Origin of the sequence: Priestia filamentosa, from assembly GCF_900177535.1 — a bacterium.
Lineage (GTDB): Bacteria > Bacillota > Bacilli > Bacillales > Bacillaceae_H > Bacillus_I > Bacillus_I filamentosa.
Map to the genome: position 1 here is coordinate 403,701 of NZ_FXAJ01000001.1, position 56,001 is coordinate 459,701.

General features: G+C 37.3%; 65 protein-coding genes and 1 riboswitch (1 of these 66 cut by a window edge). Of the genes, 55 read left to right on the forward strand and 10 right to left on the reverse strand.

What is annotated here, in order from left to right; all coding sequences use genetic code 11:
* Positions 1–35 precede the first annotated feature (35 nt).
* From B9N79_RS02150 to B9N79_RS02180, 7 genes are all read left to right on the forward strand, one after another.
* Complete coding sequence (locus B9N79_RS02150) at positions 36–599, forward strand: 5-formyltetrahydrofolate cyclo-ligase (protein ID WP_048896878.1); 564 nt, start codon at positions 36–38, stop codon at positions 597–599.
* On the forward strand, positions 592–1,389 hold the full coding sequence (locus B9N79_RS02155; RefSeq protein WP_040056793.1) for a DUF92 domain-containing protein: 798 nt from the start codon (positions 592–594) through the stop codon (positions 1,387–1,389). The genes B9N79_RS02150 and B9N79_RS02155 overlap by 8 nt, the downstream gene beginning before the upstream one ends.
* Before the next feature lie 61 nt (positions 1,390–1,450).
* On the forward strand, positions 1,451–1,630 hold the full coding sequence (locus tag B9N79_RS02160) for a hypothetical protein (RefSeq protein WP_019391487.1): 180 nt from the start codon (positions 1,451–1,453) through the stop codon (positions 1,628–1,630).
* Between the two features lie 101 nt (positions 1,631–1,731).
* Positions 1,732–2,889, forward strand: a complete 1,158-nt coding sequence (locus B9N79_RS26705) for a rhomboid family intramembrane serine protease (protein ID WP_048896877.1) — start codon at positions 1,732–1,734, stop codon at positions 2,887–2,889.
* A 166-nt stretch (positions 2,890–3,055) separates the two neighbouring features.
* Positions 3,056–3,256, forward strand: a complete 201-nt coding sequence (locus B9N79_RS02170) for a YqgQ family protein (protein WP_019391489.1) — start codon at positions 3,056–3,058, stop codon at positions 3,254–3,256.
* A gap of 6 nt (positions 3,257–3,262) precedes the next feature.
* On the forward strand, positions 3,263–4,234 hold the full coding sequence (locus B9N79_RS02175) for an ROK family glucokinase (protein WP_019391490.1): 972 nt from the start codon (positions 3,263–3,265) through the stop codon (positions 4,232–4,234).
* Between the two features lie 157 nt (positions 4,235–4,391).
* Positions 4,392–5,285, forward strand: coding sequence for a M14 family metallopeptidase (locus B9N79_RS02180; protein ID WP_040056792.1), 894 nt, complete (start codon positions 4,392–4,394; stop codon positions 5,283–5,285).
* Between the two features lie 52 nt (positions 5,286–5,337).
* On the opposite strand, the gene B9N79_RS02185 is transcribed toward B9N79_RS02180, so the two are convergent.
* Entirely contained in the window at positions 5,338–5,529 is a 192-nt protein-coding gene (locus B9N79_RS02185) for a BCCT family transporter (RefSeq protein WP_272542054.1), read from the reverse strand.
* A gap of 550 nt (positions 5,530–6,079) precedes the next feature.
* Here B9N79_RS02185 and B9N79_RS02190 point away from each other — a divergent pair.
* Entirely contained in the window at positions 6,080–7,156 is a 1,077-nt protein-coding gene (locus B9N79_RS02190; RefSeq protein WP_040056791.1) for a YqgU-like beta propeller domain-containing protein, read from the forward strand.
* Positions 7,157–7,211: 55 nt separating this feature from the next.
* On the opposite strand, the gene B9N79_RS02195 is transcribed toward B9N79_RS02190, so the two are convergent.
* The gene (locus tag B9N79_RS02195; RefSeq protein ID WP_019391493.1) at positions 7,212–7,385 is read right to left on the reverse strand and encodes a DUF2759 domain-containing protein; all 174 of its coding nucleotides are present in this window, start codon (positions 7,383–7,385) and stop codon (positions 7,212–7,214) included.
* Positions 7,386–7,543: 158 nt separating this feature from the next.
* Between B9N79_RS02195 and B9N79_RS02200 the strand changes: the two genes are divergently transcribed.
* The gene (locus B9N79_RS02200; RefSeq protein WP_026009482.1) at positions 7,544–8,179 is read left to right on the forward strand and encodes an MBL fold metallo-hydrolase; all 636 of its coding nucleotides are present in this window, start codon (positions 7,544–7,546) and stop codon (positions 8,177–8,179) included.
* A 60-nt stretch (positions 8,180–8,239) separates the two neighbouring features.
* Here the strand turns inward: B9N79_RS02200 and B9N79_RS02205 are convergent, their stop codons facing one another.
* Together B9N79_RS02205 and B9N79_RS02210 are read right to left on the reverse strand one after the other, a co-directional pair.
* The gene (locus tag B9N79_RS02205) at positions 8,240–8,476 is read right to left on the reverse strand and encodes a DUF2626 domain-containing protein (protein ID WP_019391495.1); all 237 of its coding nucleotides are present in this window, start codon (positions 8,474–8,476) and stop codon (positions 8,240–8,242) included.
* Positions 8,477–8,568: 92 nt separating this feature from the next.
* Positions 8,569–9,273: a helix-turn-helix transcriptional regulator gene (locus B9N79_RS02210; protein WP_048896876.1), complete on the reverse strand. Its 705-nt coding sequence runs from the start codon at positions 9,271–9,273 to the stop codon at positions 8,569–8,571.
* Between the two features lie 191 nt (positions 9,274–9,464).
* On the opposite strand from B9N79_RS02210, the gene B9N79_RS02215 reads away from it, so the two are divergent.
* The 14 genes from B9N79_RS02215 to cydC all read left to right on the forward strand — a co-directional run bounded on the left by B9N79_RS02215 (position 9,465) and on the right by cydC (position 21,776).
* On the forward strand, positions 9,465–9,845 hold the full coding sequence (locus B9N79_RS02215) for a Spx/MgsR family RNA polymerase-binding regulatory protein (protein WP_040056790.1): 381 nt from the start codon (positions 9,465–9,467) through the stop codon (positions 9,843–9,845).
* A gap of 123 nt (positions 9,846–9,968) precedes the next feature.
* Positions 9,969–11,036: a competence type IV pilus ATPase ComGA gene (gene comGA / locus B9N79_RS02220; RefSeq protein WP_231573087.1), complete on the forward strand. Its 1,068-nt coding sequence runs from the start codon at positions 9,969–9,971 to the stop codon at positions 11,034–11,036.
* Positions 11,029–12,069 (forward strand): competence type IV pilus assembly protein ComGB, encoded by a 1,041-nt coding sequence (gene comGB / locus B9N79_RS02225; protein WP_040056788.1) that lies wholly within the window; start codon positions 11,029–11,031, stop codon positions 12,067–12,069. The genes comGA and comGB overlap by 8 nt, the downstream gene beginning before the upstream one ends.
* Positions 12,070–12,083: 14 nt before the next feature.
* The gene (gene comGC, locus B9N79_RS02230; RefSeq protein WP_040056787.1) at positions 12,084–12,389 is read left to right on the forward strand and encodes a competence type IV pilus major pilin ComGC; all 306 of its coding nucleotides are present in this window, start codon (positions 12,084–12,086) and stop codon (positions 12,387–12,389) included.
* Positions 12,370–12,825 carry a competence type IV pilus minor pilin ComGD gene (gene comGD, locus B9N79_RS02235; RefSeq protein WP_139814827.1) on the forward strand — a complete coding sequence of 152 codons (456 nt, stop codon included), beginning with the start codon at positions 12,370–12,372 and terminating at the stop codon, positions 12,823–12,825. Before comGC ends, comGD begins: the two co-directional genes overlap by 20 nt.
* Positions 12,815–13,129 carry a type II secretion system protein gene (locus B9N79_RS02240; RefSeq protein ID WP_019391502.1) on the forward strand — a complete coding sequence of 105 codons (315 nt, stop codon included), beginning with the start codon at positions 12,815–12,817 and terminating at the stop codon, positions 13,127–13,129. Before comGD ends, B9N79_RS02240 begins: the two co-directional genes overlap by 11 nt.
* Complete coding sequence (gene comGF / locus B9N79_RS02245) at positions 13,126–13,554, forward strand: competence type IV pilus minor pilin ComGF (protein ID WP_019391503.1); 429 nt, start codon at positions 13,126–13,128, stop codon at positions 13,552–13,554. The genes B9N79_RS02240 and comGF overlap by 4 nt, the downstream gene beginning before the upstream one ends.
* Positions 13,551–13,946 carry a competence type IV pilus minor pilin ComGG gene (gene comGG / locus B9N79_RS02250; RefSeq protein WP_085117697.1) on the forward strand — a complete coding sequence of 132 codons (396 nt, stop codon included), beginning with the start codon at positions 13,551–13,553 and terminating at the stop codon, positions 13,944–13,946. Before comGF ends, comGG begins: the two co-directional genes overlap by 4 nt.
* A 220-nt stretch (positions 13,947–14,166) precedes the next feature.
* Positions 14,167–14,352 carry a YqzE family protein gene (locus tag B9N79_RS02255; RefSeq protein WP_019391505.1) on the forward strand — a complete coding sequence of 62 codons (186 nt, stop codon included), beginning with the start codon at positions 14,167–14,169 and terminating at the stop codon, positions 14,350–14,352.
* Positions 14,353–14,515: 163 nt separating this feature from the next.
* Positions 14,516–15,520 carry a GTP 3',8-cyclase MoaA gene (gene moaA, locus B9N79_RS02260; RefSeq protein ID WP_040056783.1) on the forward strand — a complete coding sequence of 335 codons (1,005 nt, stop codon included), beginning with the start codon at positions 14,516–14,518 and terminating at the stop codon, positions 15,518–15,520.
* A gap of 398 nt (positions 15,521–15,918) precedes the next feature.
* Positions 15,919–17,319 (forward strand): cytochrome ubiquinol oxidase subunit I, encoded by a 1,401-nt coding sequence (locus B9N79_RS02265; protein ID WP_019391507.1) that lies wholly within the window; start codon positions 15,919–15,921, stop codon positions 17,317–17,319.
* Positions 17,306–18,322, forward strand: coding sequence for a cytochrome d ubiquinol oxidase subunit II (gene cydB, locus B9N79_RS02270; RefSeq protein ID WP_040056782.1), 1,017 nt, complete (start codon positions 17,306–17,308; stop codon positions 18,320–18,322). Before B9N79_RS02265 ends, cydB begins: the two co-directional genes overlap by 14 nt.
* The gene (cydD, locus tag B9N79_RS02275; RefSeq protein ID WP_046217852.1) at positions 18,322–20,037 is read left to right on the forward strand and encodes a thiol reductant ABC exporter subunit CydD; all 1,716 of its coding nucleotides are present in this window, start codon (positions 18,322–18,324) and stop codon (positions 20,035–20,037) included. The genes cydB and cydD overlap by 1 nt, the downstream gene beginning before the upstream one ends.
* The gene (gene cydC, locus B9N79_RS02280; protein WP_048896875.1) at positions 20,031–21,776 is read left to right on the forward strand and encodes a thiol reductant ABC exporter subunit CydC; all 1,746 of its coding nucleotides are present in this window, start codon (positions 20,031–20,033) and stop codon (positions 21,774–21,776) included. Before cydD ends, cydC begins: the two co-directional genes overlap by 7 nt.
* Before the next feature lie 56 nt (positions 21,777–21,832).
* Here cydC and B9N79_RS02285 read toward each other — a convergent pair whose 3' ends face one another.
* From B9N79_RS02285 to B9N79_RS02295, 3 genes are read right to left on the reverse strand one after another with little or no spacing between them, the layout of a single operon-like run.
* Entirely contained in the window at positions 21,833–22,174 is a 342-nt protein-coding gene (locus tag B9N79_RS02285; protein WP_048896874.1) for a DUF3889 domain-containing protein, read from the reverse strand.
* Between the two features lie 20 nt (positions 22,175–22,194).
* The gene (locus B9N79_RS02290) at positions 22,195–23,016 is read right to left on the reverse strand and encodes a YqhG family protein (RefSeq protein WP_019391512.1); all 822 of its coding nucleotides are present in this window, start codon (positions 23,014–23,016) and stop codon (positions 22,195–22,197) included.
* Complete coding sequence (locus B9N79_RS02295; RefSeq protein ID WP_040056779.1) at positions 23,003–24,685, reverse strand: DEAD/DEAH box helicase; 1,683 nt, start codon at positions 24,683–24,685, stop codon at positions 23,003–23,005. The genes B9N79_RS02290 and B9N79_RS02295 overlap by 14 nt, the downstream gene beginning before the upstream one ends.
* A 175-nt stretch (positions 24,686–24,860) precedes the next feature.
* Positions 24,861–24,950, forward strand: a riboswitch (glycine riboswitch).
* A 194-nt stretch (positions 24,951–25,144) separates the two neighbouring features.
* On the opposite strand from B9N79_RS02295, the gene gcvT reads away from it, so the two are divergent.
* The 3 genes from gcvT to gcvPB are packed head-to-tail and all read left to right on the forward strand — an operon-like array spanning position 25,145 to position 29,059.
* On the forward strand, positions 25,145–26,251 hold the full coding sequence (gene gcvT, locus B9N79_RS02300; protein WP_040056778.1) for a glycine cleavage system aminomethyltransferase GcvT: 1,107 nt from the start codon (positions 25,145–25,147) through the stop codon (positions 26,249–26,251).
* The gene (gcvPA, locus tag B9N79_RS02305) at positions 26,248–27,600 is read left to right on the forward strand and encodes an aminomethyl-transferring glycine dehydrogenase subunit GcvPA (protein ID WP_040056777.1); all 1,353 of its coding nucleotides are present in this window, start codon (positions 26,248–26,250) and stop codon (positions 27,598–27,600) included. The genes gcvT and gcvPA overlap by 4 nt, the downstream gene beginning before the upstream one ends.
* Positions 27,587–29,059, forward strand: a complete 1,473-nt coding sequence (gcvPB, locus tag B9N79_RS02310) for an aminomethyl-transferring glycine dehydrogenase subunit GcvPB (RefSeq protein WP_026009487.1) — start codon at positions 27,587–27,589, stop codon at positions 29,057–29,059. Before gcvPA ends, gcvPB begins: the two co-directional genes overlap by 14 nt.
* 54 nt (positions 29,060–29,113) lie before the next feature.
* On the opposite strand, the gene B9N79_RS02315 is transcribed toward gcvPB, so the two are convergent.
* A complete protein-coding gene (locus tag B9N79_RS02315) occupies positions 29,114–29,500 on the reverse strand; it encodes a rhodanese-like domain-containing protein (protein WP_019391518.1) in 387 nt (128 codons plus the stop codon).
* Between the two features lie 183 nt (positions 29,501–29,683).
* Between B9N79_RS02315 and B9N79_RS02320 the strand changes: the two genes are divergently transcribed.
* From B9N79_RS02320 to B9N79_RS02335, 4 genes are all read left to right on the forward strand, one after another.
* Entirely contained in the window at positions 29,684–30,517 is an 834-nt protein-coding gene (locus B9N79_RS02320) for a lipoate--protein ligase family protein (protein WP_019391519.1), read from the forward strand.
* A 193-nt stretch (positions 30,518–30,710) separates the two neighbouring features.
* The gene (locus B9N79_RS02325; RefSeq protein WP_040056776.1) at positions 30,711–33,242 is read left to right on the forward strand and encodes a vitamin B12-dependent ribonucleotide reductase; all 2,532 of its coding nucleotides are present in this window, start codon (positions 30,711–30,713) and stop codon (positions 33,240–33,242) included.
* A 132-nt stretch (positions 33,243–33,374) separates the two neighbouring features.
* A complete protein-coding gene (gene mntR / locus B9N79_RS02330; RefSeq protein WP_019391521.1) occupies positions 33,375–33,794 on the forward strand; it encodes a transcriptional regulator MntR in 420 nt (139 codons plus the stop codon).
* A 119-nt stretch (positions 33,795–33,913) separates the two neighbouring features.
* The gene (locus tag B9N79_RS02335; protein ID WP_040056775.1) at positions 33,914–34,798 is read left to right on the forward strand and encodes a patatin-like phospholipase family protein; all 885 of its coding nucleotides are present in this window, start codon (positions 33,914–33,916) and stop codon (positions 34,796–34,798) included.
* Positions 34,799–34,832: 34 nt separating this feature from the next.
* Here the strand turns inward: B9N79_RS02335 and B9N79_RS02340 are convergent, their stop codons facing one another.
* Both B9N79_RS02340 and B9N79_RS02345 read right to left on the reverse strand, forming a co-directional pair.
* Positions 34,833–35,255, reverse strand: coding sequence for an SA1362 family protein (locus tag B9N79_RS02340; protein ID WP_019391523.1), 423 nt, complete (start codon positions 35,253–35,255; stop codon positions 34,833–34,835).
* 47 nt (positions 35,256–35,302) lie between these two features.
* On the reverse strand, positions 35,303–36,244 hold the full coding sequence (locus B9N79_RS02345; RefSeq protein ID WP_019391524.1) for a DUF1385 domain-containing protein: 942 nt from the start codon (positions 36,242–36,244) through the stop codon (positions 35,303–35,305).
* 251 nt (positions 36,245–36,495) lie between these two features.
* On the opposite strand from B9N79_RS02345, the gene B9N79_RS02350 reads away from it, so the two are divergent.
* The 25 genes from B9N79_RS02350 to recN all read left to right on the forward strand — a co-directional run.
* The gene (locus B9N79_RS02350) at positions 36,496–36,981 is read left to right on the forward strand and encodes a YqhR family membrane protein (RefSeq protein ID WP_019391525.1); all 486 of its coding nucleotides are present in this window, start codon (positions 36,496–36,498) and stop codon (positions 36,979–36,981) included.
* 67 nt (positions 36,982–37,048) lie between these two features.
* Positions 37,049–37,492: a type II 3-dehydroquinate dehydratase gene (aroQ, locus tag B9N79_RS02355; RefSeq protein ID WP_046217850.1), complete on the forward strand. Its 444-nt coding sequence runs from the start codon at positions 37,049–37,051 to the stop codon at positions 37,490–37,492.
* A 1-nt stretch (position 37,493) separates the two neighbouring features.
* Complete coding sequence (locus B9N79_RS02360) at positions 37,494–38,558, forward strand: M24 family metallopeptidase (RefSeq protein WP_048896873.1); 1,065 nt, start codon at positions 37,494–37,496, stop codon at positions 38,556–38,558.
* A gap of 23 nt (positions 38,559–38,581) precedes the next feature.
* Entirely contained in the window at positions 38,582–39,139 is a 558-nt protein-coding gene (gene efp / locus B9N79_RS02365; RefSeq protein ID WP_019391528.1) for an elongation factor P, read from the forward strand.
* Between the two features lie 114 nt (positions 39,140–39,253).
* A complete protein-coding gene (locus B9N79_RS02370; RefSeq protein WP_019391529.1) occupies positions 39,254–39,535 on the forward strand; it encodes a YqhV family protein in 282 nt (93 codons plus the stop codon).
* A gap of 67 nt (positions 39,536–39,602) precedes the next feature.
* Positions 39,603–40,523, forward strand: a complete 921-nt coding sequence (spoIIIAA, locus tag B9N79_RS02375) for a stage III sporulation protein AA (RefSeq protein WP_019391530.1) — start codon at positions 39,603–39,605, stop codon at positions 40,521–40,523.
* Positions 40,520–41,032: a stage III sporulation protein SpoIIIAB gene (gene spoIIIAB / locus B9N79_RS02380; protein WP_019391531.1), complete on the forward strand. Its 513-nt coding sequence runs from the start codon at positions 40,520–40,522 to the stop codon at positions 41,030–41,032. The genes spoIIIAA and spoIIIAB overlap by 4 nt, the downstream gene beginning before the upstream one ends.
* A gap of 20 nt (positions 41,033–41,052) precedes the next feature.
* On the forward strand, positions 41,053–41,259 hold the full coding sequence (gene spoIIIAC / locus B9N79_RS02385; protein ID WP_019391532.1) for a stage III sporulation protein AC: 207 nt from the start codon (positions 41,053–41,055) through the stop codon (positions 41,257–41,259).
* A gap of 21 nt (positions 41,260–41,280) precedes the next feature.
* On the forward strand, positions 41,281–41,667 hold the full coding sequence (spoIIIAD, locus tag B9N79_RS02390; protein ID WP_019391533.1) for a stage III sporulation protein AD: 387 nt from the start codon (positions 41,281–41,283) through the stop codon (positions 41,665–41,667).
* A 23-nt stretch (positions 41,668–41,690) separates the two neighbouring features.
* Complete coding sequence (gene spoIIIAE, locus B9N79_RS02395) at positions 41,691–42,863, forward strand: stage III sporulation protein AE (RefSeq protein ID WP_019391534.1); 1,173 nt, start codon at positions 41,691–41,693, stop codon at positions 42,861–42,863.
* An 11-nt stretch (positions 42,864–42,874) separates the two neighbouring features.
* Entirely contained in the window at positions 42,875–43,510 is a 636-nt protein-coding gene (spoIIIAF, locus tag B9N79_RS02400) for a stage III sporulation protein AF (RefSeq protein ID WP_019391535.1), read from the forward strand.
* Positions 43,500–44,165 (forward strand): stage III sporulation protein AG, encoded by a 666-nt coding sequence (gene spoIIIAG / locus B9N79_RS02405; protein ID WP_019391536.1) that lies wholly within the window; start codon positions 43,500–43,502, stop codon positions 44,163–44,165. The genes spoIIIAF and spoIIIAG overlap by 11 nt, the downstream gene beginning before the upstream one ends.
* Positions 44,166–44,170: 5 nt before the next feature.
* Complete coding sequence (locus tag B9N79_RS02410) at positions 44,171–44,749, forward strand: SpoIIIAH-like family protein (protein WP_019391537.1); 579 nt, start codon at positions 44,171–44,173, stop codon at positions 44,747–44,749.
* A 244-nt stretch (positions 44,750–44,993) separates the two neighbouring features.
* Complete coding sequence (gene accB / locus B9N79_RS02415; protein WP_019391538.1) at positions 44,994–45,485, forward strand: acetyl-CoA carboxylase biotin carboxyl carrier protein; 492 nt, start codon at positions 44,994–44,996, stop codon at positions 45,483–45,485.
* 13 nt (positions 45,486–45,498) lie between these two features.
* Positions 45,499–46,854 carry an acetyl-CoA carboxylase biotin carboxylase subunit gene (gene accC / locus B9N79_RS02420; protein WP_019391539.1) on the forward strand — a complete coding sequence of 452 codons (1,356 nt, stop codon included), beginning with the start codon at positions 45,499–45,501 and terminating at the stop codon, positions 46,852–46,854.
* Between the two features lie 20 nt (positions 46,855–46,874).
* Positions 46,875–47,279 (forward strand): Asp23/Gls24 family envelope stress response protein, encoded by a 405-nt coding sequence (locus tag B9N79_RS02425; protein ID WP_019391540.1) that lies wholly within the window; start codon positions 46,875–46,877, stop codon positions 47,277–47,279.
* Positions 47,280–47,464: 185 nt separating this feature from the next.
* Complete coding sequence (gene nusB, locus B9N79_RS02430; RefSeq protein ID WP_019391541.1) at positions 47,465–47,854, forward strand: transcription antitermination factor NusB; 390 nt, start codon at positions 47,465–47,467, stop codon at positions 47,852–47,854.
* Positions 47,855–47,928: 74 nt separating this feature from the next.
* Positions 47,929–48,780: a bifunctional methylenetetrahydrofolate dehydrogenase/methenyltetrahydrofolate cyclohydrolase FolD gene (gene folD / locus B9N79_RS02435; RefSeq protein WP_085117699.1), complete on the forward strand. Its 852-nt coding sequence runs from the start codon at positions 47,929–47,931 to the stop codon at positions 48,778–48,780.
* 18 nt (positions 48,781–48,798) lie between these two features.
* Positions 48,799–50,148: an exodeoxyribonuclease VII large subunit gene (gene xseA, locus B9N79_RS02440; protein WP_019391543.1), complete on the forward strand. Its 1,350-nt coding sequence runs from the start codon at positions 48,799–48,801 to the stop codon at positions 50,146–50,148.
* Positions 50,141–50,380, forward strand: coding sequence for an exodeoxyribonuclease VII small subunit (locus tag B9N79_RS02445; RefSeq protein ID WP_040056770.1), 240 nt, complete (start codon positions 50,141–50,143; stop codon positions 50,378–50,380). Before xseA ends, B9N79_RS02445 begins: the two co-directional genes overlap by 8 nt.
* The gene (locus B9N79_RS02450) at positions 50,377–51,255 is read left to right on the forward strand and encodes a polyprenyl synthetase family protein (RefSeq protein ID WP_094041186.1); all 879 of its coding nucleotides are present in this window, start codon (positions 50,377–50,379) and stop codon (positions 51,253–51,255) included. Before B9N79_RS02445 ends, B9N79_RS02450 begins: the two co-directional genes overlap by 4 nt.
* 203 nt (positions 51,256–51,458) lie before the next feature.
* Positions 51,459–53,363, forward strand: coding sequence for a 1-deoxy-D-xylulose-5-phosphate synthase (gene dxs, locus B9N79_RS02455; protein WP_019391546.1), 1,905 nt, complete (start codon positions 51,459–51,461; stop codon positions 53,361–53,363).
* On the forward strand, positions 53,360–54,184 hold the full coding sequence (locus B9N79_RS02460; protein ID WP_019391547.1) for a TlyA family RNA methyltransferase: 825 nt from the start codon (positions 53,360–53,362) through the stop codon (positions 54,182–54,184). Before dxs ends, B9N79_RS02460 begins: the two co-directional genes overlap by 4 nt.
* Positions 54,185–54,382: 198 nt before the next feature.
* Positions 54,383–54,832, forward strand: a complete 450-nt coding sequence (gene ahrC / locus B9N79_RS02465) for a transcriptional regulator AhrC/ArgR (RefSeq protein ID WP_019391548.1) — start codon at positions 54,383–54,385, stop codon at positions 54,830–54,832.
* 14 nt (positions 54,833–54,846) lie between these two features.
* Positions 54,847–56,001: the 5' portion of a DNA repair protein RecN gene (gene recN, locus B9N79_RS02470; RefSeq protein WP_046217847.1), read on the forward strand. Its footprint extends 555 nt past the window's final position; the window shows 1,155 of its 1,710 coding nt (coding positions 1–1,155); its start codon is at positions 54,847–54,849; the stop codon falls past the right edge of the window.

The following is a 56,001-nucleotide window of genomic DNA, read 5'->3' on the forward strand; positions in this document are numbered from 1 at the left end:
TAGATAAGAACATTACATAATAAGGGGATAAAATGATGGAGGAGAAAAAGGTTAAAAGAAATCTAATGAAGAAGAACTTAAAAGAATTATCTTTGTTAGAGCGGAAAGAGATGAATAAAGAGATCTTATCAAGAGTTGAAAATACAAGAGAATGGAAAGAAGCAAGAACAATTGGAATTACACTTGCACTTCCATTTGAAGTTGAAACAAGAGATATTATTAAAAAAGCATGGGGTGAGGGAAAAAGAGTTGCCGTTCCTAAATGTTTTCCTCAGACACACCACATGGAGTTCTATCATCTATCATCTTTCAATGAGCTTGAGACTGTTCAGTTTGGCATTGAAGAACCACTTACTACAGCTGAAAAAATATCAAAAGAAGAACTTGATGTGATCTTTGTGCCAGGAGTAATTTTTGCGAAAAATGGTTATAGAGTAGGCTTTGGTGGAGGATATTATGACCGTTATTTGCAAAACTATCCAGGGAAGAAAATATCAATTGCCTTTGATATTCAAATTGCTGACTTTGTGCCAATTGAACCTCATGATATTCCCGTTGGTAAAATCATTACAAACCAAGAGGTGTTGATTTGTGAATGAGCATCTTCTTTTCTTCCTTCTTATTATTGTCGCATCATATGCCGGATATAAAGTAAAGGCGCTTACAAAATCAGGAGCATTTGGAGCCTTTTTAATAGGAAGCAGCATCTATGCTGGGACAGGAGTGAAAGGTCTTGCTTTACTTGGTGTTTTCTTTATTACTTCTTCATGTGTGAGTTTTTTATTTCAAAAGCGAAAAGAACCTGTTGAAGAAAAACTAGAAAAATCAAGCAGTAGAGATATTATACAGGTGTTTGCAAATGGAGGAGTTCCAGCTTTAGTTAGTCTTTTTTTGCTTTTCGATCCTACTCACAAAGAAATGCTCACTTTCTTATTTGCTGTAAGTATTGCAGCAGCCAATTCGGATACGTGGGCATCAGAAATTGGGACACTTAGTAAAAAAAAGCCACGTTATATTTTATCATTAAGAAAAGTAGAAGCAGGAACATCAGGAGCTATTTCATTGCTTGGAACCTTTGCCGCATTTAGCGGAGCTTTGTTAATTGGTCTTTTCTTCACTATCTTTTGGGAGGAAAAGGTGACAGCTCTTTTGTTTATTGCCATTTTTGGTTTTTTAGGAAATATAGCCGATACTGTTCTCGGAGCAACCATCCAAGTAGAATACAAATGTAGGGATTGTGGTATTCATACTGAGAAAACAAAGCATTGTTACATGAAAACAAAGAAAATTAAAGGCATTACCTTTTTTAATAATGATACAGTTAACGTAACAGCTGTCTTCATTGGAGCACTTCTCGCTTTTCTTGCTTTCCCTTATATACAAGTTTAATAAGAAAGGGAAGAATAATCAGCATTGTTCGTGGGAAAGTAAGAAGAGGAGGTTAGAATATATGAAACGTTTATTAAAGTTTTTCATTATGACTTTACTTATTTCAATTGTTTATCAGTCACGTTATCAATTGTTAAACATGCTGTTAAGAAATAGAGTAGGTCGCAGCTTAGCTGTAAGAACGGCTTTTACTTTCCCTTATATCCGCGGTAAGATGATGTCGCAGCTTTTTAAGTATTAAGAAGGAAGGAACACAGTTTCTTCCTTTTTTTATATGGATGGAATGTAAAAACTTGCTTTTTTTACTGGATTTTGCGATGTTAAAAAAAAGAGTTCAGGGTGGTGAAAAAGATAGCAGTCTTAAAGCAAGATTTTCTATACTTTCAAATCGCACACTTTCTTATAGAAGAACAGAACTACAAACTGATCTACGCTTCCGATTCTAAACAAAATTTATACTTTAAAAATATTGAACAGGATAGCTATATTAGGCTTGTTAAAAAAGATTTAATTTGGACGAGAGATCTTAAAGAAGATATAGAAAAAGAGGAAGAAGCTTTACGAAATTCAACAGTTTATCGCTTGTCCAAAAAAGCAAAATGGACATATTTATATATATCAGATGTAAATCCTTTTTTTGACTTTTACTATGTTTTTAGCACAATTACAAAAGAAAACATAACTGGAAATCTTTTTTCTCCAGCCGATGTAATAGAAGAGGATGAATGGGTTTTCGAAAAAACATTTTCACCGCTTGTAGATGAGGAAAGCGCTTTAAAATTTATAGAAGGTGTGAAACAAAAAATACAAAGTATTGAGCGAGAGCGGGAAAAGACCATTCAAAGAACGTTCTTTTATGGAAAGCCCATTTTTTCTTCCATTTTCCTATTTATACAGATTCTCTTCTTTTTTTGGCTTGAATTTAACGGAGGAAGTCAGAATGTAGAAACGCTCGTTAAATATGGAGCTAAGCATAATGAGCTTCTTTTAGAGGGAGAATGGTGGAGGCTCATTACCCCTATTTTTCTCCACATTGGCTTTTTGCATCTCTTAATGAACAGTATTGCTCTGTATTATGTTGGTACAGTTGTTGAGCGAATATATGGAAGCGGTCGTTTTCTATTAATTTATCTTATAGCTGGAGTATCTGGAACGATAGGAAGCTTTTTATTCAGTCCAACCATTTCAGCCGGAGCCTCTGGTGCTATTTTTGGCTGTTTTGGTGCTCTTTTGTTTTTTGGGTATAAAAGCCCGAAAATCTTTTTTGATACGTTAGGAACAAACGTCATCATGCTCGTTCTATTTAATATTGTGTTTGGCTTCGTTGTACCTGGTATTGATAATGCGGGACATTTGGGCGGACTTATTGGAGGATTTGTTGCAGCAGGTGCTGTTCAACTTCCTAAAAATCAGAGTAAATTAGCTTCTTTACTGTATATTGTAATTTTAATAATTGGGATTGGCAGCAGTTTAGTTTATGGATATAATTATAAGGGTTAGCAGTAAGATTTAATAGGTATATTGAAAGGATTATAGCTTTTAAAAGAGAAAGTATGTTCATACCTATTGAAAGAATTTACAGTAATTCACGAGGGAGAAACCTTGACGACTATAGTGATTCTCGTTACAGTAATATAGGAGAATTTATTAATTAATAGGTGAATAAATGAAAACGTTATACGATGTGCAGCAGCTTTTAAAAAGATTTGGAACTATCATTTATACAGGAAGCCAACAAGCTGACCTTGACCTTATGGAAGAAGAGTTAAGAGAGCTTGCAAGGTCCGGTTTGATTGAATATCGTCAGTTAACTGAAGCACTTCTTTTAATTCGCCATAGACGTGAACAAAGAACAGAAAAAGGATGAGATCTTATGGAAGAGAAATGGCTGATTGGGGTTGATTTAGGAGGAACGACAGTAAAGTTAGCCTTCGTTAATCAATATGGAGAAATCATTTACAAATGGGAAATTCCGACTGATAAAAGCAATCAAGGGCATAATATCCCAACAGATATTGCCAAATCAATTGATGAACAGCTTGAAAAGTGTGGGGAAATAAAAGCTAAAATTATGGGAATTGGCATCGGAGCACCAGGACCTGTAAAGGAAACAAATGGTTCTGTAGATGTTGCCGTTAATTTAGGGTGGAATAAATTCCCTTTGAAAGACTTACTTGAAGTTGAAACAGGTCTTCCTGTATTTGTAGACAATGATGCAAATATTGCAGCAATTGGTGAGATGTGGAAAGGCGCTGGTGAGGGAGCAAAAGATCTTCTTTGCGTTACACTTGGAACAGGGGTTGGCGGCGGCATTATTGCACATGGCGACATTGTACGTGGAGTAAATGGGGCTGCTGGTGAGATTGGACATATTACTTCTGTACCTGAAGGTGGGGCTCCATGTAACTGTGGAAAAACAGGATGTTTAGAAACAGTAGCCTCAGCAACAGGAATTGTACGTCTTGCTAAAGAAAAGATCGCTGAAAACGGAAACACGACAATGCAACGTTTTTATGAAGATGGGACTTTAACATCCAAAGAAGTATTTGACTGTGCTCGTGAAGGCGATGAAGTGGCAAAGGCAGTAATTGAAGAAGTAGCGTTTCACCTTGGTTTAGCGCTAGCCAATACTGCAAATGGATTAAATCCTGAAAAAATTGTTCTCGGTGGAGGCGTTTCTCGTGCCGGCGATATTTTACTTCAGGCTATTAAAGACAGATTTAATCAATTTGCGTTTCCTCGTGTTGCAAAAGGAGCAGAAATTACAATTGCAACGTTAGGTAACGATGCAGGTGTAATTGGCGGGGCATGGCTTGTTAAAACAAAGCTGCCACAGCACGTATAAAAAATTAGACTTGGACACAGAGCTTAGAAAGTAAAAGAGTGTTATTATACACTCTTTTATTTTCTAAGCTTTTTTAGTATGTTGAATATCTCTTAACAGTTCTTCAACATAAAGAAGCTACTTCTATAATAAAATGAACGAGAAGAGGGGGGATAACATGTGGAATACACCTTGTGATTCAAGACGCTTAGAGGAGGCTTTATATGCATTAAACAACCTATACTCTTTCGTCAACATAGAGGTTATTGGGCAGAGCGTGTTAGGACAAGATTTATATCATATAACAATAGGAGAAGGAGCACGAAAGGTCCATATGAATGCCTCTATGCACGCGAATGAATGGATTACAACAAATAGCCTTATACTCTTTTTGTTTCACTATTGTCAAAAGATTGATTGTGATGGAGAAATTGAAAACAAGAAAGCAAGAGAACTTTTTAAAGAGACAACACTTTCTGCTTTTCCGATGATTAATCCAGATGGAGTTAACCTCGTTTTGCATGGAGTTAAATGTGCCGATATAGAAAGGGAAAAAGTGCTGTTTATAAATGAAGGAAGTATGGAGTTTCATCACTGGAAAGCTAATATTAGGGGAATAGACCTGAATAATCAATTCCCAGCAAATTGGGAAATTGAAAAAGAGCGTAAGGAAGCCAAGCGAGCTGCACCACGTGATTATCCTGGTGATGTGCCGCTTACAGAACCTGAAGTAAGAGTACTATATACTTTAACAGAGAAGGAAAACTTTGATTCCGTTCTTTCCCTACATACACAAGGAGAAGAATTTTATTGGGGCTATATGAACAAAGAACCAAAAATCTCGAAAAAAATGGCGGATGAGTTTGCAAGAGTAAGTAATTACAAATCAGTTCAGATGATTGACAGCCATGCAGGGTTTAAAGATTGGTTTATTCATGAGTATAGAAGACCAGGTTTTACAATTGAACTTGGCAAGGGCATTAATCCACTTCCTATTTCACATCTTCCTTCTATTTATGATAGATGTTCTAAAATCTTAGTAGCTCAGTTAGCTTTTGATACCAAAGGATAAAATAAAAAGGATCCGCTTATATTTAAGCGATCCTCTTGCTTTTACAAGCTGATTAGCTTGCTTTTTTCTTAATTGCTTTCTCTTCTTCAAGTTCTTCTCGCAATGCTTTAATAAGTGCCCAGCACATAAAGAGTAGAACAAAAATAAATGGAAAGGCTGAAACGAGCGAAGCCGTTTGGAGAACATTTAGAGCATTTTCCCCACCAGCTAAAAGCAGAACTGCTGCTGATGCAGCTTGAACAATTCCTCATGTTACTTTAATTTTAACAGGTGGATCCAAGTTTCCTCGCTCACTTAACATACCTAGTACGAAACTAGATGTATCTGCCAATGTAATATAATAAATTAATACAACATATCTATTGTTGCCCCTTCCTTTATTCAGTTTTTAGAAAATGGTATTAAAGGGGGGGTGAAGAGATGAACTTTTTTCGAAAAAAGTTATAAACTGTGTTATTTAGATACAAAAAAGTTATGTAAAAGAATTTATGAAGAATAATTTAAGGAATGTAAAAATTATAAATGGAAGATACATTTTTTGTTGAAATTGAATGTAGTAATTGGGCTCTAAAAAGGTGAAAAAGGGATATTATCTTATCGAAAAATATTTTTTAAAAATGCACGCAGTATAAATATATGGGCATTATTAACTGTAAAAGCAGAAATATCTATTCTAAAATATTAAAAGAGATAATTTAACATTTTTGATTTTTAAAATATAGTTGAAATCACCCATTACACGTAGGATAATTCAAGTTAGAATAGAATAAGTTTGAGAAAAAGTGGGTGAGTTGATGAGGAAGAATGTGTTTGTTTTATTGTTGATTTTTGTAGTCCTAACAGGGTGTCAAGCTCATCAACCTAACTCGAAAATTAGAGAAGGAACCAAAGAGAATCATACAATTGATGATATTAAGTCTCTTCATACACAAGATTCTACAGCAATTGGAGATTGGTATGATAAGCATCATGTTTTAGTTATAGATAAAAAAGACAAGAAATATGAAGTGAATCGGTATAATTTATACTCAGGAAAGAGCTCTTCTTTTTTTAAAACGAGCAATCAAGTGATGTCAATAAAGAGAAGTCCTGATAGTAAAATGTTTCTCTTGCAAACTTCTTTATCAGAAGAGAAAATTGAACTTTCTTTTTTAAATAGAAAAGGAGAGTTGCAAAAAAGGTTTTCGTTTCCAGCTTATGAAGTTGAATATAATTGGAATTCCTTTGATGAAAATCGCATCGTTGTTACAACGTTTTCAAAAGATTGGAGCTTTGATGTTTACGCTCTTAATATTGAGACGGGGGAGAAGAAACACCTTTCTACAGATCAGCCATTTGTTCAATGGGTGAGTAAAACAAATATTGCTTATTTGGATAACAAGGATTTAATGAACAATGAAGCGCCCCTCGTGAAAGAAAACATTGAAACAAATAAAAAGAATGACCTATCAAAAAAAGGCCTTATGTTTTCGAATGACCAAAAATATTTACTTGTCCTGCATTACGATCGGAATCAAGAAGGATATGGAATTTATACTTTTTATGATATGAAAAAGCAAAAGGTGAGGGAATTTCAAGTTCCTCTTCTTTCAGATTACTCTGGATGGAGTGTACCGTACTATGGATGGGATTCTCATCAACATGTGTTTTATACATATAAGCCAAAGTACAGTACAAATAAAGCTTCTTACAATGAGGAATTTACGCTTACAGGCTTTTCATTAGAAACGGGGCAAGAAAACAAAATTGCGTTGTTAACGGAAGAGAAGCCAATAAGGGTTTCTCCAGACGGTAAATATGCTTTACTTGGTTTGAATGGAAAGAAAATAGTGGATTTAAGGACAGGGGAAACTAAATCATTGATAAAATAATAGCATGTAAAAAGGGCTTTTGAGTAATATTACTCAAAAGCCCTTTTTGTGTATGTTAATGTCCGCCTGGATAACCATTTCCGATGATTGTCATAACTGTAAAAAATCCGAATACAGCAAAAGTCGCTAAAGCAAAACCAAATCCTAAAAAGTTTTTGTTTTTAAGCGCTGAAATCGTGCCAAATATCGCTAAAAGTGCAACTAGACCAAAAATAATAACTGTACCCATTGATTTCCCCCTTTTCCCCAGTTACTTAATACTATTCACTTGCTAGGTTAAAATATCCGATGTACCATAAATAGTGTACACACTTAAGTTTATTTTATAGCTTTTCTAAATATTTGTCGAGGTAAAAAATCTGAAAATAAGAGGTGTTAAAGGAAATGTTGAAGCATTATAAAAGGTCACTAGGTCCTGTTGGAACGAACTGCTATGTTGTAGCAAACGAGAAAAAAGAATGTCTAATTTTTGATCCAAGTGCAGAAGGCCACAAAATTATGGCACTTATTAAAGAAAAAGGTTTAAAACCACAAGCTATTTTATTAACTCATGCTCATTTTGATCATATTGGAGCCCTTGATGAAGTAAGAGATCGCTTTGATGTGCCTGTTTATCTCCACAAAAAAGAGAAAGATTGGCTTGGAGACCCATCAAAAAATGCTTCTGCTTCTTTCCCATTAGGTCCTGTTACAGCTAAAGAAGCAACAAACTTTTGGGATGTAGAGGGAGAGAAAACGATTGGCAGCTTCTCATTTTCTGTGCTTGAGACCCCAGGGCACACGCCAGGAAGTGTCTCTTATGTTTTCAAAGAAGATGATTTTGTTATCTCAGGTGACGTTCTATTTGCTGGTAGCATTGGAAGAACTGATTTGCCAGGTGGAAATCACGAAGAGCTGCTAGAGAGCATTCATAAAAAAATGCTTACTCTAGGAGAAACAATGCTTGTTTTATCAGGTCATGGTGAAGAAACCACAATTGAAAGAGAAATGGACAACAACCCATTTCTGAATGGCTTCATGTAAATAAAAAGCAGTGCTAACAATAGCACTGCTTTTTATTTTTAATTTGGAAGCGCTATCTGATTATCCTCCAGGAGTCATCATAAATGTCGTCCAATATGTGAATCCAGCAAAGAAAACGGTTAGATACGCTCCAAAAACATAGATGTACATTCGCTCTGAAAGTTTTAAATAGCTTAATAGCACAAAAAAGCCTGTTTGACCTAGAAACAACAGTGACGTTGTTGGCATATGGCCGAGATAGAACATAACTGCGAAAAGTCCCGTCCAAAAGCCAAGAACTCGATACATACGATCCATACGTATCCCTCCCCTTTGGCTCACTATAAAACCTTTTCTTTTTTATTATAATGTGAAAATCAGGAAAAAGTAAATGAGGTTTAAGTTAATCACTAAAAAAGCTTTTCTACACTATATGTACAAATACCTGCTTCTAAACCAACTGTTTTATTAGAGTCTGAAAAAGTAGCATTTTTAAAAAAGTAATATATCATTCCTTGGACGAAAGAACGATGAATGCAGCGCGTTAATTCTTCATTTTGAGGAACAATGGTTTGAAAGGGACAACGCGAAATATGCAGAGAAATGGAGCTATAATCAGGTGAGCCTTGAATAGACAAGCGCATACCAATCTTTTCGGCAGCTTCTTTTATAAGAAAAATTTTATCTTTTCCGTATTTTATAGGTTTAGAAGTAGCGTTTTGATGGTAATAATCTTTAATATAGGCTATCCCCATTTTAATAGCGGTTTTGTAAAGAGCTTCTTTTCCTTCTTCTCCAAATGTAGATATTGTACAGAGAAGTAAATTAGAAAGAAGCTGATAAACATCATAGGAGAATGTAAGCTGGGTAAGATGATCAGAAAGCTTATACAGAAGACGGGGACGTCCTCCTTTTCCGGTTTTATGAGCTTCTGAGATTATGAGATTGCTATCCTCAAGTTTTGTGAGATGGCTTCTGGCTACATTGGGGTGAATATGAAATTTCTCGGAAACTTCTTGAGCGGTAATAGGCATCTCAGTTGTTTTTAAGTGATTATAAATATTAAAACGTGTTGGATCACCGAGAATGCTCGATAGTTTTAATACTTCCTCCATTGAAATCAACCTCCTAATTCAAAAGATAGCTACATTATAGTTCATTTGTCCTATTTTTGGAATATGCAATATAGTAAATTAAAACTCTTTTAAAACAGCCTTAAAAAAGGCTTAAAACAAGGTAACTATGCGTTATGCCAATATTATACAAATAGATAAGAGAATAAATATAATAAAGGGAGAGAATTACAATGGAAAACATTCGTTTCTACACATACCCAAGCTGTACGTCTTGTCGTAAAACAAAAAAATGGCTAAAAGGAGAAGGAGTTCTTTTTAGCGAACGTCATCTCTTTCGTGAAACACCTACATATGAGGAGCTCATTAACCTTCTGCGTTTAACAACAGACGGAATTGATGAAATTTTAGCGAAACGCAGTCAAGAATTTAAGAAGTTAGATATCAATATTGAAGAACTTTCACTATCAGAAGCTGTAGATTTGCTGATTGAACATCCAAGATTGCTAAGAAGACCAATTTTAACAGATGGGCAAAAGCTGGTAATTGGCTATAATGAGTCAGCACTTAAAAATCTTGTGAAAAAGAAAGCCAAAAAAGTTCTTTCAGCATAGAAATCTTTTTTGTTAAGTTATGACTGGGCAGTTTTTTGTAGAAAAATAAAAAATAAAGAAGGAATTTTGAAAAACGTGGCGAAATTTCTGTTTGTACAAAAATGATAGAAAGGTGTGACAGAAATTTTGCTTTCCTCAATTGAAAAGCTTGCTGAAAGTTTAGTTGAAAAAGCTTGCTTGCACAGAGTATCAGATATTCACCTTATTCCTCGTGAACTTGATGCTCTTATCCAGCTCAGGCTAGATCAAGAGCTTTTTCAACATGTGGTTTTGAAAAGAGAGATATTTCAACGGTTACTTGCTCATTTTAAATTTTTAGGAGGTATGGATATTGGTGAGAAAAGAAAGCCTCAAAGTGGCTCTCTTATGATGCAAGTAGAAAACCAACGTGTTTATCTTCGACTTTCAACATTACCTACTGTTTTTGATGAAAGCCTCGTTATTCGCGTGCTCCCTCAAGATAACATGACATCTACTCATTTTCTTTCACTTTTCCCCCATTCCACAAGAAAACTTCTTGCCCTTTTACAACATTCTCATGGATTGTTAATTTTCACTGGTCCAACAGGTTCGGGTAAAACGACTACATTATATACACTTCTCCAGCAAGCTAAAACCCTCATTAATCGAAATATCATTACTCTTGAAGATCCCGTAGAGAAGCAATACGACGGTGTTTTGCAAGTTCAAGTAAATGAACGGGCGGGCATCACATATGAAAAAGGACTGCGTGCAATTTTAAGGCATGATCCTGATATTATTATGGTCGGAGAAATTCGAGATGATGAAACAGCAAAAATTGCAGTTCGCGCTGCTTTGACAGGGCATCTAGTACTTACGACAATGCATACGCGAGATACAAAAGGAGCTATATACAGATTGCTGGAATTTGGGGTTCCATATCAGGAAGTATATCAAACACTTATTGGGGTAGTAGCACAGCGCCTCGTTCAAATTCGCTGTCCGTATTGTGAGGAAAAGTGTGTGCCGCTTTGCAAAATAATGCGAAAACAAAGACAGGCAGGCATCTATGAATTTTTATACGGAAAAGTACTAAAGGAAGTTCTCCAAGAGGCGAACGGAAAGCAAAAAGTCTATTCATATCCAAAACTCAAAGATATGGTGTGTCGAGGCGTTACTTTTGGATACCTTTATCCATCAATATTGGAAAGCTGGAAAGCATATGAGTAAAAAAACAAAACAAAAGAAGCCGTTGCGTGAACAGGCTCAGCTATTAACAAGGCTAGCGAGTTTATTAGAAAAAGGCTATACGATGTCTCAAGCACTAGAATTTCTTAGACTTCAAGGAGATAAAAAGCTTGGAACTGAAATTAGAAGTTGCTTAACAGCTTTGAAAAAGGGCCGTCCTCTTCATGAAGCATTCCAGTTCTACGAGCTCAATAAAGAAGCGCTTGTTTACCTTTATTTTGCAGAACAGCATGGGGACATTAGTTTTGCTTTAAAAGAAAGTGGACGACTTACAAATGAAAAAGCACAGCAGCTTATTAAAATTCGCAAAGTTATTCAATATCCCCTTTTATTATTTTTGTTCTTAATTGGCTTATTTATGACAATGTCATTCGTATTAATTCCTCAATTTTCTTCACTTTACAGCTCCATGAATGAGAAACCTTCTTTTTTCCTTCTTACCTTTTTCTTTCTAGCAAATCATTTTCCACTCCTTTTCCTAACTTTTATCATCATAATGATAGGTATCCTCTTTTACTGTAGAGCATATTTAAAAAGATTATCTCCAGCTCAGAGGGTAAGGTTTTTATCATGCTTGCCAATCTTTGGACCTCTTTATAAAGGTTTTTGTTCTTACTCCTTATCAGCTCATTTAGGCAATCTTTTGAAAGGAGGGTTGTCTATTAACGAAAGTTTACAAGCATTTTGTAGGCAAAAACATTCACCATTTTTTCAAGGAGAAGGAAAACGATTGAAGCTTGCTCTAACAAGAGGAAGACGACTTCCAGAAATTATTGCAGAAGTTTCGTATTATGAATTAGAATTGTCGCAAATCATTTCGCATGGCCAGTCAAATGGTAACTTAGCACAGGAGCTTTGTGACTATAGTGCACTTGTGATTGAGAAATTAGAAGGGAAAATAACAAAAATAATTAGCATTTTACAACCTCTTTTGTTTTCTCTAATCGGGTTAACCGTTCTTTGTTTATATTTGGCGATTATGATTCCTATGTTTCAAGCAATGTCCAGTTTATAAGGAGGTAAAAGTACATGATAAGGAATGAAAAAGGCTTTACCTTAATTGAAATGCTTATTGTGATGCTAGTTATTACGGTTTTACTTCTTATTATGATTCCGAATATTGTTAGTCATAATAAAGCAATCCGAAATAAAGGGTGTGAGGCTTTTCTTAATACTGTTGAAGCCCAAGCCCAAGTATATGAAATTGAAAAAGGAAAGAAACCAACGATGAATGAACTTATTGAAGGAGGATATTTGAAGGAAGCTAAATGTCCTAACGGAACAGAAATTACAATAAATGCTGATGGAAAAGCAAGTGAAGTTAGTGGGGGATAAGAACAAAAAGATTGAAAGAGGATTCACGCTCCTTGAAACAGTTATTGTATTATTAATGCTTCACATTGTGATTGTCATTTTTGTTTTTTCGTTTCACCATCTTATCAAGACTTATAATGAGCAAGCGTTTTTTGACAGATTTCAAAAAGATGTTCTCTATGCACAACAGCTTGCTATTCATCGTCAAACACCAACAGCCATTAAATTTTCCCCTGAAGATCACAAATATCAAATAACCGCTCAAGGCAAAGTCATTTCTCAAACTTTTTATCATAAAGACGTTAACATCTCCTTCAAAACACTGAGGCCACCAATTACATTTGCTACAACTGGAAATATTAGTAGACCTGGTACTCTTCATGTTACTTTTCAAAAGAAAGTATATGCAGTGGTATTTCTACTTGGGAGAGGCAGGATGTATATTAATGAAGTATGAAAAAGGTTTTGTTATGGTGGAAGCAGTTATCGCCTTTTCAATTTTTCTTCTTCTCACACTTTCTATTCTCCCGTTTTATATTCATTTAAAACAACAGCGTGCAAATTTAGAACGTGAATACATGGCGAGAACCGCATTATATAATGAGCTTCTGTATCAAACATATAATTCTCATCACCACTCTTCATCTACAACAAACTTCAAGTTTACTTTTCAAAATGTCCAAGGTGGTAAGAGAGGATGTGTTTCTTGGTACACATTTAATGGGAAAGAAAAAAAGGTTTGTGAGGTGCTATTTCCGTGAAAAGAAATGGATTTACACTGCTTGAAACCATCTTTTGCTTTGCCATCTCAGTTCTTCTTTTAGCATCTTTTCCACTTCTCTTATCAGTTATTGAAACGGAAAGTTCTTATGATACTTTTACACAAGCAGAGTGGGATACATTTATTGCTCAAACGTCTATTGAACTTCGTGAAGCAGAAGAAGTTTCTATCTATAAATCATTGTTACAATTGTCGCCTTCAGGTCAAAATATTGTTGTGCAATATGAAAAATATGGTCCTCTCATTAGACGAAGAGTAAATGGATTAGGTCATGAGATTGCTCTTCGCAATATCCAGTCCCTTTCTTTTTCAGCGCATTCTCCCAAAACCATTACAATTGCAGTTGAGTCATTAAAAGGAAAAGTTTACGAAGCTGTTATTCCCTTATATGGAGAAGGGCTATGAGGAAAAATGAATGGGGATTTGTGTTGCCAATCACTCTTCTTCTATCTTTTCTTGTCCTGTTTCTTCTTACTCATTATAGTGCGCTTTACATTGTAGAATCGCGAAGTTTTTATGAAACGAAAGGAAGATATCAGCTTCAATATTTGATTAATCACGGTCTATTTGAAGCAAAAAAGTATGTTAATGATTCATTAAAAAAGGAGGAGGCATCATGGGTTGAAACCAAAAACGGAAGTGTCGAGATTACGATTATTCCTTTAAGTGCAACGGAAGCAAAAGTAGAGCTTGTGTGTAAAGGGGAGAATAGCGGAAATGCAAAGGTATGGGTTGTTATGGATGTAGCCTCTCATAAAATCATCCAATATCAAGAAGGGGCATCCCTTTCTTTTTAAAGCTTGGCTATGGAAAACGAAAATGAAGTTAGTTTTATCGTTAATAAAACTTAAGGGATGATGAAGTACAACAGATAAGCAAAGCGTAAAATTAGCATTACTCTGCTAAAATTAATTGTGCATATTATAGTTTACTCCATTTTCTATTCTCTATCCTTTTCTTCCATGATTAAAATCCATTAAAAAAGGGCATGCTACGTACTGAAAGAAGGTGGACAACGTGTCAGTGAATGATTATGTTAAGTTTATGACACAAGAAATTGTTCAATACATGGATAAGCCAAAAGACGATCGGAAAAAACAGCGTCAGCAAAAAAAGCAAGAGCGCCAACCGTTTGCAGTTCGCTGGTTTGGTGTTTTACCGTATGCGCTAATTATGATGAAGCGTCGTCAAAAAAATAAATAGCATAATAAGCATCCTGCTCTGTAGGATGCTTTTATATACAATCCTTTTTAAGTGTGTTAAAGTAAAAACTACTTTAACGCATAACGAGTAAGAATATTCTATCAATTTATATATAGAGAGAGTCACACATGAACGGATGTATATGTAAGGGGGATTAAGGCTTATGGCTGTACAAGATCAATTTAAACGACCGCTAAGAGATTTGCGCCTTTCTGTTATTGATCAATGTAATTTTCGCTGTCACTATTGTATGCCAGCCCATATTTTTAATGAGAATTATACGTTTTTACAGAAGGAAGAACTTCTCACAGATGATGAGCTCGTACGCTTAAGCGTGTTGTTTTCTCGGTTAGGAGTGGAGAAAATACGCATTACAGGTGGAGAGCCATTACTTAGAAAAGGACTACCTTCTTTAATAGAAAGAATTGGGGAAAAAACAAGGATTGAAGATATTGCTGTAACAACAAATGGCGTGTTTCTTCCAAAGCTTGCTCAAGACTTGCGAGGAGCAGGGGTACAGCGTGTTAACATTAGTTTGGATGCCATTGAAGACGATGTATTTCGTTATATGAATGGAAAGGGTGTTGGAATTTCTCCCGTTTTAAAAGGAATTAATGCTGCTAGAGAAGCAGGTCTCTATGTGAAAATTAATATGGTTGTCCAAAAAGGTGTAAATGACAATCAAATCCTGCCTATGGCTCGCTATTTTAAGAGATTAGGAGTAACGCTTCGATTCATTGAATATATGGATGTTGGATCAACAAATGGCTGGGATATGAGGGATGTAATGACGAAAAAGGATATTCTAACAGAACTACAAAGCGAATTTTCGCTGATTCCTGTAAAAGAAGCCTATTTTGGGGAAGTTGCAAAGCGCTATAAGTACAGCGATAAAACAGGAGAAGTTGGTTTTATTAGTTCTGTTTCAGACACATTTTGTGGCTCCTGTACAAGGGCAAGAGTATCTGCAAGCGGGCAGCTTTATACCTGTTTGTTTGCTTCAAAAGGAACGGATTTAAGAGAGAAATTAAGAAGCGGTAAGTCGGATGAAGAGCTTTTTGAATATATTTCTTCTGTGTGGGAGATGCGTGATGATCGGTATTCAGAAGATCGAGCAAACTTAAAAGATAAGCGTGAGCCAATTGAGATGTCTTATATTGGTGGGTAAATAGTGCATATTTAATGCACTATTTTTTTGAAGTGAGAGAATCTATCGAGAAGTATCTTGTATAGGAAAGGTTAAATTCATAGCAAAAGATATTTCACTGTTTCGTAGAGGTCATGTTAATAACTTTCTTTTTGAAGAGTGATTTTTATCTATTATTACTAACAAAGAATTAAAAAAAGTAATGAAAAGGAAAAATCTTGCTTTTTTATCTAATAAAAGTATTCCAATGACGTTCTTTTTTCCCATATAACCAACATGTTAACAAATTTGTCTCAATTATGTCATAGAATGTTCAACATTTCACAAACAAATATATATATGAGGGAGTATACTAGAGGCATAGATTAGTTTGCTCAATATTTCACAAAGATAAATTTAGAGAGAAAGAGGGGGACTTTATGGATGTAGTTGAATTATCACGCATTCAGTTTGCTTCCACAACATTATTTCACTTTCTATTTGTACCACTATCAATTGGATTAGCTTTCATCATTGCAATTATGGAAACAATCTACGTAGTGAAGAAAGATGAAGCATATAAAAAGATGGCAAAGTTCTGGGGGCACCTGTTTTTAATTAACTTCGCTGTCGGTGTTGTAACAGGTATTTTACAAGAATTTCAGTTTGGAATGAACTGGTCTGAATACTCTCGCTTTGTTGGAGATGTGTTCGGGGCGCCGCTCGCAATTGAGGCATTACTTGCCTTTTTCATGGAATCAACATTTTTAGGGTTATGGATTTTTGGTTGGGATCGTTTGCCGAAATGGCTTCATGCCCTCTGTATTTGGCTCGTTTCATTAGGAACGATGTTCTCAGCATTTTTTATTTTATCAGCAAACTCTTTCATGCAGCATCCAGTTGGAGAAGTACTTCAACGAGGACGCCTTGAAATGCATGACTTTGCAGCGATTTTAACAAATGGACAGCTTTGGGTTGAGTTCCCTCATACGCTATTTGGTTCATTTGCAACAGGAGCACTATTTATTACAGGTATTAGTGCAATCGCCTTTTTGAAAAAGAAGCACGTTGATTTTTATCAAAGATCTTTTAAAGTAGCAATTGCTGTTGGAGTAGCATCAGGAATTGGGCTAGCACTTTCAGGGCATGAACAAGCTCAATATTTAGTTGAAACACAGCCAATGAAGATGGCAGCAGCAGAAGGGCTTTGGGAAAACAGTGAAGACCCAGGAGCATGGACAGCTATTGCCAATATTGATACAGCGAACAAAGAAAATACGTCAGAGGTTGAAATTCCTTACCTATTAAGTTACTTATCTTATGGCAAGTTCTCAGGTTCTGTAACAGGTATGAATGAATTACAAGAACGCTATACGAAAATGTACGGAGAAGGAAACTACATACCACCGGTTAAAACCGTATTTTGGAGTTTCCGCGTTATGGCTGTTTTAGGAGGAGCAATCATTGGATTAGCTATTCTAGGGGCGTATCTTTACGCTCGTAAGAAATTAGTTCAAAGCAAATGGTATCTTCGCTTGATGGTTATAGCTATTTCATTTCCTTTTATAGGGAACTCAGCAGGTTGGATTATGACCGAAATTGGACGTCAACCATGGGTTGTTTTTGGATATATGCAAACAGAGGATGCTGTTTCAGCTAACGTAACAGCGGGGCAAGTACTGTTTTCACTTATTGCTTTCTCAACATTTTACATTATTTTATTTGCAGTTATGGTCACTTTATTTGTGCGGGAGATTAAAAAGGGACCACATCATGAGGAAGAGATGATAGAAGAAAATCATGATCCGTTTATGAAGGAGGGTCAACATGCTATCTCTTAATGAATTTTGGTTTATTCTTGTGGCCTTTATGTTTGTTGGATTCTTCTTCTTAGAAGGATTCGACTTTGGAGTTGGAATGTCAACAAAATTTGTAGCGAGAACAGATGCAGAACGCCGCGCATTGATCAATTCAATTGGTCCTGTTTGGGATGCTAATGAAGTTTGGCTGATCACAGGGATTGGCGCAATGTTCGCGGCATTCCCAAACTGGTATGCTTCAATGTTAAGCGGTTTTTACCTTGTTTTCGTGATTATCTTACTTGCTTTAATTGGTCGGGGCGTTGCATTTGAATTTAGAGGAAAAGCAGAAAGTCCTGTTTGGAGAACAACGTGGGACTGGGTAATTCTTTTTGGAAGCATTATTCCTCCACTTGCTTTTGGCACAATGTTCACAGCTGTTATTCAGGGAGTACCAATTGACGGGGATATGCAAATGAGAGCATCTTTCTCAGATATTGTAAACTGGTATACGCTACTTGGTGGGATAACATTAACAATGCTTTGTTTTATGCACGGCCTTACATTTGGAACAATCCGTCTTATGTATGATTTAAGAGATCGCTGTCGCCAAGTTGCTAAGAAGCTACTGCCCATTAATGCTGTTTTGTTAGTTGCAGTTGGAGTGGCTACTTTCTTTAAAACAGATTTGTTTACAGTGCATGGAAACTTATTGGAGTACTTATTTTTGGCAGGAATCGTTGTTTACTTATTTCTTGGCTACTTTCTAACAAGAGGACGAGACGGCTGGGCGTTCTTTTCGTCAGGTCTTGTCATCATGTTAGTAACAGGATCACTGTTTATTGGATTATTTCCACGGGTAATGATTAGTTCAATTAATGAAGCTAACAATTTAACCATTCACAATGCAGCATCTGGAGCTTATTCATTAAAAGTAATCACATATCTTGGACTCACATTGCTACCGTTCGTTTTAGGATATCAAATTTGGAGTTACTACGTTTTTCGTAAACGTATTAACCATAAGGAGCATATGGAATACTAATGGGAAGAAACTTAATGGCCTATAAAGGCATCAAAAGAGTATTAGCGCTCGTATCTCTCGGGGTGCTTCTTCAAACTATAGCCATTATTTTTCAAGCAAAATGGCTAGCAGAAGCCATTACCTCACTTTTTAACGGAAAAAGCTTAACATCACAAATAGAAACAATAGGCTACTTTATAGTAGCCTTTCTTGCTAGACATCTATGTTCATTGTTAATAAAAAAAATACTTTATAAGTTTGGAGAAACGACTGTTACTGAATTACGGTCAGCGCTCCTTCAAAGTATTTTTAAGCTTGGACCACGCTATACAAAAAGGGAAGGTACGGGACATCTTGTAACATTTTTAATTGAAGGATTAGGAAAATTACGTGATTATCTTGAACTTTTTATTCCGAAACTTGTTGCTATCGGGATTACACCATGGCTTGTGCTTATTTATATTTGGTTTTACGACCATCTTTCTGCTCTGATTTTATTGATTACAATGCCCATTTTAATTGTCTTTATGATTTTACTTGGACTTGCCGCACAGAAGAAAATTGACGCACAGTGGGCATCATATCGTTTACTTTCAAATCATTTTGTTGATTCGTTGCGCGGTCTTCGCACCTTAAAGTTTTTAGGGAGAAGTAAAGAGCATGGTGAAACAATTGAAAAAGTTAGTGGTCAGTATCGAAAGTCAACAATGGGTACGCTTCGTATTGCCTTTTTATCAACGTTTGCTCTTGATTTATTTACACAGCTATCCATTGCTATTGTAGCAGTTATGTTAGGTTTACGTCTTATCGACGGTACGCTTACATTAGAGCCAGCTCTTCTTGTGCTGCTACTCTCACCAGAATACTTTCTTCCTATTCGAGAAGTTGGGAATGACTATCATGCAACGTTAGATGGAAAAGAAGCGGGAGAAGAAATACTAGCCGTAATCAAAAAAGGCGAGGAAGTAACCATTTCAGGAACAGCACCTCATTTTACAAAGGAAAGCACAATTACTTTTCAAAATGTCGATATTCATCATGAAGGAAAAGAAGAAAATACGCTGCATAACCTTTCTTTTCAAATAAAGGGAAATCAAAAAGTAGGAATTATGGGAATGAGCGGAGCTGGAAAGTCTACACTAATTGACGCGTTAAGCGGTTTTCTGTCTATTAATGAAGGAGCTGTTCGCATTGATGGAGAAGACGTTCAGCTTACTTCAGGAGCATGGCAAGAACAAACTGTTTATATTCCTCAGCACCCGTTTATTTTTACAGGTTCTATTAAAGAAAACATTCGGTTTTATCAGCCTGATGCGAGTGATGAAGGAGTAAGATTAGCCATCCGTCAAGCTGGATTAGGAAGTATGGTAGCTCGTCTGCCACATCGTGAAAATGAAATTATCGGAGAGGGAGGGCGCACGCTAAGCGGTGGTCAAGCACAGCGGATTGCGTTAGCAAGGGCTTTCTTGAGTGAGCATTCTATCCTATTATTTGATGAACCAACAGCACAGCTTGATGTGGAGACTGAGTATGATTTAAAAGAAGTATTACTACACCTTTCACAAGATAAGCTCATGTTCTTTGCTTCACATCGCTTACATTGGATGAAAGAAATGGATGTTATTTTAGTGATGGAAGACGGCCAAATTGTTGAAGTTGGTACACACAAAGAGCTTATAGAAAAAAACGGAGCGTACAAACGATTACTAAAGGCACAAATGGGGGATGCATCGTGAAGAAGAGCAGCTGGATTATGCCATATGTTCAAAAATATAAATACCGAATGATTGCGATTATGCTGCTTAGCATGCTGTCAATTGGATCAGCAGCAGCGCTTATGTTCACATCTGGATTTTTAATCAGTAAATCCTCACTTCGTCCTGAAAACATTTTGCTTGTTTATGTACCGATTGTACTTGTTCGTACGTTTGGGTTGGGGCGCGCCGTTTTTCGCTATTCGGAGCGTCTAGTAAGTCATGATTTTATTTTACGTGTACTTGCTAAGATGAGAACGCGTCTCTATCATCTTGTTGAGCCACGTATTGCAGGAAACAAACAGCTAAAAACAGGAGAAATATTAGGCGTGCTTGCTGAAGATATTGAGGGGCTTCAAGATCTTTATTTACGGACAGTCTTGCCTACAGCTTCAGCGCTCTTACTATATATTATTAGCATTATTGCTCTCGGCTATTTTAGTCTTCCTTTTGCTCTTTTAATGGCTTTGTATTTTTTTATGCTTATTATCGTGATGCCTATTTTCTCTCTTGTGCATATGAGAGCGGTAAATAGAACATATAAGCACGAAAAAGATCGTATGTATCAATATACAACAGACGGTTTGCTTGGTATTAGTGACTGGCTTATGAGCGGTCAGAAAGGCACTTTTTTAGAGCGAGTCCTACGCATTGGTCGTAAAGTGGATGAGGCTGACCGAAAAACAAAAAGGTGGCAATACTACCGGGAGTTTATCGCTCAAGTTGTTGTAGCAGCTATGATTGTAACAATGATGATATTCTCATCAAACTTGTTTTCGCATGGTGAACTTGCAAACGTCTATATTGCTGCTTTTGTGCTTGTTGTTATTCCGTTATCAGAAGCTATTATTCCTGTTTCAAATGCAGTTGAGAAATACCCACGCTATGAAGAATCGCTAACACGTATTACAAACTTGGAAAATAAGCTAGAGTCTTCAAAGGAAAATAGCTTAGAACAAGTTGTGTATAACCGTTCAAAAGAGAATATTACAATTGACTTGAAAAATCTATCATTTCAATATGAAGAACAAGAAGGAGCTGTGCTAAAAGATCTTAATTTGCACATTCCTCAAGGGAAGAAAATTGCCATTATCGGAAGAAGTGGAGCGGGTAAATCTACGCTTTTACAAGCAATTCAAGGGCTGCTTGTTCCAACAGGGGGATCTGTTACGTTAAATGAATACAATGCTTCGTCTATTAAAGACGGAACATCTTCTCTTATTTCAGTTTTAAATCAAAATCCATATTTGTTTAACACAAACGTAGCAAATAATTTGCTACTTGCAAACGAGAGCGCAACAGAAGAAGAAGTTAAAGAAGTAGTGAAAAAAGTTAGATTAGAAAATCTTGTTTCCTCTCTTCAGGACGGATATCAAACCTCAATGGAAGAGACAGGACAGCGCTTTTCAGGTGGTGAACGTCAGCGAATTGCTCTTGCTCGGGTTCTTCTTCAAAAAACGCCTATTGTCATGCTTGATGAACCAACAGTTGGTCTTGACCCTATTACAGAAAGAGCGTTGTTAGATACCATCTTTGAAACGTTAGAAGGCAAAACGCTTTTATGGGTAACACATCATCTCACAGGAATTGAGAAGATGGACGAAATTATCTTTTTAGAAGATGGACGTGTGAAAATGAGAGGTACGCATGATGAATTACTAAAAACATCTGCTTACTATCAGAAGCTATATGAATTGGATAAACCAATACAGTTTGTCTAAAGCCGATTCTTTTCTCATTGGCTAATTAAAAAGAGGAGCAAATTCGCTCCTCTTTTTTAATTTAAACTTTCTACAAACTGAATTTTTTTCATTGTGTTGTTTTTCGGATCGACTTTGATTGTAATGAACACAGTAAACTTTTTCTCTCCTTGCTGAAGCCAAAGTTTAAAGCGCTGTGTTTCAAGGTTTTTTTCCTTTCCTTTACCAAGATATGCATAATCTTTAATTTGAGCAACAGGATACCTCATTTGTGTCTGTTTAACAGCGAGGCGGCCCCATTTCGCATGATCAGCTGATTGAGTTATATATGCAGATGTTTCGGCATGACCGTGTAAAAACGGCACGGTAATAAGACTTAGTGAAAAAAATGCAACAATTGTTTTAATAAAAAGTTTCATCAAAATCCTCCTTATTGTTTTCAAGCCATTTTTCGTTGTAGAAGGGTACGAACTGTTCCTTCCTGTAAATAAAAGATTCCTCCGTTAACGACGTTGACGGAGATTCTTGGTTCATATTGGTCTTGAAGCGCCTTCTTTTCAATATCATACGTTGATGGCTTTTCCTCAATGTCTTCGTAGAAATGATTAAGAAGATCAAGATCCTGTTTCCACCTTTCTTTTGCTTCTTCCGCCCAGCTGTGATCATCCTCATATATATGTTTTTCAATATATTGATGAAGACGATTGAATCCGCTTTTTGGTTTAATAATAGGAGAAAGGGTAAACGTAAAGTCTGGAATTTTAGGCGTTAGTGCTTGCCCTTTTAAAAGTTCGTGAAAATCTTCAATAATATTTCCTGTAATTAAGTGGATTCCAAGAGATAAAAGATAATCTCTTTTATGATCACACTGATACGACACCATAACGTTCATATTAAGCCAAGGATGCAAAGCAGTATTATGAGTTGAACGTGCTACATTAGCTTCATAAAGTCTGATTGCTGAGCCAAACCTTCTTGTTGCTTGGAAAATTTGATGAAGGCGGGGAGAACCGAAATGAACTTTCTCTCCTTTAATATCTTGGGGTGCATGCTGTTCATTTGTAATAAATGTTAAAGAGGCGGGATTTGGTTCCCCGCCAACTTTTTCTAAATAGTGCCAGTAAAAAGGGCGATTCATAAGCTCTTTGTCTTGATCAATTGTAAGTTGAACGGTTAGATAACCGGTTCCTTCTTCAAGAATCGAGCACTCTGTTGATTGAAAATATCCTTTCAAGAACTGGTGGATATCATGTTGCTGCATTTGCTGCATTCTCCTCTCCATCGTTCATATCATCAATAATAGAAGACAAATGTTCCATTTTAAGCTTCATTTCTCCCTCAGAACGAGAATGAAGGAAAACATCGTTCACATATTCTTCAAAGTCTTTCATTTCAAGCTGTGTAAGAATATCGTCTAAATTGCCAATTACACGTTCAAATAAGCGGATTTTTTCATATAAAAGTTTTAGGATATGCTCTTCAATTGTTCCAGACGTTGCAAAATTATAAATATGGACATCTTTTTCCTGCCCAAGGCGGTGAATCCTTCCAATTCGCTGTTCAAGGCGCATTGGATTCCACGGAAGATCATAGTTAATAATATGATGACAGAATTGCAAGTTGATTCCTTCTCCACCTGCTTCTGTAGCAATAAGAACTTGAACATTGTTTTGGAAAAGCTGTTTCATCCAATCTTTTTTTCCGCGTTTAAAGCCTCCACGGAACGGAACAGAAGAAATGCCATGCTGCTGCAAGAGCCACTGCAAATACATTTGTGTTGCTCTGTATTCAGTAAAAACAATAACTTTGTCATCAATTTTCTTAATGAGTTCCACCATTTTTTCTGCTTTTGAATTTCGCCCAGTTTTTCCGATGTTTCCAATCCTATCCATAAGCGTCTCAATTAAAGTGTATGGAGGGGTATACTCTTCACTTTCTTTATCAAGCATACCTTTTAGCGTCATATATACAGCTTCTTTGCTGCTGCATGCTTCACGTTGCAGTGTTAAAAGAGCAAAAGCACTTGATGGGCTATCGTGTTCTTTAAACGACCCAATAGCGTCATATAGCGCACGTTCCTCCTCAGAAAACTGAATCGGAATGGTTTCGACTTTCCGACTTGTCCATTCGATTCCAGTATCTTGTCTTCTGTTGCGAATCATGACTTTATTAATAAGTTCGCGCAAATGTTCATCATTTTCTAGCTTGCGGTTTTTCGCTGAAAACAACTCTTCAAAATATGCTTGATTTCCGAGGTGACCAGGCTTTAAAAGAGAAACAAGATTAAAGATTTCTTCAATTTTATTCTGCACAGGTGTAGCTGTTAAAAGAAGACAAAACTTCTTTTTTAGCTCTTGTACAAATTGATAGTTTTTAGTTTTATGATTTTTTAATTTGTGAGCTTCATCAATAATAATAAAGTCATAATTTTGTTCTAAAATAATGTCTCTGTGCGGCATGCGTTTTGCTGTATCGATAGAGGAAACAACAACATCACACTGTTCCCACACATAAGACTTGCGTTGTGCAACTGCTGGAATATGGAACTTTTGATTAAGTTCTATCGTCCACTGAGACACAAGGGAAGCAGGGACGAGAATCAGTACTTTTTTTACAAGACCTCGAATCATATATTCTTTTAAAATAAGACCTGCTTCAATTGTCTTACCAAGTCCCACTTCATCAGCTAATATAGCTTTTCCGTTCATCTCTGTTACTACTTTTTTAGCAACTTCCAGTTGATGTGGGAGAGGAGTTAAGTCGGCCAAATAGCTCGGAGCTTGAAGATCGTGAAAAGAAGGAACCGCTGTTCTTTGGGCAACTTTATAGGCAAGCTGATAAATATCGTAATTTGCCCAAGGGCCGTCTTCTTCGAATGATTTTAAAAACGAATCTTGCCATTCGTGATCAAATGAAATCGGAACATTCATATTTTTGCACCTCTTCTGCAAATTTTTATTGAATTTTCATAAAGTTTAATGGTAGGATAAATTTGTATTCAAGAATTGTTTAATAAGTATTTTTCAGTGCATGAACATTTTGCAACGAGTTCATTTTGCTTTTTTTATGTAGTATGTCCGAAACTGTAACAAAATATAGATGCGAATGAAAACAAAGGGAGAGACTATTATGTTGTAGCGCCGAAGGAGCAAGCGAATGAGCGAATCTCTCAGGCAAAAAGACCTTTGTTTGACGCAACTCTGGAGAGAGCTTAAAACCAAGCCACCAACGAGGCAACCTTTTCGTATGAGGAAAGGGAAACTTTCAGGTCAAAGGACAGAGTACTTCTTAAAAGGGAGTACTCTGTCCTTTTTTTAATACCGTTTTCTATTAACATAGAAGACAGAATTCTATTGAAAATAGAGATGTCAATTTTATAGGAGATGAGAATGATGAAGAAAACGCCGCTTTATGATATACACAGTAAGCTTGGTGCTAAAATGATTGATTTTGGCGGATGGAGTATGCCTGTTCAATTTTCATCCATAAAAGAAGAGCATATAGCTGTTCGTACTAAATGTGGGCTTTTTGATGTTTCACATATGGGAGAGTTTAAAGTAGAAGGAAAGGGAAGCCTTGATTATCTACAAAAGTTAATGACAAACGATGTTTCTGCTCTTTCTCCAGGAAAAGCTCAGTATACGGCAATGTGCTATGAAGATGGAGGAACTGTTGATGATTTGCTTGTTTATCAGCTTTCTCTTAACTCTTATTTTGTTGTTGTGAATGCTTCAAATATTGAGAAGGATTTTGACTGGATGAAAGCCCATCTTACCCCTGATGTTACGTTAACAAATGTATCAGAAGAAATAGCTCTTATCGCTCTACAAGGTCCTTCATCAGAAGAGGTATTAAGTAAACTAACTTCTCTTGATCTTTCTGAAATAAGTTTTTTTAATTTTCGAAATAGTGTCTCGGTAAATGGGGTTGAAGTGCTGATTTCAAGGACTGGTTATACAGGAGAAGATGGATTTGAAATTTATTGTCAAAAGAAACAGGCGTCTTTCTTATGGGAAACCATTCTAAGAGCAGGAAGAGATGAGGGATTATTACCATGCGGATTAGGAGCAAGGGATACCCTTCGCTTTGAAGCAGCCCTTCCCCTTTATGGGCAAGAGCTTTCACACGACATCACCCCATATGAAGCAGGAATTGGTTTTGCCGTTAAGTTAAATAAATCTTCATTTATCGGAAAAGAAGCCCTAGTAAAACAAAAAGAAACAGGCGTAAAGCGAAAACTTGTTGGTCTCGAAATGATTGAACGCGGCATCCCTCGTCATGGCTACCGGGTTTTTGTAGATGGAAAAGAAGTTGGAAAGGTAACAACAGGAACGCAATCTCCAACTCTTAAAAAAAATATTGGGCTGGCTCTTATCAATGAAGAATATACCTCTCTTGCAAGTGAAGTGTTTGTTGAGATTCGTAATAAGTTTGTGAAAGCATCCATTATTAAAACACCGTTTTATAAGCGGAAAAAAGGAGTAAAAACGCTATGACCCATCATTACTTGCCAATGACAGAAGAAGATCGTAGAGAAATGTTAGCCGCAATTGGTGTTTCTACTGTTGATGAGCTTTTTGAAGATATTCCAGAAAGCGTTCGTTTTAAAAGAGAATACAAATTAAAAAAGAGAGCATCTGAAGCATGCTTAACACGAGAGCTTTATGCTTTATCAGCGCAAAATGCTTCAACAAAGCAATATGCGTCTTTTTTAGGCGCAGGTGTTTATGATCACTACATTCCCTCTGTTGTAGACCATATTATTTCACGCTCGGAGTTTTATACTGCATATACGCCATATCAGCCTGAGATTTCACAAGGAGAACTTCAAGCTATTTTTGAATTTCAAACGATGATTTGTGAATTAACAGGGATGGATGTTGCCAACTCTTCGATGTATGACGGAGGTACAGCGCTTGCGGAAGCAGCGATGGTAAGTGCTGGTCATACTAAAAAACGAAAAATACTTGTTTCGTCAGCTGTTCATCCAGAATCAAGAGAGGTGTTAAAAACATATGCAAAAGGCCAAAACCTTGCTGTTGTGGAAATTCCTCATAAGGATGGATTAACAAATTTACGAGTGTTAGAAGAAGAGATGGATGAAGATGTGGGAAGCGTTATTCTTCAATATCCAAACTTTTTCGGTCAAGTTGAACCTTTAAAAGAAATTGAAAAAATTGCTCATAAGCAAAATGCTCTTTTTGTTGTGTCGAGCAATCCACTCTCACTTGGCGTACTTGCTCCTCCGGGAGAATTTGGAGCAGATATTGTTGTAGGAGACGCTCAACCTTTTGGAATTCCAATGCAATTTGGAGGGCCTCACTGCGGTTATTTTGCGACATCTAAAAAATTAATGCGTAAAATTCCTGGAAGACTTGTTGGTCAAACAAAAGACAATGATGGAAAGCGAGGATTTGTGCTGACACTTCAGGCAAGAGAACAGCATATACGTCGTGACAAGGCAACGTCAAATATTTGTTCGAATCAAGCATTAAACGCTCTAGCAGCTTCAGTAGCTATGACATCACTCGGCAAAAGTGGTGTGAAAGAGATGGCAAAGCAGAATATGAGCAAAGCGCACTATGCGAAAAAAGCTTTTGAAGAAGCAGGGTTTGATGTTTGGTTTTCTAACGCTTTTTTCAATGAATTTGTTGTTTCTTTCAACTGTAGTATTCAGAAACTAAACGCTTCACTTTTGAAAAAAGGAATTATTGGTGGTTATGATTTAGGACGCGATGATATTAGCTTACAAGGGTGTATGCTTATTGCTGTAACGGAAATTCGTTCAAAAGACGAGATTGATAAATTTGTAGAAGAAGTGAGGGAATTTCATCATGAAAACTGATCAGCCGCTAATCTTTGAGTTGAGTAAGCACGGCAGAAAAGGTTATTCGTTGCCAGAACTTGATGTAGAAGAAGTAGACGTTTCTTCTATTTTAGGAGGAGACTATAAAAGAAAGGAAGAACCATTATTACCAGAAGTATCAGAACTAGACATTGTAAGACATTATACAGCTCTTTCAAAAAGAAACCACGGAGTGGACTCAGGTTTTTATCCACTTGGTTCTTGTACAATGAAATACAATCCAAAAGTAAATGAGGATGTAGCACGTTATCCAGGATTTTCACATATTCATCCATTGCAAGACGAAGGAAGTGTTCAAGGAGCTCTCGCTCTTTTATTTGACCTTCAGGAGAGTTTGAAGGAAATTACCGGAATGGATGAGGTCACGTTGCAGCCTGCCGCAGGAGCTCACGGAGAATGGACGGGACTTATGCTTATTCGTGCCTTCCATGAAGAAAAAGGAGACTTTAACCGAACAAAAGTGATTGTTCCAGACTCTGCACATGGAACAAATCCTGCTTCAGCTACTGTAGCTGGTTTTGAAACCGTTACTGTGAAATCAGATGAAAACGGGCTTGTGGATTTAAATCATCTCCAGCAGGTTGTTGGAGAGGATACAGCAGCTCTTATGCTTACAAACCCGAACACGCTTGGCTTATTTGAAGAAAATATTATTGAAATGGCTCAAATTGTTCACGATGCAGGCGGGAAACTTTATTATGATGGAGCAAATTTGAATGCTGTATTAAGTAAAGCACGTCCAGGGGATATGGGATTTGATGTTGTTCATTTGAATCTGCATAAAACATTTACAGGTCCTCATGGTGGAGGTGGTCCTGGTTCTGGTCCTGTTGGAGTGAAAAAAGAGCTTATTCCTTTCTTACCAAAGCCAGTGTTAATCAAAAAAGAAAATGGTTATACGTTTGACTATAACATTCCAAAGTCTATTGGTCGTGTTAAGCCGTATTATGGGAATTTCTCGATCAATGTGCGAGCTTATACATATATTCGCACAATGGGTGGAGACGGACTCAAGGCTGTATCAGAGTATGCAGTTCTCAACGCAAATTACTTGATGCGCAAGCTTGCTCCTTATTTTGATTTACCATTTAATCGACATTGCAAGCATGAATTTGTACTATCTGGAAAGCGACAGAAGCATTTAGGAGTAAGAACGCTTGATATGGCGAAACGACTTCTTGATTTCGGTTATCATCCTCCGACAATTTATTTCCCGTTAAATGTAGAAGAAGGTATGATGATTGAGCCAACGGAAACAGAATCAAAAGAAACATTGGATAATTTCATTGAAGCAATGATTACGATTGCAAAAGAAGTAGAAGATAATCCTGAAATTGTGCAAGAAGCCCCGCACACAACGGTTATTGGACGTCTTGATGAAACACTTGCAGCTCGTAAGCCTGTTTTATGTTATAAAAAAGAAGAAGTGAAAATTTAATAATCAAAAAGGATGGAGAGTATTCTCCATCCTTTTCTTATGTGTAAACCATTATCATTTCTTTGTTTTTACTTTGCCTGTCCAAAGTTTAAAGCCGCCTTTTAACTGATAGATGTCTTTAATTCCACGATGACGACGAATCATTTGTGCTGCTTTTCCTGTACGAATGCCAGCTTGATCGTAAAGATAGACAGGCTGATCTGGACGAAGCTCTTTAATACGCATTTTTAGCTGTGAAAGCGGGATATTACGAGCTCCTAGAATGTGCCCACCTTCAAAGTCTTTTTGTTCGCGAATATCAATAAGCTGTGCTTTACGGTACCCAGCGCGAAATTCTGCTTCCGTTAGCGATTTCATAATGCGGCGTTGCATGAGGAGCATAATGATCGAGTATACGATAAAAGCTCCTAATAAAATTAAAATGACGTAAATGCCTTCCATCAAACATAATCCTCTCTTTCATGTGACTACTAAAATACGAGATATCTCTATTATATAAGTTCTCTTTAAAAGAAGTAAAGCAACCACCTAAATTCTTTGCACGACAAATTGGTTTTGATAAACTGTATAAGAATGTTCAAAAAATAAGTGTCGAAAAAAGAAAAAAAGTTAGGGATGAGAAAGATGACAGAAGTTTGGCGTTTTATTAATTGGAGTAAACATTCACCGTATTATAATATGGCTCTTGATGAAGCTTTACTTGATTGGCATAGTGAAGGCAAAATTCCACCAACTATTCGTTTTTATGGATGGGACCCAGCAACTTTATCAATCGGTTATTTTCAAAAAGCAGAAAAAGAAGTGAATTTTGAAGAAGTAAGAAAACGCGGACTTGGATTTGTAAGACGGCCAACAGGTGGTAGAGGCGTTCTACACGATGATGAGCTCACGTATAGCGTTATTGTATCTGAGCAACACAAAAGCATGCCACATACGGTTACAGAAGCATACAGAGTAATTTCAGAAGGTCTCTTAGAAGGATTTCGCGCGCTTGGTTTAGACGCTTACTTTGCAATTCCACGAACAGAAGAAGAAAAAGAAGGATTAAAAAATCCAAGATCTTCAGTTTGTTTTGATGCTCCTTCATGGTACGAACTTGTTGTGGAAGGACGTAAAGTAGCTGGAAGTGCGCAAACTCGTCAAAAAGGGGTCATTCTTCAACATGGTTCTATCTTGCTTTCAATTGATGAGGAAGCGCTTTTTAGCATGTTCCATTATCCAAGTGAACGTGTGAAAGAGAGAATGAGAAAATCTTTTCGTAATAAAGCAGTTGCAGTAAATGATGTAGCTGGACGGATTGTTTCAATTGAGGAGGCAAATGAGGCTTTTAAAAGAGGTTTTGAAAAAGGATTGAACATTAAATTAGAAGAATACATCCTTTCAGAAGAAGAAGAAGCCTACGTTAAAAAATTAGCTTTGGATAAATATGCTAAAGATGAATGGAATTACCGTAGATAATCTCTCTCCCATTTTGCTTCAAAAAAGTGTACAATAAAAAAGTTGTGTTTTAAAAAAATAAGCAAATTCCGAAAAGGACTTGACAAAAAATCAATATATAGTATGTCGTTTATTGATGAATACTATATATTGATTAGTCGGTCCTTTTATGTTAGCTTTAATAATATAGTACAAGTAAGAGGGAGATGTGTGTATGACTGTTGTTCTAAACGAGGAACCAAAAGTGAACATTGAGAAATTAAATAAGGATATTGGTTTATTTCCTCAAGTTCATGAAATTACAGCAGATATGAATATGACTCATAAAGGCGTGTCAAGACTTGTAATGCTTGACAGATATTCGTTCAAAGATACGAAAAAGGTGACGTTAACAGAGGGAGACTTCGTTGTATTAACAGTCAAAGACGATCCTAAATTCCCTGCGCGCGGTCTAGGATTTATTCGTTCTATTAACTGGGAGAAAAAAACAGCAAAAGTATGGATTGAAGAAGAATTTCGCGGTTCTTTAACGGACGAGCTTGAAGTTCAAACTGGAATTGTTGAACGTTCACTAGACGTAATGGAAAAGCCGCTTGAAATTTTTTACGAGCAAATCGCTAAACGAAATGCAGTTGGTCTTTCTTCATCAGAGAAAACAGAAGAGAAGCGCCAAAAATGGTTTCAAGCTTTTTATGAAGAGTTGAAAAGCACAAATTTTGTACCGGCAGGACGCGTATTGTATGGAGCAGGGGCTAACACAGATGTTACATACTTCAATTGCTATGTTATGCCATATGTAAAAGATTCACGTGAAGGAATTTCAGAACATCGTAAGCAAGTGATGGAAATTATGAGCAGAGGTGGAGGAGTTGGAACAAATGGTTCTACTCTTCGTCCACGCAACACACTTGCTAGAGGCGTCAACGGAAAATCAAGCGGATCTGTATCATGGTTAGATGATATTGCAAAGCTAACACATCTTGTTGAACAAGGTGGATCTCGTCGTGGAGCGCAAATGATTATGCTTGCTGATTGGCACCCAGATATTGTGGAATTCATTATTTCTAAAATGCAAAATCCACGTATTTTACGCTTCTTAATTCAAACAACAAAAGATGAAGGAATTAGGAAAGCGGCGGAGGACAAGCTGAAGTTTACACCATTTACAGCGAATGAGCGTGACATGTATCAAGGCATCTTAAATTATGAAAACATTCCTGGACAAGGTGGATTTCCTGCAAAAGTGATTGAAGATGCAAAAGAGAAGTTAGCTGCAGGTGGAACATACAGCGTTCATAATGCTGAGTTTCTAACAGGAGCGAACATTTCTGTTTGTTTAACAAAAGAATTCATGGAAGCTGTTGAAAACGATACAGAGTATGAACTTCGCTTCCCAGATGTTGAGGCTTATTCAGAAGAAGAGATGAATGCCTACAATGAAAACTGGCATGAAGTTGGGGATGTACGTAAATGGAAAGAACAAGGATACAGTGTGCGCACATATCGTAAAATCAAAGCAAAAGAGCTTTGGAATTTGATTAACATTTGTGCAACATATTCAGCAGAACCTGGTGTTTTCTTCATTGATAATGCTAATGATATGACAAATGCAAGTGCATATGGTCAACAAGTTGTAGCTACAAACCCTTGCGGTGAGCAGCCTCTTGCACCATATAGTGTTTGTAACTTAGCTGCTGTGAACTTAGCGCAAATGGCAGATAAAAAGAATAAAACAGTAGATTTTGAGAAGTTAAAAAGAACTGTAGAAGTAGGCGTGCGCATGCAAGATAATGTAATCGACGCTACTCCTTACTTCCTAGAGCCAAATCGTAAGCAAGCTCTTGGGGAACGACGTGTTGGTCTTGGCGTAATGGGACTTCATGATTTACTTATTTATTGTGAAACAGAGTACGGTTCAAAAGAAGGAAATGAGCTTGTTGACCGTGTTTTTGAAACAATTGCAACAACAGCTTACCGTGCTTCTGTAGAGCTTGCCAAAGAAAAAGGAAGCTTTCCATTCCTTGTGGGGGAAAATGAGGAAGAAACGCAAGAGCTCAGAGAAAACTTTACAAGAACAGGTTATATGAGCAAGATGCCTGCTGATATTTTAGATAGCGTAAAAGAGCATGGAATCCGCAACTCGCATCTTCTAACTGTTGCTCCAACAGGAAGCACAGGAACAATGGTCGGTGTATCAACAGGTCTTGAGCCATATTTCTCTTTCTCTTACTTTAGAAGTGGACGTCTTGGTAAGTTTATTGAAGTAAAAGCAGATATCGTTCAGGAGTATCTTGATGCACATCCTGAAGCTGACGAAAATAAATTGCCACACTGGTTTGTATCTGCAATGAGTCTTTCACCTGAAGCACATGCTGACGTACAGTGTGTCATTCAGCGTTGGGTTGACAGTTCAATTAGTAAAACGGTTAATGCACCACGCGGTTATACAGTTGAACAAGTCCAAAAAGTATACGAACGTTTATATAAAGGTGGAGCAAAGGGCGGTACAGTATATGTAGACGGAAGTCGCGACGCTCAAGTTCTTTCTTTAAAAGCAGAAGATAACTCGTTTGAAGAAGAAACTGAGACAAAAGTTTCTGTACAAAAAACCAAGGAAGCTGAGGAAGTAACGTATGGCTCTGAAGTTGGGGATACGTGCCCAGTTTGTCGTGAGGGAATCGTTGAGGAACTTGGCGGTTGTAATACATGCACAAATTGTAACGCTCAGTTAAAATGTGGTCTATAAAGAAAACAACGTAAATCAACCGGGGCTCCCTCGGTTGATTTGCTATTGTCGTTGCTTGTTTTTAAGGTTATTGTATAGTAAAATTTAAATGCAGTTTTACATAAAACAAATGGAAATAATGGAGGAGAAGTTATGCCAACGCCAAGTATGGAAGATTATATTGAACAAATTTATATGCTAATTGAAGACAAAGGGTATGCCCGAGTATCGGATATTGCAGAAGCCTTGGCTGTTCATCCCTCCTCAGTAACAAAAATGGTTCAAAAGCTTGATAAAGACGAATATTTAATTTATGAGAAATATCGCGGCTTAATTTTAACAGCAAAAGGCCAAAAAATTGGGAAGCGTCTCGTATATCGCCATGAATTGCTTGAGCAATTACTTCGAATCATTGGTGTTGATGAAGAGAATATTTATGAGGATGTTGAAGGAATTGAGCATCATTTAAGCTGGAATTCAATTGATCGTATTGGTGATCTCGTTCAATATTTTGAAGAAAATGAAGCGCGTGTTGAAGCTCTTCGTGCAACACAGCGTAAAAGTGAACAATAAATATAGAAACGTTAAGCACTGAGTGCTTAACGTTTTTTTGTTGTTTTTATAAAGACGTGCATAAAGAAAGAAAGGTGCGATTAAAAATGTAAAAAGGCGGATTTTGAAGGGGTGAAACCTTGTACATAGACGGCGTTTTTGCAGGAGGCGGTATTAAAGGGTTTGCACTTGTGGGAGCTCTTCAAGCAGTGGAAAACAAAGGACTTATTTATCGCAGGTTGGCAGGAACGAGCGCAGGAGCAATTATTTCTGCTTTTATTGTTGCAGGCTATACAAGTAGAGATATACAAAAAATGTTAGAAGAAATGGAGCTCAGTGAGTTGTTAGACAGCAGAGCCTCTCTTTTGCCTGCAAAGTGGGGGAAATGGCTTCTTTTATATTGGCGCCTTGGTTTATATAAAGGAGACCGTCTTGAACTTTGGATAGAGGAAAAGTTAAAAGCAAGAGGAATATATTCATTTGGAGATGTACCAAAACATGCTTTACGTATTATTGCTTCAGATATTACGGATGGAAAGATTGTTGTAATTCCAGATGACTTGCCAAGCTACGGAATTAACCCTGAGACATTTTCTGTAGCTAAAGCTGTAAGAATGAGCTGTAGCTTACCTTACTTTTTTGAACCTGTAAAGCTAAAAGCAAACTCAGGAGTCAAAATAATGGTAGATGGTGGAGTGCTAAGTAATTTTCCAATGTGGCTGTTTCAAAAGCGAGATCAACCAAAAGTACGTCCTGTTCTAGGGGTGAAGTTTAGCTCTCCTGAAGATAGTGTGCAGTCAGCTGAAATTCATAATGCGATCGACTTATTTGGTGCTCTTTTTGATACGATGAAAAATGCACATGATGCTAGACATATTTCTAAAAAGCATGAACGAGATATTATTTTTCTACCGGTTGATTCAACGCTTACAACAGAATTTGGGTTAGCAGAGGAAAAGAAAGAAGAACTGATTTCTTTAGGCAGAGAACGTGCAAATGCCTTTTTGAAAACATGGACATATTAAAAAACCAGGTGACAGTTGTCACCTGGTTTTTTTATTAGAAAAGAGCTCTATTTTTCTTTTTGCCTTTTTTACCTTCAATGACCGTTAAGTGACTCGAGCTACGTTTTCGTTCTTTCGTAAAAGACTGACCAAGATTTTTGGCTTTACCTTGAATAGGCGTGATTTTTGAATTTTTAATCATACGCTTTTTTGGCTTAACTTTAGCTTTTTCTCGCGCTCTCAAACGAGATTTTGACTGCTTTACGGCTTGAGCGTATTTTCGATCATACGGAGAACTGGAGGGCTGACGACGGCCTAAAACAAAGCGATATACGAGATAAAAAATAATCAAGAAGAAAAAGATTGTTCCGATAGAGCGTAAGAGACTCCCTGGTTCAAACAAAATTGTATACAGAAAACCAACTACCCCAAGTGTAATGACGGCGTACACAACATACGTAACAAAAGAACGTCTCATTATCTTCACCTCCACCAAAGATGTACACTATTTATTGTAAAAAAGTTTTACACAACTTTATTTTGGGTTGTTCCGGCTTTTTTTTCTTCAAGAACAAGTAGGCGTGAGAAAGAAGCAATCGCAACTTCTACTTGATCGTCTTTCGGTTCTTTCGTTGTTAAGAGCTGAAGCCATAACCCTGGATAACCTAAATATTTTAAAACAGGGAAAGAACTTAGTTTGTTTGTTAATTGCAATACTTCAAAAGAAAGACCAAGAACAACGGGGATAAGAGCGAGGCGATTTACAATCCTTACCCAAAGTGGATCAGTTGGAACTAGTAAATAAACGAACATACCAACAATAACAGTAAATAGAATAAAACTACTTCCGCACCTGTAATGGAGACGGGACTGGGACTGTACACCTTCTATTGTTAACTCTATTCCCTTTTCGTACGCATTAATAACCTTATGTTCCGCCCCATGATACTGAAATACTCGTTTTATGAGCGGCGTTTGCGAGATTAAGAAAATATAGCAAATAATCAATAAAAATTTGAAGAAAGATTCAACAACTATCTGTGCCACATCCGAAGAAAAAATGGGCCTTGTTAGTTCTGCCAAAAATACGGGAACAAGTGTCATTAACACTTTACCAATAATAAAAGAGAGAACGCCTATAACAGCCACGCCAAGAATCATAGTTAGCTTTGATTCTTTTTTCTCTTTCAGTTTCTCATCTTCACTAGGATCAAGATCAAAGCGATCTGATGAAAAATTGAGGTGTTTAGAACCGTTCGCTGTAGCTTCAACAATAGCCGCAATACCGCGAAGAAAAGGAACCTTTTTAATTTTTTTCAGAAATGATGATGATTTACGGGGAGCTTCAAAGAAATCGATGCTTTGATCTTTTCGGCGGATAGCCGTAACGCACGAGGTTTTACCACCAAACATAACACCTTCCACAACAGCCTGCCCACCGTAAACGGGTTTTGAATTTTGAGCCATGATGTATAAACACCAACCTAACTAATGAATTGTGTATTAACTAAATTATTTCAGTAAAGAACAGTTCATTCAAATTTCTTTTTTCTTTGTGTCATTTATATTCTACAAGAAAAGGCAAGAAACCTCTAGGTTGTTGTATATTCTCTAGTTTAGACAAATTTTATGATAATTAGACTAAAACTAACAAACAATATAAAGGCAAATAGAATCTAGGTAAAAAGATTATACTAAAATTAGTGAGGTGAGAAAAGATGGAAAAAAATCAAGAGAAAAAAGAAAAGCTTCCTTCTTTTATGAATAAAGCGATTGTGATTGGTATCTCGGCAGGAGTTTTGTTTGGTATTTTAAGCTACATTGCATATGTGTTAAATTTGAGTGAAATTCGAGCAAATCTTATTTTAGAGCCTTGGACATTTGGAGAATGGAAACATCACATCATTGGACATATTATTGGAATTATTCTCCTTGCCATTATTTCTATTCCTGTTGCACTTATTTACTATGCACTACTACGAAAATTTGAAAGCATGTGGGTTGGAGCGGCATATGGTGTTATACTTTGGGGCTTTGTTTTCTTTCTGCTAAATCCGATTTTTCCAAATTTAAAAGAGATTACAGACCTTAGTAAAGATACCATCATTACAACTTTTTGTTTTTACTTGCTCTATGGAATTTTTATTGGGTATTCTATTTCGTACGAAGAATCTGAATTGCGACGAATTAGTGCTTCCTCATAAGCTATAGCGTCTTCTTTATGATAAGATAAGGAAAGAACGGAATTTTTTGAAGCAAAGGGAGAGTGCTATGAAACAATTCTTAGTTATAAATGGACCAAATTTAAATTATTTAGGAAAACGCGAGCCTGAAATTTACGGAAGTACAACGCTTGTAAATTTAGAAAACAGCTTAAAAACAAAAGGAGAAGCTCTCGACCTTTCTCTGGATTTTCTTCAATCCAACCATGAAGGTGTAATTATTGATGCTATGTACAAAGCAAATGAAACATGTGATGGGGTACTCCTAAATCCGGGTGCTTTCACTCATTATAGCTATGCGATTCGCGATTGTATTGCAAGCCTTAACATTCCTGTTGTAGAAGTTCATATTTCAAATGTTCATGCAAGAGAAGAATTCCGCCATACCTCTGTTATTGCACCAGTAAGTGCAGGACAGATCGTTGGGTTTGGATTGTTTGGATATGAAATGGGGATTAATGCTTTAAAGAATATCGCGGAAGGGAAGGAATAGCATGACAGAAAAACTTATAAAACTTCGTGGAAGCTTTGAACAAAGAGGAATTGACGGCCTTCTTATCACAAGTAAATACAATCGTCGTTACATGACAAACTTTACGGGAAGTGCTGGAGTTGTTGTCATTTCAAAAGAAAAAGCCGTCTTTATTACAGACTTTCGCTACATAGAACAAGCAACAAAGCAAACAGAAGGATTTGAAATTGTCAAACATACTGGACCAATTGCAAAAGAAATTGCTTCTGTCGTTGAACAGTTAGGAATTAAAGCGCTAGGATTTGAAGAACATGCAATTACGTACGCTGACTTCTCCACATACCAAAAGGAAATCTCGTCCCAACTTGTTCCTGTCTCAGGTCTTGTAGAAAACTTACGCTTGATTAAGACTAGTGAAGAGATTAAGATATTAAAGGAAGCTGCCAAGTTAACAGACGAAGCTTTTCATCATATTTTATCTTACATCAAACCCGGTGTAACGGAGCTTGAGGTTTCAAATGAGCTTGAATTTTATATGAGAAAACATGGCGCGGCGTCTTCTTCATTTGATACAATTGTTGCTTCAGGGTATAGAAGTGCTTTACCACATGGAGTTGCTAGCGAAAAAGTGATTAAGGAAGGCGAGCTTGTAACGCTTGATTTTGGCGCGTACTATAAAGGGTATTGTTCAGATATTACAAGAACGGTTGCTGTTGGCGACGTTAGTGATGAATTGAAGAACATTTATGACATTGTTCTAAAGGCGCAGTTGCGTGGCGTTGACGGTATTAAAAAAGGTATTACAGGGGTTCAAGCTGATGCCTTAGCGCGTAACTATATTACAGAACATGGATACGGGGAATACTTTGGGCACTCCACAGGCCATGGAATTGGTCTTGAAGTTCATGAAGGCCCCGCTCTTTCAACTCGTTCTGATACTGTACTAGAGCCTGGGATGGTTGTAACCGTTGAGCCTGGTATTTACGTACCAAACGTAGGCGGTGTTCGAATTGAAGATGATTTGCTCATAACAGATGAAGGCAATGAAAATTTAACATATGCCCCAAAAGAACTTATTATTTTATAAAGGTAAACTAGGAGGACTATTAGATGGTTTCAGTAAATGATTTTCGTACAGGGTTAACAATCGAAGTGGATGGAGGAATTTGGCAAGTGATGGAGTTCCAGCACGTTAAGCCAGGAAAAGGAGCTGCATTTGTTCGCTCTAAACTTCGTAACCTTCGTACAGGAGCTGTCCAAGAGAAAACATTCCGTGCAGGTGAAAAAGTAAACAAAGCACGAATCGATAATCGCAAAATGCAGTATCTATATGCGAATGGTGATCAACACGTATTCATGGATACAAACACATATGATCAAATTGAACTTCCAGAAGTTCAAATTGAATATGAGCTTAAGTTCTTAAAAGAAAACATGGAAGTAAGCATTATGATGTATGAAAGCGAAACATTAGGTGTTGAGCTTCCAAACAGTGTTGAGCTAACAGTAACAGAAACAGAACCAGGTATTAAAGGAGATACGGCTTCAGGTGGAACAAAACCTGCAACAGTTGAAACAGGTTTAGTTGTTCAAGTTCCATTCTTCGTAAACCAAGGAGACGTTCTTGTTGTTAATACAAGCGATGGAAGCTACGTATCACGTGCTTAATTGACATTAAAAAGCAAGAGCCTATTAGGCTCTTGCTTTTTTTTTGTGCATAAAAGCCAAAAAAAAGCATAGGTTGTACTAATATTTTGCTCTTAGGCGAGGAGAAGTGAACAGATGAGGCCTTTTTGGAATATGTTTGATACAACAATCATTACGATGGCGTGTTTACGCTTTATCTCAGGATTTATTGAGCTAACAGCAGCAGTACTTATTCTTTTTGGTAACGATGTCAAGAAAGCTCTTTTTATCAACAGTTTGTTAGCCTTAATTGGGCCGCTCATTATGTTGGCCTCTATTTCAATTGGTCTATTTTCCATCGCAGATCAGCTTTCATATGGAAAGTTTGTGTTTATTGGTCTTGGAGTAGCATTTATTTTTATTGGCATTTACAAATAGCGTTCTGGCATTAAAATAGCCAAGCTTGCATACATTGAAAATAACTAAGTAGGCGAGGGGATTAAGGATGGAATCAGTTTTAAGCGTACTTCCTCAACATGTCGTAGAGCTCCTCAGGCGCTATATAGATGAAGATGTGCAAGAAATTCGGCTAAGAATTAACCGTCCTATTGAACTAATCAAAAAAGACGAGCCTATTTTTTATTCCGTACTACCCGTGAAAGAGGATTTCGCATATATGCTTAGTCAACTTAGTCAATCATCGATGTACATGCTTGAAGAAGAGTTACAAAAGGGCTATATCACAATAAAAGGTGGACACCGCGTCGGACTAGCGGGGCGAGTCATTACTGAGAATGGCAAAGTAAAAGCAATTCGTGATATTACGTCATTAAACATTCGAATTGCACGCGAGAAAATTGGGATTGGAGAAAGTCTAATCGACAGTCTTTACAATCGTAAATGGTTAAATACAGTCATTATTGGAGCTCCTCAATCTGGGAAAACAACCATGCTAAGAGATCTTGCCCGTCTTGTTAGCACAGGAGTGGAAAGAAAAAGAATTCCTTCGCAAAAAGTGGGGATTGTAGATGAACGATCGGAAATTGCAGGCTGTCTTGACGGAGTGCCACAGCATACGTTTGGCCCTCGGGTTGATGTGCTTGATGCCTGTCCAAAAGCAGAAGGAATGATGATGTTGATTCGTTCAATGAGTCCGAACGTTCTTATTGTAGATGAAGTTGGACGAGTAGAAGATACAGAGGCTATTTTGGAAGCTGTTCATGCAGGAGTTAGCTTAATTTTAACTGCTCATGGAAGCTCTGTTAAAGATATGGCAACAAGGCCTTCATTAAAAGCACTAATAGACGCTTGCATTATCGACCGTTTTGTACTTCTTTCAAATCGAAATGGACCTGGCACTGTCGAAGGGATTTTTCAGCAGGAAGTAAAACGAAAGAAAGATGGAATAGAAGGTGTAAGAAAATGAAACTTTTTGGAGCTTTGTTTATTTTAGTTGCGACAACATGGTTTGGGTTTGATCTCGCAAAACAGCTCAATGCAAGACCAAAACAGCTTCGCCAGCTTAAAAGTGCTCTAAGATCACTTGAGGCAGAAATTATGTATAGTCATCGTCCTCTACCACAGATTGCCCGTTTATTAACAGAACAAGTACCAAAACCAATCGCTTCCTTTTTTGATTCTTTTGCAACATATTTAGAAATGGGTCAAAAAAGTGCTGGAGAGGCTTGGCTGCTTAGTATAGAAGAAAATTGGCGTCTAACTGCTTTAAAGCAAGGGGAGAAAGAAGCTTTAAAACAATTTGGACAGACGCTCGGACAGCATGATCGGTATTCACAGCAAAAGCATATCGTGTTAACGCTTAACCATTTAGAGCGGGAGGAAGCAGATGCTGTTGACAGGCAAACGCGCTACGAGAAGATGGTGAAAAGCCTAGGGTTCCTAACAGGGTTATTGTTAGTCATTTTATTACTGTAGCTGTAGGAGGATGAAACAAAATGGGGGTAGACATCAATACCATTTTTCAAATTGCCGGAGTAGGCATTATCGTTGCTTTTTTAGTAACCGTTCTAGAACAAATGGGCAAAAAAGATTTTGCAAACTGGGTTACGCTCATTGGTTTTATTTATATTTTGTTTATGGTCGCGTCAATTGTACAAGACTTGTTTCAAAAAATTAAGTCTGTATTCCTTTTTCAAGGCTAAAGGAGGTGATGGGAGATTGAAATGATCCAAATTGTTGGCCTTGGTTTAATTGCCACGTTTTTAACGATTATTTTAAAAGAACAAAAATCCTCCATCGCTTTTCTTCTTGTTGTATTTGTTGGCTGCGTTATTTTTTTGTTTCTCGTTGATAAAATCAGCGAAATTATTGGAATGGTTGAAGTCCTTTCGCGTCAAGCCGGGGTCAATGTCATATACGTAGAAACTATTTTAAAGATTATTGGGATTGCTTATATTGCTGAATTTGGTGCTCAAATTACGAAAGATGCTGGACAAGGTTCCATTGCTTCAAAAATCGAGTTAGGAGGGAAAATCCTCATTTTATCAATGGCAATACCAATCTTAACGGTTGTGATTGAAACCATTATTTCAATGTTGCCCACAACATAATGAATGAGGATTGAGGTGCGCACATGAAAAAGAAAAAAAGCTTATTTTGTTTAGTATTGCTGCTTTTTCTTTTTTTTCTACCTGACAGTGTACAAGCTTTTCCAAGTGCTGATGAAATGGTAGATGAACAGGTGGATCAGCTTGGCATTGATGAGATAAAAGGATTTTGGAATAATATCATGACAGAGTATGGTGGTTTTTTACCGGAAAGTCAGAAAGGAAGTCTTGTCGAGTTTTTGAAAGGAGACAAAGAACTTTCGCTAGAGGAGTGGTTGAAAGGGCTTATGAAGTTCTTTCTTCACGAAATTATTGCAAATGGAAAACTCCTCGGTACGCTTATTATGCTAACAATCTTTTGCGTATTCCTCCAGAATCTTCAGAATGCATTTGAGAAAACAACCGTTAGTAAAGTAGCTTATGCACTTGTTTATCTTGTGCTTATTGTCATTGCTTTAAATAGCTTCCACATTGCTATCTCATATGCCACGGAAGCCATACAGACGATGATTCATTTTATTATCGCGCTTATTCCTCTTCTTCTAGCTCTTATGGCTTCTTCGGGAGGCGTGATGTCAGCTGCTTTTTTTCATCCGGTTATTATTTTTCTTATGAACACAAGCGGATTGCTTATTCAGTATGTTGTAATGCCGCTTTTATTTCTTTCTGCACTGTTAAGCATTGTAAGTACAATTTCAGAACAATACAAAGTGACACAGCTTGCTCAGCTTATGAGAAATGTGAGCATTGGAGTTCTTGGGGGGTTTCTCACTATTTTTTTAGGCGTTATTTCTGTTCAGGGGACAAGCTCGGCTGTAGCAGATGGAATTACTGTGAGAACCGCAAAATTTATTACAGGAAACTTTGTTCCTGTTGTAGGACGGATGTTTACAGATGCAACAGATACAGTATTAAGTGCCTCTCTACTATTGAAAAATACGGTGGGCCTTGTTGGAGTAGCGATTTTACTTTTTATTACAGCTTTTCCTGCTCTTAAACTCCTTTCAATTGCGATTATTTACAAGCTTGCTGCAGCTCTGATCCAGCCTGTTGGAGGAGGACCAATCATCTCCTGTTTGAGCATTATTAGCAGAAGCGTTATTTATATTTTTGCTGCTCTTGCTGTTGTTTCTTTAATGTTTTTCTTATGTATTACGCTTGTTATTACTGCAAGTAATATTACGATGATGGTCAGATAAGGAGGGTGTTGATGGGAGCGTTAACAGAATGGGTTACAAATATTATTCTGTTTATCTTGCTTGCTACCATTATTGATTTACTGTTACCAAGCTCATCTATGCAGAAGTACGCAAAGATGGTTATTGGTCTACTTCTTATGCTTATTATTTTGACACCTGTTTTCAGCATATTCAAAGTGAACGTTGATAAACTGTTTACCGCCATTAACTCTTCTTCTATCTCTCAAGAAAACTCTTCAAAAAATTTGCTAGATTTAAAGAAAAAAGAAATACAAGCGTCACAAGATGCATATATTTTAGAACAGATGGCTGTCCAACTAGAAGAGGGAGTAAAAGAGGAGTTGGTGAAGGAGTATGGAGTAGAAGTTTCAGGCGTAGAAGTTCATATGAAAGACGAGAAAGGTGAAAAAAGTTTTGAAAATATTAGTTCCATCTCTCTGTCTGTTCAGCCAAAGGAGAATAAGCATACAGCATCAGTCTCAGACGTTGAAGTTGTTTCCATTAATACGTCGGAACCTATTAAAAAAGAGAAAACAGAAAACGACGAGAAGCTAAAGAAGGTGCAAAGTTTTCTTTCTAAAAAATGGGATATGGATAAAAAACAAATTATAGTCACAATGGGAGGAGGAGAAGCAGATGAGCGATAAGGAGAGCAACAAGAAAAAGAGCTTCTTAGCGAGACTATCTTCTTCAGATCCACCTAAGAAAAACCGCAAGCTTGCATATGTGATTTTACTTTTGGCCGCTGGAGTTTTTGTCATGCTCTATGGGAATTTTCAAAGCTCAACAGCAAAACCAGACGCCGTTGAAACGAAAAGCTCAGGAGATAGCCAGCAAGAAAAAGAGGAAGTAGAAACGTTTGGAAGTGGAAAAGAAAAGCAGGCTAGAACAATTTCAGACTATGAAAAAAAATATGAAGCAGAACTTACAGATGTGCTAGAAAGTATGATTGGCGTTGATAATGTGCAAGTATTTGTAAATGTTGATGCAACAGAAGAGAAAGTTTATGAGCATAACACAGTAAACCAAAGTCAAACAACAGAAGAAAATGACCGTGAAGGCGGTACAAGGAATATTGAAGATAACTCAGTGGATCAACAGCTCGTTATTGTTCGTAACGGTGATAAAGAACAGCCCGTTGTTGTAAAAACACTAAAACCTGATATTAGGGGCGTTCTTGTCGTTGCGAAGGGAGCTGATAATATAAAAGTGAAAAAGTCGGTTGTGGACGCAGTTACGAGAGTACTCGATGTTCCAAGTCATCGCGTGGCAGTCACGCCTAAAAAGACGAAGGGGGATTAAATTTTATGTTGCTGAAAAAACAAACCGTTTGGTTATTAACAATGCTTAGCTTAGTTGTTGTTTTATCTGTTTATTATATTACGTCTCCAAGCCCACAGAGTGATAACGTCGCTTTTACAGATAAAGAAGAAAGTAAAGAAAAAGAAAGTGCAAAGCAAACGGATAAAGAAACAGAGCAAAAGGCAGCTTCAACAACAGAGAAAAACGGTGAAACAGTTGTCTCAACCGTGGAAAACGAAGACCAATTTTTGGCGATGCGCATGCAAATTACAGACGAGAGAAGTAAAGAAATTGAGAAACTTGAGGACGTTGTTGCATCAAATGAGGCTTCAGTAGAAGAGAAAAGTGAAGCAAAAGACAAAGTAGAAGAACTTTCAAAACTCAATGAAAAAGAGCAAACAATTGAAACATTAATCAAAGAAAAAGGGTATGATGATGCCCTTGTACGCGCTGAAGATAATGGGGTACGTATCGTTGTGAAATCAAAAGAAGATAGCAAAAAACAAGCAAATGAAATTATGAATATCGTGACGCAAGAAATTGGAGCTAAGAAAGTAGCGGTAGAATTTGAGCCTGTTAAATAATGAAATAAAAAAAAGGCGACTTCTGTCGCCTTTTTTTTATTTGAACTTATTTTGCATCCGAAGCAAGACTGAAATATAATAGTTAATGATAACACTAGGTAATAACTAGTACATTGTCAAAGAAAAGAAGTTTACTTAAAATAGAAAAGGACGGTTGTCCAAAGCATACAGCTGTTGAAATTTTAAGGACAGTTAGCGTATGATGTTAAGTATTCACTAGTCGATGAAATGGAGTGTAAAAGAGATGTTAAAAATTCAAGAGATTCGCGAAATTATTCGCCTTGTTGATCAGTCATCTATCGAAGAATTTATGTACGAGCATGAAGGGTCAAAAATTAAGTTAAAAAAGAAGGGTGCTCTTGCAGCGCAACAGAAAGTAGTTATTCAAGAACAGCCTGTTCAACAAATACCGGCTCAGCCATCAGTGCAGCCTGTTGTGCAACAAAATGAACCACAACAACCGGTACATACAGAAGAGAAAAAAGAAGAGAGCAACCTTCATAAAATTACATCACCGATGGTTGGAACTTTTTATAATTCTTCTTCGCCAGAAGCAGGTCCATATGTTCAAACAGGAACCAAAGTTAAACAAGATAGCGTAGTTTGTATTGTGGAAGCGATGAAACTATTCAACGAAATTGAGGCTGAAGTAACAGGTGAAATCGTTGAAATACTTGTTGAAAATGGTCAGCTTGTAGAATATGGTCAACCACTTTTCTTAGTTAAACCAGAATAAAGGGAGATCAATTATGATAAAAAAATTGCTTATTGCGAACCGCGGAGAAATTGCTGTAAGGATTATCCGCGCATGTAAAGAATTAAATATCGAGTCTGTTGCGATTTATTCAGAAGCAGATAAAGAGTCACTGCACGTTCGTCTTGCTGATGAAGCATATTGTGTAGGTCCTACCGCTTCAAAAGACAGCTACTTAAATTTCACAAACATCATGGGTGTTGCAATGCTTACAGGATGTGATGCGATTCACCCTGGTTACGGATTTTTATCTGAGAACGCTGACTTTGCTGAGCTTTGTCGTGAGTGTAACGTAACGTTTGTTGGACCAACATCAGAGTCCATTTCAAAAATGGGTACAAAAGATGTGGCAAGAGAAACAATGCGTGAAGCAGGTGTACCGATTGTACCTGGATCTCAAGGAATTATTGAAAGTGTGGAAGATGCAGTTACAATTGCAGAGGAAATTGGGTATCCTGTAATTATTAAAGCAACAGCAGGCGGAGGCGGAAAAGGAATCCGTGTTGCGCGTGACGAATCTTCTTTAAGAAAAGGTGTAGAGATTACACAGCAAGAAGCCGCAACAGCATTTGGAAACCCAGGGGTTTATTTAGAAAAGTATATCGAAGACTTCCGCCACGTTGAAATCCAAGTGTTGGCAGATGAATTTGGTAATACCATTCACCTTGGTGAACGTGATTGCAGTATTCAGCGCCGTCTTCAAAAATTAGTTGAAGAAACGCCTTCTCCAGCCCTTGATGGAGAAATGCGTGCGAAAATGGGAGAAGCTGCTGTTAAAGCAGCACAGGCTGTTCAATATAGAGGGGCTGGAACAGTGGAATTTATCTATGACTACCGTGAAAGAAAGTTCTATTTCATGGAAATGAACACGCGTATCCAAGTTGAACATCCTGTGACAGAAATGGTAACAGGTATTGACTTAATTAAAGAGCAAATCAAGGTGGCAAACCATGAAAAGCTCTCGTATACGCAAGAGGACGTTACTTTTTCTGGATGGGCAATTGAGTGCCGTATCAATGCTGAAAATCCAGCGAAAAACTTCATGCCATCTCCAGGGGAAATCAATATGTATCTTCCTCCAGGCGGCTTTGGCGTTCGTGTTGATTCTGCGGTATACTCAGGGTATAAAATTCCGCCTTTCTACGATTCAATGATTGCTAAATTAATTGTTCACGCTCCAACGCGCGAAGAAGCTGTTGCAAGAATGAGAAGAGCTCTAAGCGAGTTTGTTATTGAAGGCGTAGATACAACAATTCCGTTTCATTTAAATTTATTTCAACATGAGAAATTCATTGAAGGGGAATTTAATACGAAGTTTCTAGAAGAACATGAGGTAATGAAAAGTAAGTAATTCTCAAGGAGGAATAGCCTATGAACGAAAATCATGTGTTAGATATGGGAGAAAATGAAAATGCGTTAGGGAAAGTAGAAATCGCTCCTGAAGTGATTGAAGTTATCGCAGGTATTGCCGCATCTGAAGTAGCAGGCGTTGGCCAAATGCGCGGAAACTTTGCGTCTGGCGTTGTTGAGAAGCTTGGGAAAAAGAATCACGGCAAAGGCGTCAAAGTAGAGCTTAGTGAAGAAGGCATTAAAATTGATGTGTTCTGCTCTATGAACTATGGCGTTTCTATTCCAACGGTTGCAAGTCAAGTTCAAGATAACATTCGAGAAGCGTTGAAAAATATGACAGCACTCGAATTAGCAGAAGTTAACGTTCATATCGTGGGCGTCATCTTTGAATCTCCTCAAAAGGAAGAAGAGATTGATTCTATCTAATGAAGGGGCTGCTCTTATAATAAGAGCAGCTTTTTTGCGAGTTTCTTTCTTGTTGTTTCCAATTCTTATTTCTGTGAAGATTCGGAAAATAACAATACGTGGATACGTTATGTACTCGCAGTAGGAAACTATGCTATTATCAGGATATGATAATTGGATAAGTTAAAAAAGGAGTATACCTATTTATGAAAAGACGTACAGCAAGGGAAAAAGCGCTTCAAGCTCTTTTTCAATGTGAGATTGGCCAAAGTAGCCCAGAAGAAGCTATTGACAATGTAGTAGAAGAGGAAGCGGTTGATGCGTTTTTACGTCAGCTTGTTCTTGGCGTGTCAGAAAACAAAGAAGAGATTGACAGCTTGATTAGCGCAAACCTTGAAAAATGGACGCTAGATCGTCTAGCGAACGTTGACCGTATTATTTTAAGACTTGCGGTTTATGAAATGAAATATGAAGAAGACATTCCCCAAAATGTAAGCATTAATGAAGCCATCGAACTTGCAAAGACGTTTGGCGATGATCAATCAGGTCGTTTTATCAATGGCGTATTATCTAAAATCTCAGCATCAAATAGTTAAAGATCTTTTATAAAAGATTTAAAATAAAGTTATAAAACAACATACAGAGATGACAGAGAAGGAGAGAATGATCAATGAGTGCACAATTAATTAATGGTAAAGAACTAGCAAGTGAGAAGCGAGAAAGTATGAAAAAAGAAGTTGAAATGCTCAAGGAGCAAGGGGTTAAACCAGGCTTAGCTGTTATATTAGTTGGACAAGACCCTGCTTCAGAAACATATGTACGCAGTAAACATCGCGCTTGTGAAAATACAGGTATTCATTCAGTTTCAATCAAACTTCCAGACACAGTATCAGAAGAAGAACTACTTGGTCATATTGACAAGTTAAATGAAGATGATGCAATTGATGGAATTTTAGTTCAGCTTCCACTTCCAAAACATATTAATGAAGATGCTGTCATCGAGCGCATTTCTCCTAAAAAGGACGTTGATGGTTTTCATCCAATCAGCGTTGGTAAAATGATGATTGGTCAAGAAACATTCTTGCCATGTACTCCACATGGCGTATTAGAAATGGTTAGAAAAACAGGTATTGAAGTATCTGGAAAACACGTTGTTGTGATTGGGCGCAGCAATATTGTTGGTAAACCTGTTGGACAATTATTCTTAAATGAAAATGCAACGGTAACATACTGTCACTCTAGAACACAAAACATGCAAAAGCATACAAAGGATGCAGATATCCTAATTGTCGCGGTTGGAATTCCAAAATTTGTTAAAGCTCAAGATGTAAAAGAAGGAGCGGTTGTGATCGATGTTGGAATTAACCGCGTAGACGGAAAGCTTTGTGGAGACGTAGATTTTGAAGAAGTAAAAGAAGTTGCTGGTGCTATTACACCTGTTCCAGGTGGAGTAGGTCCAATGACAATTACAATGCTTTTAGAAAATACAATCCAGTCAGCAAAAGCTCGCGTTCGTTCTTAATAACAAGGGGGGAATGTCATGAGCGAATTAAAGCCTTTAACAATTACGGCTTTAACGAAATATATTAAACGAAAATTTGACGTTGATCCCCATTTGCAAGATGTGTGGCTGAAAGGGGAAATCTCAAATTTTAAACAGCATAGCAGAGGGCATATGTATTTTACCTTAAAAGACGAGCATGCCCGCATGTCTGCTGTGATGTTTTCGAGTCAAAATAAAAATTTGCCTTTTACCCCTGAAAACGGTATGAAAGTTCTTGCAAGGGGAGAAGTTTCAGTTTACGAAGGAAGCGGCAATTATCAGCTTTATATTCGCGACATGCAGCCTGACGGAGTAGGAAGTCTTCATCTTGCTTATGAGCAGCTGAAGAATAAATTAGAGGGAGAAGGGCTTTTTGATCCTAGGATTAAAAAGCCTCTCCCTCTTTATCCTAACCTCGTTGGAGTGGTGACCTCTCCAACAGGAGCAGCTGTAAGGGATATTATGACAACGATTAAACGGAGATATCCTGTTGCTCAAATTATTTTAATTCCAGCTCTTGTACAAGGTGATCGTGCTCCTGCTTCAATTGTAAGTGGAATTAAAAAGGCGAAAGATATAAACGCCGATGTACTAATTATCGGACGTGGTGGTGGTTCTATTGAAGAACTTTGGGGATTTAACGATGAAAAAGTTGCCCGAGCTATATATGAGTCAACACTTCCTATTATTTCAGCTGTAGGTCATGAAACAGATTTCACGATCGCTGATTTTGTAGCTGACATGCGTGCTCCCACCCCTACTGCAGCAGCTGAACTAGCTGTGCCTAATTTAACGGAGGTACTTGAACGAATTAGCCAGCGGAAAATTCGCTTAACAAGAGCAATTTCGTCTCATATTACCGCAAAAAAGACGCGCTTAGAACGTACAGAGAAGTCGTATGCTTTTCGATATCCAACAAAGCTGCTAGAACAAAAGGAGCAGCAATTGGATCTTTTGCTTGATCGTTTACATAAGGAAAGTAAGCGTATTGCTATGAGAAAGGAAGAAAAGTTCTCTTACATAAAGCGTCGTCTTCTTACACATCATCCATACGCAAGATTAAAAGAAGCTGATAGAGAACGAGAACGTTTAACACGCTTGTTACAAAAAGATATAACAACAGTATTGAATGCTAAAAAGATGCTGTTGTCTTCTCAGATGGCAAAGCTAAATGCGCTCAGTCCGTTAAAGATTATGGAGCGTGGATATAGTCTTGTATACAATGAAGAAGAAAAACTTGTGAAAAGTACAAAAGGTGTAGCAAAAGGTGAAACGGTAACGCTACGCTTGAAAGATGGGTCCATTGATTGTCTTGTAGAAGACATAAGGAGTGGTGAGAATGAGTGAAGAAAAAGAATATACATTTGAAGAAGCGATGGAAGAACTTGAAAAAATCGTTGATAAACTTGAAGAAGGTGACGTTCCTTTAGAAGAAGCTATTGACCGATTTCAAGAAGGAATGAAACTTTCAAAATTTTGTCATGATCGACTTCAAAAAATTGAAACACAAATGGAGCAAATCTTGCAAGAAGATGGAAATCTTGCTCCTTTCTCTGTTGGAGAGGAAGGTGAAAAATGATCGTGCTTGAGAGCTATTTAAAAGAATATAAAAAGTTAGTCGAAGAGCTTCTCCCAACGCAAATTGAAGCGCTGCAGATGCCAAGTTTACTGAAAGAATCGATGTTATACTCTTTAACAGCAGGTGGAAAGCGTATTCGTCCGATTCTTCTTTTAGCAACGCTTGAAGCATTCGGGAAGGATAAATCCCTTGGTTATGAAGCAGCATGTGCTGTTGAAATGATTCACACATACTCATTAATTCATGATGATTTGCCAAGCATGGATGATGATGATTTAAGAAGAGGAAAGCCAACAAACCATAAAGTGTTCGGAGAAGCAGCCGCTATTTTAGCTGGCGATGCTTTGCTAACTTATAGCTTTCAAATTGTAACAAAAGCTAACCTTTCTCCAGAAACTAAGTTGCTTGTGATTGAAGAATTAGCACATGCAGCAGGTGCTGAAGGCATGGTTGGGGGACAGATGGCTGATATTGAAGGCGAAGAGAAAAAGCTTTCGTTAAAAGAGTTAGAATACATCCATGAACATAAGACAGGAAAACTCCTTTCTTTTGGGATTATTGCAGGAGCAATTATTGCAGGAGCATCAGAAAATCAGCTTAGTCATTTGAAAAATTTCAGCTATCATCTTGGTTTAGCTTTTCAAATTCAAGATGACATCTTAGATATTGAAGGAAATGAACAGCTTCTTGGTAAACCTGTCGGAAGTGATACAGGTAAGGATAAAGCAACATATCCAGCTCTTTTAGGTATGGAAAATGCAAAAGAGAAATTACAGTATCATATGGGTCAAGCCATTATGGAGCTTGAAAAAGCTGAAATTCAAGATAGCATGTTAAAAGAGCTTTCTTATTACATCGCATGGCGTCAGCAATAAAAGAATATCAAAAGCTAAAGATTGAGCTTGAGATGTTTTTATGCTACAATAATGTCACAATTATGCTATGGAGTGTTTAGTTTTTTTTGAAAATTAGAAAGTGATTCTTTCTTGCCGTTATCACGTTTGTGTTAGCGGCTCTTTTTTCAAGGAAGGCTACTAAAGTAGTGTGGCTAACTAAGTACGAAAGTGAGTGATCCGATTTGGATCTTACGTCAATAAAAAATCCGGCATTTTTAAAGAAAATGTCTACTAGTGAATTAGAGTCACTTGGAGAAGATATTCGACGCTTTTTGATCGAGAATCTGTCCGTTACAGGGGGCCACATCGGTCCGAATCTTGGGGTTGTTGAATTAACAATTGCGCTTCATAAAATTTTTGATAGCCCAAAAGACAAGTTTTTATGGGATGTTGGACATCAATCATATGTCCATAAAATTTTAACTGGACGTGCCTGTAAGTTCGATACATTACGTAAATACAAAGGACTATGTGGATTTCCGAAACGTAATGAAAGCGAACATGATGTTTGGGAAACAGGTCACAGTTCAACGTCTTTATCAGCGGCAATGGGAATGGCTATTGCAAGAGATCTGAAGAAAACAGATGACTATATCATTCCGATTATTGGTGATGGAGCTTTAACAGGTGGAATGGCTTTGGAAGCTTTAAACCACATTGGACATGAGCAAAAAGACATGATCGTTATTTTAAATGATAATGAAATGTCTATTGCCCCAAACGTTGGGGCACTGCATAATGTGCTAGGTCGTTTGCGCACAGCTGGCAAATATCATTGGGTTAAAGATGAACTTGAGTTTTTACTTAAAAAAGTTCCATCTGTTGGAGGACGTTTAGCTTCAACAGCTGAACGTGTAAAAGATGGTCTAAAGTATATGTTTGTATCGGGCATGTTCTTTGAAGAACTTGGTTTCACATATCTTGGTCCTGTTGATGGGCACAACTATGAGGAACTGTTCGATAATCTTCGCTATGCTAAAAAAACAAAAGGTCCTATCCTTGTGCATGTTTTAACGAAAAAAGGAAAAGGATACTTGCCTGCTGAAAGCGATAAAATTGGAACATGGCATGGTACAGGCCCTTACAAGATTGAATCAGGTGACTTCATTAAACCAAAAGACACGCCTCCAGCGTGGAGTAAAGTTATCAGCGATACTGTTCAAAAAGTAGCACGTGAAGATGACAGAGTTGTTGCGATAACACCAGCTATGCCTGTAGGCTCAAAGCTTGAAGCTTTCCAAAAAGAATTTCCTGAGCGCATGTATGATGTAGGAATTGCTGAACAACATGCCACAACTGTAGCAGCAGGACTTGCTACACAAGACATGAAACCGTTTTTAGCTATCTATTCAACATTTTTACAGCGTGCGTATGACCAAGTTGTGCATGACGTATGTCGTCAAAACTTGAACGTTTTCTTTGGTATTGATCGAGCAGGTCTTGTGGGAGCTGATGGAGAAACACATCAAGGCGTATTTGACATTGCCTTTATGCGCCATATTCCAAACATGGTTATGATGATGCCGAAAGATGAAAATGAAGGCCAGCATTTAGTGTACACAGCTCTTCAATATAACGATGGTCCAATTGCAATACGTTACCCGCGTGGAAATGGGCTTGGTGTTCCAATGGATAAAGAACTAAAAACAATTCCAATTGGAACATGGGAAGTGTTAAAAGAAGGGCATGATGCCACAATCTTAACATTCGGCCCTTCAATTGAGATGGCAATAGAAGCGCGTGAAAAGATGGCGAAGAACGGAATATCTGTTAAGATTGTAAACGCTCGTTTTATTAAGCCGCTTGATCATAATATGCTTCATGAGCTGTTTAAAGAAAATAAGCCAATCATGACTATTGAAGAAGCTGTTTTAGAAGGTGGATTTGGAAGTGCTGTATTAGAGTTTGCTTCAGATCATGGGTATGATAGTTCACTTGTTGATCGCATGGGAATTCCAGACTACTTTGTAGAGCATGGAAGCGTTGATCGCCTTCTAGAAGAAATTGAGTTTACAACAGAACATGTTGTAACTCGTTTACAAAAGCGTGTGAACGTAAAAAAGACTAAAGGACTTGAAGCAAGGTGACGAAAAAAGAACGTGTAGATGTGTTATTGGTGGAGCGTGGCTTAGTGGAAACACGTGAAAAAGCCAAACGAACTGTCATGGCAGGTCTCGTATATACAAATGAACAAAGATTAGATAAACCTGGAGAAAAAATTTCAGTTGATACACCTCTTACTGTAAAAGGAAAAGTAATGCCTTATGTAAGCAGAGGAGGATTTAAACTCGAAAAGGCGCTTAAGGAATTTAATCTTACTGTAAAAGATAAAATTATGTTAGATATCGGAGCATCAACAGGTGGCTTTACAGATTGCGCTCTTCAAAATGGAGCACAGCTTTCTTATGCACTTGATGTGGGATATAACCAACTTGCATGGAAAATGCGTCAAGATGAACGTGTAGTTGTGATGGAAAGAACAAATTTCCGCTATGTAACACCAGATCAGCTACAGTTTGGAATGCCGCAATTTGCTTCTATTGACGTTTCTTTTATTTCTTTAAAATTAATTTTTCCGGTTCTTAAAACATTACTTGTCCCCAATAGTGATGTTGTGGCTCTTGTGAAACCACAGTTTGAAGCAGGACGTGAGCAAGTTGGGAAAAAAGGAATTGTCAGAGATCGAGCTGTACATGAAGATGTACTCCAAGAAATTTGTACATTTGTTCTTCATGAAGGATATGATATTGCTTCTTTGACGTATTCTCCAATTACAGGGGGAGATGGAAATATTGAATTTCTTCTTCATCTAAAGTGGAGTGGAGAAAAAGAAGTTGGCGAAACTTTTTCTGAAACAACAATAGAACAAGCCGTAACACAAGCGCATGCGGCTTTAAAAAAAGGGTAATAAATTAAGCGGTGCTTTTTATAGCGCCGCTTAAAGTTTGTCATGGCTTGCTTTATAAGTTGTCTAAGCTGCGATAATTAGCTAACATAGTATTACATACATTGTTTTGTGAAAAAGGGAGAGCTTATAAAAAAACAAGAAAACTTTTTCTTATACATAGCTATAATTTAAATTCAAAGATTATGTGAGGTGTAAATGATGAATAAAGGACAGCGACATATTAAAATTAGAGAAGTTATTGCAAATAACGATATTGAAACACAGGATGATTTAGTCGATATTTTAAAAAGCTTAGGTTTTAATGTTACACAAGCAACGGTTTCCCGTGATATTAAAGAACTTCATCTTGTAAAAGTGCCAATGCTTGATGGGCGCTACAAATATAGCTTACCAGCTGACCAGCGTTTTAATCCTCTTCAAAAATTAAAGCGTGCTCTTACAGATGCATTTATAAAAATTGATGCAGCTGAGAATTTGCTTGTTATGAAAATGTTGCCAGGTAATGCAAACGTAGTTGGAGCTCTTATTGATCACTTAGATTGGGAGGAAATTTTAGGAACAATTTGTGGAGACGATACGTGCTTAATTATTTGTAGAACGTCTGAGGAAGCCAAAACGATTTCAAATCGCTTTTTAGAAATGCTGTAGGGATGTGAGTAGGAGTGTTAGCCGAACTATCGATTAAAAACTTTGCAATTATCGAAAGCCTATCTCTTTCATTTGAAAAAGGATTAACTGTTTTAACAGGGGAGACAGGGGCTGGAAAGTCTATTATTATTGATGCGATTCATTTACTTGTTGGAGGACGAGGCTCTGCTGAATTTGTTCGACACGGTACGGATCGAGCAGAAATAGAAGGGCTGTTTTTAATTGAAAAAAGCCATCCCTGCTTTGAAAAAGCAGAGTCGCTTGGAATTGAAGTGGAGGATGAGATGGTTGTGCTAAGGCGCTCGATTACAGCGAGCGGAAAAAGCATTTGTCGCATTAATGGAAAGCTTGTGACACTTGCAATTTTACGTGAAGTCGGTGGAACGCTTGTTGATATTCACGGGCAGCATGAACATCAAGACCTTATGAATGGTGATCGACACTTAACATTGCTTGATCAATATGGTGGTTCGACTATTGAAAAAGCGCTAGGGGTATACGGTTCGCTTTATGATGAATACATAAGTCTGAAAAAACAAATGGAAAAGCTAACGGAAAATGAGCAGCAAAGGGCCCACAGGCTAGATTTAATTCAATTTCAGCTCAATGAAATCAAAACAGCTGAACTTGTACCAAAAGAAGATGAGAATCTTTTTGAAGAGAAAATTAAAATTTCGAACTATGAAAAGATTTATAGCTCGCTCAGAGATGCTTATTATGCTTTGCACGGGGAACAAAGAGGGCTTGATTTAGTATCTGTTGCAATGAACAACACAGGTGAGATTGCTGACTTAGAAAATGACTATAAAGAAATTTCAGAAACAGTGTCAAACTGTTTTTATCAACTTGAAGACGTCTCATACAGCATTCGCCAACAGCTTGATGCTTTAGAATTTGATCCAAATCGGCTTGATATTATTGAAGCTAGATTAAATGAGATCAATCACTTAAAGAGAAAGTATGGACAATCGGTGGAAGAGATTTTAGAGTATGCTGATGCTATTGAAGAAGAAATTGATACGATTCAAAATAGAGATACACATATTTCTAAAATTGAAAAACAGCTTGAGTCAGTGGTAAGTGAACTTTTTAAAGAAGCGCAAAATGTTTCTCATACTCGAAAAAAGCTGGCTGAAGAGCTAACAGAAAAGATTCATCATGAGCTTCAA

What these genes read in the sequence shown, in the direction of transcription:
- B9N79_RS02315 (WP_019391518.1), bottom strand. Translation starts at nt 29,500, where the DNA reads ATGGAAGGCATTTACGTCATTTTAATTTTATTAGGAGCTTTTATCGTA.
- spoIIIAE (WP_019391534.1), top strand. Translation starts at nt 41,691, where the DNA reads ATGAAAAAGAAAAAAAGCTTATTTTGTTTAGTATTGCTGCTTTTTCTT.
- folD (WP_085117699.1), top strand. Translation starts at nt 47,929, where the DNA reads ATGAGTGCACAATTAATTAATGGTAAAGAACTAGCAAGTGAGAAGCGA.
- comGB (WP_040056788.1), top strand. Translation starts at nt 11,029, where the DNA reads ATGAGTAAAAAAACAAAACAAAAGAAGCCGTTGCGTGAACAGGCTCAG.
- B9N79_RS02360 (WP_048896873.1), top strand. Translation starts at nt 37,494, where the DNA reads ATGACAGAAAAACTTATAAAACTTCGTGGAAGCTTTGAACAAAGAGGA.
- B9N79_RS02445 (WP_040056770.1), top strand. Translation starts at nt 50,141, where the DNA reads ATGAGTGAAGAAAAAGAATATACATTTGAAGAAGCGATGGAAGAACTT.
- B9N79_RS02345 (WP_019391524.1), bottom strand. Translation starts at nt 36,244, where the DNA reads ATGGCTCAAAATTCAAAACCCGTTTACGGTGGGCAGGCTGTTGTGGAA.
- spoIIIAD (WP_019391533.1), top strand. Translation starts at nt 41,281, where the DNA reads ATGATCCAAATTGTTGGCCTTGGTTTAATTGCCACGTTTTTAACGATT.
- spoIIIAB (WP_019391531.1), top strand. Translation starts at nt 40,520, where the DNA reads ATGAAACTTTTTGGAGCTTTGTTTATTTTAGTTGCGACAACATGGTTT.
- B9N79_RS02160 (WP_019391487.1), top strand. Translation starts at nt 1,451, where the DNA reads ATGAAACGTTTATTAAAGTTTTTCATTATGACTTTACTTATTTCAATT.
- efp (WP_019391528.1), top strand. Translation starts at nt 38,582, where the DNA reads ATGGTTTCAGTAAATGATTTTCGTACAGGGTTAACAATCGAAGTGGAT.
- ahrC (WP_019391548.1), top strand. Translation starts at nt 54,383, where the DNA reads ATGAATAAAGGACAGCGACATATTAAAATTAGAGAAGTTATTGCAAAT.
- accC (WP_019391539.1), top strand. Translation starts at nt 45,499, where the DNA reads ATGATAAAAAAATTGCTTATTGCGAACCGCGGAGAAATTGCTGTAAGG.
- B9N79_RS02285 (WP_048896874.1), bottom strand. Translation starts at nt 22,174, where the DNA reads ATGAAACTTTTTATTAAAACAATTGTTGCATTTTTTTCACTAAGTCTT.
- accB (WP_019391538.1), top strand. Translation starts at nt 44,994, where the DNA reads ATGTTAAAAATTCAAGAGATTCGCGAAATTATTCGCCTTGTTGATCAG.
- B9N79_RS02290 (WP_019391512.1), bottom strand. Translation starts at nt 23,016, where the DNA reads ATGCAGCAACATGATATCCACCAGTTCTTGAAAGGATATTTTCAATCA.
- xseA (WP_019391543.1), top strand. Translation starts at nt 48,799, where the DNA reads ATGAGCGAATTAAAGCCTTTAACAATTACGGCTTTAACGAAATATATT.
- B9N79_RS02265 (WP_019391507.1), top strand. Translation starts at nt 15,919, where the DNA reads ATGGATGTAGTTGAATTATCACGCATTCAGTTTGCTTCCACAACATTA.
- gcvT (WP_040056778.1), top strand. Translation starts at nt 25,145, where the DNA reads ATGATGAAGAAAACGCCGCTTTATGATATACACAGTAAGCTTGGTGCT.
- B9N79_RS02340 (WP_019391523.1), bottom strand. Translation starts at nt 35,255, where the DNA reads ATGAGACGTTCTTTTGTTACGTATGTTGTGTACGCCGTCATTACACTT.
- B9N79_RS02295 (WP_040056779.1), bottom strand. Translation starts at nt 24,685, where the DNA reads ATGAATGTTCCGATTTCATTTGATCACGAATGGCAAGATTCGTTTTTA.
- B9N79_RS02175 (WP_019391490.1), top strand. Translation starts at nt 3,263, where the DNA reads ATGGAAGAGAAATGGCTGATTGGGGTTGATTTAGGAGGAACGACAGTA.
- B9N79_RS02205 (WP_019391495.1), bottom strand. Translation starts at nt 8,476, where the DNA reads ATGGATCGTATGTATCGAGTTCTTGGCTTTTGGACGGGACTTTTCGCA.
- moaA (WP_040056783.1), top strand. Translation starts at nt 14,516, where the DNA reads ATGGCTGTACAAGATCAATTTAAACGACCGCTAAGAGATTTGCGCCTT.
- comGC (WP_040056787.1), top strand. Translation starts at nt 12,084, where the DNA reads ATGATAAGGAATGAAAAAGGCTTTACCTTAATTGAAATGCTTATTGTG.
- B9N79_RS02450 (WP_094041186.1), top strand. Translation starts at nt 50,377, where the DNA reads ATGATCGTGCTTGAGAGCTATTTAAAAGAATATAAAAAGTTAGTCGAA.
- B9N79_RS02240 (WP_019391502.1), top strand. Translation starts at nt 12,815, where the DNA reads ATGAAGTATGAAAAAGGTTTTGTTATGGTGGAAGCAGTTATCGCCTTT.
- gcvPA (WP_040056777.1), top strand. Translation starts at nt 26,248, where the DNA reads ATGACCCATCATTACTTGCCAATGACAGAAGAAGATCGTAGAGAAATG.
- B9N79_RS02150 (WP_048896878.1), top strand. Translation starts at nt 36, where the DNA reads ATGGAGGAGAAAAAGGTTAAAAGAAATCTAATGAAGAAGAACTTAAAA.
- B9N79_RS02425 (WP_019391540.1), top strand. Translation starts at nt 46,875, where the DNA reads ATGAACGAAAATCATGTGTTAGATATGGGAGAAAATGAAAATGCGTTA.
- aroQ (WP_046217850.1), top strand. Translation starts at nt 37,049, where the DNA reads ATGAAACAATTCTTAGTTATAAATGGACCAAATTTAAATTATTTAGGA.
- spoIIIAA (WP_019391530.1), top strand. Translation starts at nt 39,603, where the DNA reads ATGGAATCAGTTTTAAGCGTACTTCCTCAACATGTCGTAGAGCTCCTC.
- B9N79_RS02190 (WP_040056791.1), top strand. Translation starts at nt 6,080, where the DNA reads ATGAGGAAGAATGTGTTTGTTTTATTGTTGATTTTTGTAGTCCTAACA.
- B9N79_RS02325 (WP_040056776.1), top strand. Translation starts at nt 30,711, where the DNA reads ATGACTGTTGTTCTAAACGAGGAACCAAAAGTGAACATTGAGAAATTA.
- B9N79_RS02180 (WP_040056792.1), top strand. Translation starts at nt 4,392, where the DNA reads ATGTGGAATACACCTTGTGATTCAAGACGCTTAGAGGAGGCTTTATAT.
- B9N79_RS02410 (WP_019391537.1), top strand. Translation starts at nt 44,171, where the DNA reads ATGTTGCTGAAAAAACAAACCGTTTGGTTATTAACAATGCTTAGCTTA.
- B9N79_RS02215 (WP_040056790.1), top strand. Translation starts at nt 9,465, where the DNA reads ATGGAAAACATTCGTTTCTACACATACCCAAGCTGTACGTCTTGTCGT.
- B9N79_RS02195 (WP_019391493.1), bottom strand. Translation starts at nt 7,385, where the DNA reads ATGGGTACAGTTATTATTTTTGGTCTAGTTGCACTTTTAGCGATATTT.
- cydB (WP_040056782.1), top strand. Translation starts at nt 17,306, where the DNA reads ATGCTATCTCTTAATGAATTTTGGTTTATTCTTGTGGCCTTTATGTTT.
- B9N79_RS02350 (WP_019391525.1), top strand. Translation starts at nt 36,496, where the DNA reads ATGGAAAAAAATCAAGAGAAAAAAGAAAAGCTTCCTTCTTTTATGAAT.
- comGG (WP_085117697.1), top strand. Translation starts at nt 13,551, where the DNA reads ATGAGGAAAAATGAATGGGGATTTGTGTTGCCAATCACTCTTCTTCTA.
- B9N79_RS02370 (WP_019391529.1), top strand. Translation starts at nt 39,254, where the DNA reads ATGAGGCCTTTTTGGAATATGTTTGATACAACAATCATTACGATGGCG.
- mntR (WP_019391521.1), top strand. Translation starts at nt 33,375, where the DNA reads ATGCCAACGCCAAGTATGGAAGATTATATTGAACAAATTTATATGCTA.
- spoIIIAC (WP_019391532.1), top strand. Translation starts at nt 41,053, where the DNA reads ATGGGGGTAGACATCAATACCATTTTTCAAATTGCCGGAGTAGGCATT.
- B9N79_RS02170 (WP_019391489.1), top strand. Translation starts at nt 3,056, where the DNA reads ATGAAAACGTTATACGATGTGCAGCAGCTTTTAAAAAGATTTGGAACT.
- cydD (WP_046217852.1), top strand. Translation starts at nt 18,322, where the DNA reads ATGGGAAGAAACTTAATGGCCTATAAAGGCATCAAAAGAGTATTAGCG.
- spoIIIAF (WP_019391535.1), top strand. Translation starts at nt 42,875, where the DNA reads ATGGGAGCGTTAACAGAATGGGTTACAAATATTATTCTGTTTATCTTG.
- spoIIIAG (WP_019391536.1), top strand. Translation starts at nt 43,500, where the DNA reads ATGAGCGATAAGGAGAGCAACAAGAAAAAGAGCTTCTTAGCGAGACTA.
- B9N79_RS02320 (WP_019391519.1), top strand. Translation starts at nt 29,684, where the DNA reads ATGACAGAAGTTTGGCGTTTTATTAATTGGAGTAAACATTCACCGTAT.
- B9N79_RS02210 (WP_048896876.1), bottom strand. Translation starts at nt 9,273, where the DNA reads ATGGAGGAAGTATTAAAACTATCGAGCATTCTCGGTGATCCAACACGT.
- nusB (WP_019391541.1), top strand. Translation starts at nt 47,465, where the DNA reads ATGAAAAGACGTACAGCAAGGGAAAAAGCGCTTCAAGCTCTTTTTCAA.